The 52,930-nt window shown below is 65.0% G+C and carries 48 protein-coding genes, 1 tRNA gene, 2 rRNA genes and 2 pseudogenes (1 of these 53 only partly in view); 29 read left to right on the top strand and 24 right to left on the bottom strand.

What is annotated here, in order from left to right; genetic code table 11:
- Positions 1 to 293 precede the first annotated feature (293 nt).
- The 7 genes from E6C48_RS19745 to E6C48_RS19715 form a co-directional block, all read right to left on the bottom strand.
- Positions 294 to 1,382, bottom strand: a complete 1,089-nt coding sequence (locus E6C48_RS19745) for an ABC transporter ATP-binding protein (RefSeq protein ID WP_136359893.1) — start codon at positions 1,380 to 1,382, stop codon at positions 294 to 296.
- Positions 1,382 to 2,485 carry an ABC transporter ATP-binding protein gene (locus E6C48_RS19740; protein WP_136359892.1) on the bottom strand — a complete coding sequence of 368 codons (1,104 nt, stop codon included), beginning with the start codon at positions 2,483 to 2,485 and terminating at the stop codon, positions 1,382 to 1,384. The genes E6C48_RS19745 and E6C48_RS19740 overlap by 1 nt, the downstream gene beginning before the upstream one ends.
- Positions 2,482 to 2,709, bottom strand: coding sequence for a hypothetical protein (locus E6C48_RS19735; RefSeq protein ID WP_136359891.1), 228 nt, complete (start codon positions 2,707 to 2,709; stop codon positions 2,482 to 2,484). Before E6C48_RS19735 ends, E6C48_RS19740 begins: the two co-directional genes overlap by 4 nt.
- Positions 2,706 to 3,665, bottom strand: a complete 960-nt coding sequence (locus tag E6C48_RS19730) for a carbohydrate ABC transporter permease (RefSeq protein ID WP_136359890.1) — start codon at positions 3,663 to 3,665, stop codon at positions 2,706 to 2,708. Before E6C48_RS19730 ends, E6C48_RS19735 begins: the two co-directional genes overlap by 4 nt.
- Position 3,666: 1 nt before the next feature.
- Positions 3,667 to 4,572 carry a carbohydrate ABC transporter permease gene (locus tag E6C48_RS19725; protein WP_136359889.1) on the bottom strand — a complete coding sequence of 302 codons (906 nt, stop codon included), beginning with the start codon at positions 4,570 to 4,572 and terminating at the stop codon, positions 3,667 to 3,669.
- A 73-nt stretch (positions 4,573 to 4,645) separates the two neighbouring features.
- Positions 4,646 to 5,962 carry an ABC transporter substrate-binding protein gene (locus tag E6C48_RS19720; protein WP_136359888.1) on the bottom strand — a complete coding sequence of 439 codons (1,317 nt, stop codon included), beginning with the start codon at positions 5,960 to 5,962 and terminating at the stop codon, positions 4,646 to 4,648.
- A 366-nt stretch (positions 5,963 to 6,328) separates the two neighbouring features.
- Positions 6,329 to 6,991, bottom strand: coding sequence for a TetR/AcrR family transcriptional regulator (locus tag E6C48_RS19715; protein ID WP_136359887.1), 663 nt, complete (start codon positions 6,989 to 6,991; stop codon positions 6,329 to 6,331).
- Between the two features lie 34 nt (positions 6,992 to 7,025).
- Here E6C48_RS19715 and E6C48_RS19710 point away from each other — a divergent pair, with 34 nt between their 5' ends.
- The 3 genes from E6C48_RS19710 to E6C48_RS19700 all read left to right on the top strand — a co-directional run bounded on the left by E6C48_RS19710 (position 7,026) and on the right by E6C48_RS19700 (position 9,624).
- On the top strand, positions 7,026 to 8,288 hold the full coding sequence (locus E6C48_RS19710; protein ID WP_136359886.1) for a Tm-1-like ATP-binding domain-containing protein: 1,263 nt from the start codon (positions 7,026 to 7,028) through the stop codon (positions 8,286 to 8,288).
- 10 nt (positions 8,289 to 8,298) lie between these two features.
- Positions 8,299 to 9,138 (top strand): phosphoenolpyruvate hydrolase family protein, encoded by an 840-nt coding sequence (locus tag E6C48_RS19705; RefSeq protein WP_136359885.1) that lies wholly within the window; start codon positions 8,299 to 8,301, stop codon positions 9,136 to 9,138.
- Positions 9,139 to 9,207: 69 nt separating this feature from the next.
- Entirely contained in the window at positions 9,208 to 9,624 is a 417-nt protein-coding gene (locus tag E6C48_RS19700; RefSeq protein ID WP_136359884.1) for a cupin domain-containing protein, read from the top strand.
- A 198-nt stretch (positions 9,625 to 9,822) separates the two neighbouring features.
- On the opposite strand, the gene E6C48_RS19695 is transcribed toward E6C48_RS19700, so the two are convergent.
- Complete coding sequence (locus E6C48_RS19695; RefSeq protein WP_136359883.1) at positions 9,823 to 10,164, bottom strand: hypothetical protein; 342 nt, start codon at positions 10,162 to 10,164, stop codon at positions 9,823 to 9,825.
- Positions 10,165 to 10,269: 105 nt separating this feature from the next.
- On the bottom strand, positions 10,270 to 11,457 hold the full coding sequence (locus E6C48_RS19690) for a M24 family metallopeptidase (protein WP_136359882.1): 1,188 nt from the start codon (positions 11,455 to 11,457) through the stop codon (positions 10,270 to 10,272).
- A gap of 352 nt (positions 11,458 to 11,809) precedes the next feature.
- Between E6C48_RS19690 and E6C48_RS19685 the strand changes: the two genes are divergently transcribed.
- The 6 genes from E6C48_RS19685 to E6C48_RS19660 all read left to right on the top strand — a co-directional run bounded on the left by E6C48_RS19685 (position 11,810) and on the right by E6C48_RS19660 (position 17,744).
- Entirely contained in the window at positions 11,810 to 13,420 is a 1,611-nt protein-coding gene (locus E6C48_RS19685) for an ABC transporter substrate-binding protein (protein ID WP_136359881.1), read from the top strand.
- 402 nt (positions 13,421 to 13,822) lie between these two features.
- Positions 13,823 to 14,806: an ABC transporter permease gene (locus E6C48_RS19680; protein ID WP_136359880.1), complete on the top strand. Its 984-nt coding sequence runs from the start codon at positions 13,823 to 13,825 to the stop codon at positions 14,804 to 14,806.
- Positions 14,803 to 15,627, top strand: coding sequence for an ABC transporter permease (locus E6C48_RS22900; protein ID WP_136359879.1), 825 nt, complete (start codon positions 14,803 to 14,805; stop codon positions 15,625 to 15,627). The genes E6C48_RS19680 and E6C48_RS22900 overlap by 4 nt, the downstream gene beginning before the upstream one ends.
- On the top strand, positions 15,624 to 16,433 hold the full coding sequence (locus E6C48_RS19670) for an ABC transporter ATP-binding protein (protein ID WP_230978873.1): 810 nt from the start codon (positions 15,624 to 15,626) through the stop codon (positions 16,431 to 16,433). The genes E6C48_RS22900 and E6C48_RS19670 overlap by 4 nt, the downstream gene beginning before the upstream one ends.
- Positions 16,426 to 17,220 carry an ATP-binding cassette domain-containing protein gene (locus E6C48_RS19665; protein WP_136359878.1) on the top strand — a complete coding sequence of 265 codons (795 nt, stop codon included), beginning with the start codon at positions 16,426 to 16,428 and terminating at the stop codon, positions 17,218 to 17,220. The genes E6C48_RS19670 and E6C48_RS19665 overlap by 8 nt, the downstream gene beginning before the upstream one ends.
- Positions 17,217 to 17,744, top strand: a complete 528-nt coding sequence (locus tag E6C48_RS19660) for an L-2-amino-thiazoline-4-carboxylic acid hydrolase (protein WP_136359877.1) — start codon at positions 17,217 to 17,219, stop codon at positions 17,742 to 17,744. The genes E6C48_RS19665 and E6C48_RS19660 overlap by 4 nt, the downstream gene beginning before the upstream one ends.
- 263 nt (positions 17,745 to 18,007) lie before the next feature.
- On the opposite strand, the gene E6C48_RS19655 is transcribed toward E6C48_RS19660, so the two are convergent.
- The 4 genes from E6C48_RS19655 to E6C48_RS19640 all read right to left on the bottom strand — a co-directional run bounded on the left by E6C48_RS19655 (position 18,008) and on the right by E6C48_RS19640 (position 24,213).
- Positions 18,008 to 19,651: an acyl-CoA synthetase gene (locus E6C48_RS19655; RefSeq protein WP_136359876.1), complete on the bottom strand. Its 1,644-nt coding sequence runs from the start codon at positions 19,649 to 19,651 to the stop codon at positions 18,008 to 18,010.
- A gap of 47 nt (positions 19,652 to 19,698) precedes the next feature.
- The gene (locus E6C48_RS19650; protein WP_136359875.1) at positions 19,699 to 20,334 is read right to left on the bottom strand and encodes a 2'-5' RNA ligase family protein; all 636 of its coding nucleotides are present in this window, start codon (positions 20,332 to 20,334) and stop codon (positions 19,699 to 19,701) included.
- Between the two features lie 302 nt (positions 20,335 to 20,636).
- Entirely contained in the window at positions 20,637 to 22,427 is a 1,791-nt protein-coding gene (locus E6C48_RS19645; RefSeq protein ID WP_136359874.1) for an NADPH-dependent assimilatory sulfite reductase hemoprotein subunit, read from the bottom strand.
- A complete protein-coding gene (locus tag E6C48_RS19640; RefSeq protein WP_136359873.1) occupies positions 22,378 to 24,213 on the bottom strand; it encodes an assimilatory sulfite reductase (NADPH) flavoprotein subunit in 1,836 nt (611 codons plus the stop codon). The genes E6C48_RS19645 and E6C48_RS19640 overlap by 50 nt, the downstream gene beginning before the upstream one ends.
- A 368-nt stretch (positions 24,214 to 24,581) precedes the next feature.
- On the opposite strand from E6C48_RS19640, the gene E6C48_RS19635 reads away from it, so the two are divergent.
- On the top strand, positions 24,582 to 24,890 hold the full coding sequence (locus E6C48_RS19635) for a hypothetical protein (RefSeq protein WP_136359872.1): 309 nt from the start codon (positions 24,582 to 24,584) through the stop codon (positions 24,888 to 24,890).
- 388 nt (positions 24,891 to 25,278) lie between these two features.
- On the opposite strand, the gene E6C48_RS19630 is transcribed toward E6C48_RS19635, so the two are convergent.
- On the bottom strand, positions 25,279 to 26,118 hold the full coding sequence (locus tag E6C48_RS19630) for a LysR family transcriptional regulator (RefSeq protein ID WP_136359871.1): 840 nt from the start codon (positions 26,116 to 26,118) through the stop codon (positions 25,279 to 25,281).
- Between the two features lie 121 nt (positions 26,119 to 26,239).
- Here E6C48_RS19630 and E6C48_RS19625 point away from each other — a divergent pair, with 121 nt between their 5' ends.
- From E6C48_RS19625 to E6C48_RS19615, 3 genes are all read left to right on the top strand, one after another.
- Positions 26,240 to 26,893, top strand: coding sequence for a 5-formyltetrahydrofolate cyclo-ligase (locus E6C48_RS19625; protein ID WP_136359870.1), 654 nt, complete (start codon positions 26,240 to 26,242; stop codon positions 26,891 to 26,893).
- An 87-nt stretch (positions 26,894 to 26,980) separates the two neighbouring features.
- On the top strand, positions 26,981 to 28,585 hold the full coding sequence (gene ctaD, locus E6C48_RS19620; RefSeq protein WP_136359869.1) for a cytochrome c oxidase subunit I: 1,605 nt from the start codon (positions 26,981 to 26,983) through the stop codon (positions 28,583 to 28,585).
- Positions 28,586 to 28,796: 211 nt separating this feature from the next.
- The gene (locus E6C48_RS19615) at positions 28,797 to 29,189 is read left to right on the top strand and encodes a GFA family protein (RefSeq protein ID WP_136359868.1); all 393 of its coding nucleotides are present in this window, start codon (positions 28,797 to 28,799) and stop codon (positions 29,187 to 29,189) included.
- Positions 29,190 to 29,663: 474 nt separating this feature from the next.
- On the opposite strand, the gene E6C48_RS22635 is transcribed toward E6C48_RS19615, so the two are convergent.
- On the bottom strand, positions 29,664 to 29,822 hold the full coding sequence (locus tag E6C48_RS22635) for a hypothetical protein (protein ID WP_168734590.1): 159 nt from the start codon (positions 29,820 to 29,822) through the stop codon (positions 29,664 to 29,666).
- 986 nt (positions 29,823 to 30,808) lie between these two features.
- Between E6C48_RS22635 and E6C48_RS19600 the strand changes: the two genes are divergently transcribed.
- A complete protein-coding gene (locus tag E6C48_RS19600) occupies positions 30,809 to 31,261 on the top strand; it encodes a YdeI/OmpD-associated family protein (RefSeq protein WP_136359867.1) in 453 nt (150 codons plus the stop codon).
- A gap of 105 nt (positions 31,262 to 31,366) precedes the next feature.
- Here the strand turns inward: E6C48_RS19600 and E6C48_RS19595 are convergent, their stop codons facing one another.
- On the bottom strand, positions 31,367 to 31,699 hold the full coding sequence (locus E6C48_RS19595; RefSeq protein WP_136359901.1) for an ACT domain-containing protein: 333 nt from the start codon (positions 31,697 to 31,699) through the stop codon (positions 31,367 to 31,369).
- 83 nt (positions 31,700 to 31,782) lie between these two features.
- Entirely contained in the window at positions 31,783 to 32,277 is a 495-nt protein-coding gene (locus E6C48_RS19590; protein ID WP_136359866.1) for a GNAT family N-acetyltransferase, read from the bottom strand.
- Between the two features lie 300 nt (positions 32,278 to 32,577).
- On the opposite strand from E6C48_RS19590, the gene asnB reads away from it, so the two are divergent.
- Genes asnB through nadE form a run of 4 tightly spaced genes read left to right on the top strand, consistent with a single transcriptional unit; the run spans position 32,578 to position 37,358 of the window.
- Complete coding sequence (asnB, locus tag E6C48_RS19585; protein ID WP_136359865.1) at positions 32,578 to 34,515, top strand: asparagine synthase (glutamine-hydrolyzing); 1,938 nt, start codon at positions 32,578 to 32,580, stop codon at positions 34,513 to 34,515.
- A gap of 20 nt (positions 34,516 to 34,535) precedes the next feature.
- On the top strand, positions 34,536 to 34,796 hold the full coding sequence (locus E6C48_RS19580; RefSeq protein ID WP_136359864.1) for an acyl carrier protein: 261 nt from the start codon (positions 34,536 to 34,538) through the stop codon (positions 34,794 to 34,796).
- Between the two features lie 22 nt (positions 34,797 to 34,818).
- Entirely contained in the window at positions 34,819 to 36,360 is a 1,542-nt protein-coding gene (locus E6C48_RS19575) for a class I adenylate-forming enzyme family protein (protein WP_136359863.1), read from the top strand.
- Positions 36,357 to 37,358 (top strand): NAD(+) synthase, encoded by a 1,002-nt coding sequence (nadE, locus tag E6C48_RS19570; RefSeq protein WP_136359862.1) that lies wholly within the window; start codon positions 36,357 to 36,359, stop codon positions 37,356 to 37,358. Before E6C48_RS19575 ends, nadE begins: the two co-directional genes overlap by 4 nt.
- Positions 37,359 to 37,365: 7 nt before the next feature.
- Here nadE and E6C48_RS19565 read toward each other — a convergent pair whose 3' ends face one another.
- Positions 37,366 to 38,478: a hypothetical protein gene (locus E6C48_RS19565; protein WP_136359861.1), complete on the bottom strand. Its 1,113-nt coding sequence runs from the start codon at positions 38,476 to 38,478 to the stop codon at positions 37,366 to 37,368.
- Positions 38,475 to 39,152: a N5-glutamine methyltransferase family protein gene (locus E6C48_RS19560; protein WP_230978871.1), complete on the bottom strand. Its 678-nt coding sequence runs from the start codon at positions 39,150 to 39,152 to the stop codon at positions 38,475 to 38,477. The genes E6C48_RS19565 and E6C48_RS19560 overlap by 4 nt, the downstream gene beginning before the upstream one ends.
- A 187-nt stretch (positions 39,153 to 39,339) precedes the next feature.
- Between E6C48_RS19560 and E6C48_RS23135 the strand changes: the two are divergent.
- From E6C48_RS23135 to E6C48_RS19515, 9 genes and pseudogenes are all read left to right on the top strand, one after another.
- Positions 39,340 to 39,535 (top strand): annotated as a pseudogene (locus E6C48_RS23135) (cupin domain-containing protein); the annotation flags it as partial.
- Between the two features lie 42 nt (positions 39,536 to 39,577).
- Entirely contained in the window at positions 39,578 to 40,207 is a 630-nt protein-coding gene (locus E6C48_RS19550) for an NAD(P)H-dependent oxidoreductase (RefSeq protein ID WP_136359859.1), read from the top strand.
- A gap of 105 nt (positions 40,208 to 40,312) precedes the next feature.
- A complete protein-coding gene (locus tag E6C48_RS19545) occupies positions 40,313 to 40,792 on the top strand; it encodes an RrF2 family transcriptional regulator (protein ID WP_136359858.1) in 480 nt (159 codons plus the stop codon).
- 109 nt (positions 40,793 to 40,901) lie between these two features.
- Positions 40,902 to 42,056, top strand: a complete 1,155-nt coding sequence (locus tag E6C48_RS19540) for an MFS transporter (RefSeq protein WP_206086539.1) — start codon at positions 40,902 to 40,904, stop codon at positions 42,054 to 42,056.
- 487 nt (positions 42,057 to 42,543) lie between these two features.
- A complete protein-coding gene (locus E6C48_RS19535) occupies positions 42,544 to 43,380 on the top strand; it encodes a MurR/RpiR family transcriptional regulator (RefSeq protein WP_136359856.1) in 837 nt (278 codons plus the stop codon).
- Positions 43,381 to 43,395: 15 nt separating this feature from the next.
- The gene (locus E6C48_RS19530; RefSeq protein WP_230978870.1) at positions 43,396 to 44,529 is read left to right on the top strand and encodes an ABC transporter substrate-binding protein; all 1,134 of its coding nucleotides are present in this window, start codon (positions 43,396 to 43,398) and stop codon (positions 44,527 to 44,529) included.
- A gap of 112 nt (positions 44,530 to 44,641) precedes the next feature.
- Positions 44,642 to 46,327: an ABC transporter permease gene (locus tag E6C48_RS19525; protein WP_136359855.1), complete on the top strand. Its 1,686-nt coding sequence runs from the start codon at positions 44,642 to 44,644 to the stop codon at positions 46,325 to 46,327.
- Complete coding sequence (locus E6C48_RS19520) at positions 46,324 to 47,424, top strand: ABC transporter ATP-binding protein (protein ID WP_136359854.1); 1,101 nt, start codon at positions 46,324 to 46,326, stop codon at positions 47,422 to 47,424. The genes E6C48_RS19525 and E6C48_RS19520 overlap by 4 nt, the downstream gene beginning before the upstream one ends.
- Complete coding sequence (locus tag E6C48_RS19515; RefSeq protein WP_136359853.1) at positions 47,421 to 48,026, top strand: histidine phosphatase family protein; 606 nt, start codon at positions 47,421 to 47,423, stop codon at positions 48,024 to 48,026. The genes E6C48_RS19520 and E6C48_RS19515 overlap by 4 nt, the downstream gene beginning before the upstream one ends.
- Before the next feature lie 226 nt (positions 48,027 to 48,252).
- Here the strand turns inward: E6C48_RS19515 and E6C48_RS19510 are convergent, their stop codons facing one another.
- Entirely contained in the window at positions 48,253 to 48,864 is a 612-nt protein-coding gene (locus tag E6C48_RS19510) for a TetR/AcrR family transcriptional regulator (RefSeq protein ID WP_136359852.1), read from the bottom strand.
- 116 nt (positions 48,865 to 48,980) lie between these two features.
- Between E6C48_RS19510 and E6C48_RS19505 the strand changes: the two genes are divergently transcribed.
- A complete protein-coding gene (locus tag E6C48_RS19505; RefSeq protein WP_136359899.1) occupies positions 48,981 to 50,207 on the top strand; it encodes an MFS transporter in 1,227 nt (408 codons plus the stop codon).
- 300 nt (positions 50,208 to 50,507) lie between these two features.
- Here the strand turns inward: E6C48_RS19505 and E6C48_RS19500 are convergent.
- Positions 50,508 to 50,868, bottom strand: a pseudogene (locus E6C48_RS19500) (IS3 family transposase); the annotation flags it as partial.
- Positions 50,869 to 50,988: 120 nt separating this feature from the next.
- Between E6C48_RS19500 and E6C48_RS19495 the strand changes: the two are divergent.
- Positions 50,989 to 51,270, top strand: a complete 282-nt coding sequence (locus tag E6C48_RS19495) for a hypothetical protein (protein ID WP_136359851.1) — start codon at positions 50,989 to 50,991, stop codon at positions 51,268 to 51,270.
- Positions 51,271 to 51,272: 2 nt separating this feature from the next.
- Here E6C48_RS19495 and E6C48_RS19490 read toward each other — a convergent pair.
- The 3 genes from E6C48_RS19490 to E6C48_RS19480 form a co-directional block, all read right to left on the bottom strand.
- Positions 51,273 to 51,349 (bottom strand) — tRNA-Met (locus tag E6C48_RS19490).
- Positions 51,350 to 51,479: 130 nt separating this feature from the next.
- Positions 51,480 to 51,594: ribosomal RNA gene (gene rrf, locus E6C48_RS19485) — 5S ribosomal RNA — on the bottom strand.
- Between the two features lie 71 nt (positions 51,595 to 51,665).
- Positions 51,666 to 52,930 (bottom strand): 23S ribosomal RNA (locus E6C48_RS19480) (it continues 1,533 nt past the right edge of the window).

Here is a 52,930-nt window from a genome sequence, read left to right as displayed (position 1 = left end):
GTGATGAACGCCCGGCAGGGCCCTTGGACGGCCCTTCGCTACGGCTCAGGGCGTTCGGCGCCTATCATGATGCCACTGGCATCATGATTTTCTCGCTGCGCTCGAAACCGGCTTCTCACCCTCCCCGAGCGGCCGCTTACGTTGAGCGACTACCGGAGGCGCCGGTTCCCCGCCACGCAATCACCGTCATGACCGGTGTTCCCGCGCGGGAAGCTGGGGTGAGTATGGAGCGGGTTCGGGAGAGGTGGATAAGTTTCGGGAATATTTTTGGAAGAGGAAGCGCCGTGGGTGCCCTATCCCCCGTGCCTGAGGCTCACCCCGTTGCCCTTGTCGAACAGCACGACCTTGTCCGGGTTCCATGCAAGGCGCACCGTCTGCTCGGCGGCGACGCTGGTTTGCGCCGGCACGGTGGCGCGCAGGTGGACGTCGCCGACCCTGAGCGTAACGATCTTTTCCACGCCGTGGTTTTCCACGTCGTGCACCAGCGCCTCGACCGGCGCCCCGCTTTCCAGATGCACATCCTCGGGCCGGATGCCGAAGACGAGCGGGCGACCATCGGTCGTCCCGCCCGTCCTCCCGCCCCCCTCGGGCAACGGCAATTCGAACGTCATCGGCGCCATCACCGCCCGACCGTCGACCAGCCGGCCATCCATCAGGTTCATCGGCGGCGAACCGACGAAGCTCGCCACATAGGTGTCGCGCGGATTGTTGTAAATCTCCTGCGGCGTGCCGGTCTGGACGATGCGGCCGTGGTTCAGCACGCCCACCTTGTCGCCCATCGACATCGCCTCGATCTGGTCGTGCGTGACGAACAGGAAGGTGGCGCCGAGCTGAACCTGCAGGTTCTTCAGTTCCGTGCGCAACGCCTCGCGCAGCTTGGCGTCGAGCGCCGACAGCGGCTCGTCCATCAGGAACACGCGCGGCTTGCGCACGATGGCGCGGCCGATGGAGACGCGCTGCATCTCGCCGCCCGACAGCCGGTCCACCTTGCGGTCGAGCAGGTGCTCGATGCGCAGCGTCTTGGCGGCGCGCGCGACGCGCTCCTTGATCTCGGCATCCGGCACGCGCCGGATCTTCGGCTTCAGCGGGAATTCCAGGTTCTCGCGCACCGTCAGCCGCGGATAGAGCGAATATTGCTGCAGCACCAGCGCCACGTCGCGCTCGGCAGCCCCCCAGTCGGCGACGTCGACGCCGTCGATGAAGACCTGGCCCTCGGTCGGCTTCTCCAGCCCGGCGATCAGCCTGAGCGTCGTCGTCTTGCCGGCGCCGGTCTCGCCCAAAAGCACGAAGAACTCGCCGTCGGCGATGTCGATATCGAGGTTCGACAGCGCCTTGTGGCTGCCGAACGTCTTGGTGATGTTCTTAAGCTGGATATGGGCCATCACAGAGCCACCCCGAGCGATTTGCCGCTTGCCGTGTCGAAGAAATGCGCCTGGGCCGGGTCGACGCGGGCGAAGACCTTTTCGCCTGCTCTCGCGACGAAGCCGCTCTTGGTGCGGGCGCGCAGCACCTCGCCGCCGACCTTGAGGTCGACGATGTCGAAGGAGCCGAGCGGTTCGATGATCTGCGCCTCGACGGGCAGGAAGCCGTCCGTCGCCTCGCGGGCGACCAGAACGCCCTCGGGGCGGATGCCGAGCTTCAGGCCGCCGCCGGCATGGCCGTTGAGCCTGGCCAGCAGTTCGCCCGGAAAGGCGAAACCCTTCTCGGCGCCGCCGACGGCGACGGAGACCTGCCCGGCCTGCTCGCTGACCGTGGTGTCGGCTACGTTCATCACCGGGCTGCCGACGAACTGCGCGACGAACAGGTTGGCCGGCTGGCGGTAGACCTCCTCCGGCGTGCCGACCTGCTGCAGCACGCCCTCGTGCATGATGACGATGCGGTCGGCCAGGCTCATCGCCTCGATCTGGTCGTGCGTGACGTAGATGGTGGTGGAGCCCTGCTTGACGTGCAGCCGCTTGATCTCGGCGCGCATCTCCTCGCGCAGCTTGGCGTCGAGCGCGCCGATCGGCTCGTCCATCAGCATGGCCTTGGGCCGGCGCACCAGCGCCCGGCCGATCGCCACGCGCTGCATGTCGCCGCCCGACAGCGCCGACGGCTTCTTGGCCAGGAGGTCGGTGATTCGCAGCACCCGCGCGATCTCGCGCACCGCCGCGTCCACCTGCGCCTTGCTGATGCGCGTGGCGCGCAGCGGGAAGGCGATGTTCTCGTAGACGCTCATATGCGGATAGAGCGAGAAGGACTGGAACACCATGGCGATGTCGCGGTCCGACGCCTTGAGATGCTGCACCGGCTTGCCATCGATGAGGATGTCGCCCTCGTCGATCGTTTCCAGCCCGGCGACGGCGCGCAACGTCGTCGTCTTGCCGCAGCCCGACTGGCCGAGCAGCACGATGAACTCGTTGTCGGCGATGGTCAGGTTGAGGTCCTTGATGACCTGGACGGCGCCGAACCACTTCTGCACGCCGCGAAGCTCGATCTGCGTCATGCCCGGCCCTCGTTGTGATCGGAGACGTCGAACACGCCATCCGTGTCCTCGGGCGTGACGCCGGGCTTGCCGAACCAGTTGGTGAACATGAAGGTGACCAGCCCGACGATGACGATGGTCACGCCGTAGCGGTGCAGGAACAGGCTCCACGGCTGGCACAGCGCCACGATGCCGAGCACCATGACGATCTCGGCCGTGCGTTGCAGGGTCGAACTGCGCATCATTTGCGGATCGCTCCGAAGGACATGCCGCGCAACAGGTGGTTGCGGAGCAGGAAGGTGAAGAACGCCACCGGCAAAAGGAACAGGAAGGTGCCGGCCGCGATCACCGTCCAGTCGGGCAGGCCGGAGCCGACCTGGCTGGGGATGAAAGGCGGCGCCGTCTGCGCGCGGCGGTTGGTCATCATCAGCGCGAAGGCATATTCGTTCCAGGCGGTGATGAAGCAGAACACGGCGGTGGCCGCGATGCCGGTCGCCGCCTCCGGCAAGACGATCTTGAAGAAGGCCTGCATGCGCGTGTAGCCGTCGACCAGGGCTGCTTCCTCGTATTCCTTCGGGATCTCGTCGATGAAGCCCTTCATCAGCCACACCGAGAACGACAGGTTGAAGGCGGTGTAGAGGATGATGAGGCCGATATGCGTGTCGGTCAGGCCGACGATGCGGTACATCAGGAACATCGGGATCGCCACCACCACCGGCGGCAGCATGCGCGTCGACAGGATGAAGAACAGAAGATCCCCCTCCCCCTTCACCTTGAAGCGGGAGAAGCCGTAGGCGGTAAAGGTGCCCATGCCGACCGCCAGCACCGTCGAGGTGACGGCGATGATGAGCGAGTTCAGGAAGCGGCTCGGATAGGCCGACCACTGCACCTGGTCCTTGCCGTCGCGCACGACCTTCTCGCCACCGTCGAAGACCATCCGTTCCCACCAGGGAGCGGCGGCGTATTCCTCCGGTGTCGGCTGCTCGCGCAGCTGCGATCGCTTGGTCATCAGTTTGACGAAGGGCGAGATCTCGGGCGTGAACACCACCGTCGGCGGAATAGTGGTGGCGAGGTTGCGCGGCTTGAAGGAGGTCGCCACGATCCAGTAGATCGGCGCCAGGAAGATCATGGTGATGACGAGAACGGCGACGATGGCGAGCCTGTTCAGCGCCCGCTCGCCAGAGGTCTGGACGGCGGCCATCCTACCGCTCCTTCACTTTGTTGAGGTACTTCACGTAGATGTTGGTGATGGCCAGCACCATGATGAGCACGATGTAGGCGAGCGCGCAGGAGCGGCCCGTCTGCCATTCCTGGAACGCCATCTTGTAGAGGCGGATGGAGATGACCTCCGTGCTCGGCTGCGTCGACAGCACGTAGGCGAGGTCGAAGGTCTTGAAGGCCTCCATCGTGCGGAAGATGATGGCGATCATCAGGATCGGCGCCACCAGCGGCAGGGTGATGCGGAAGAAGGTGTAGAGCGGCCCGGCGCGGTCGATCGCCGCCGCCTCGTAGAGGTGCTTCGGCACCGCCGACAGGCCGGCCAGCGACAACAGCATGACGAAGGGCGCCCACATCCAGATGTCGGTGATGGCGACGGCGTAGAGCGCCATGTCGGGATCGCCCAGCCACTGGAACTTGCCGAGGCCGAGCGCCCAGTTGATGACGCCCCAGGACGGGTCGTAGAGCAGCTTCCAGAACAGGCCGACGACGGCCATGGACAGCATCATCGGCAGAAGCAGCAGCGTCGTGATCAGCCCCTTGAAGGGGATGTCGCGGTTGAGCAGCATCGCCGTGCCGAAGCCGACGATCACCTGCCCCACCACCGAGACGATGACGTACTTCGCCGTCACCACGAAGTTGTTCCAGATGTAGGGATCGTTGAGCAGCTCGCGATAGTTCTGCAGGCCGACGAAATTCGCCGGCGCATTGGTCGAGGCGCGGAAGTCGGTGAAGGAATAGCCGAGCGAATAGAGCAGCGGGAAGATGTTGAAGACGATCAGGAACAGGATCGTCGGGACGATGAACAGATTGCGGATCGCGATGTCGCTCATGCCGCGGGCGGCGGCGCGGGATTTCGGATCCAGCGTGGAGATCACGGCTGTCGCCACGGATCGGCCTTTCCTGCTTCCATGAAAAAGAAGGCGGAGGGAGCGCGAGCCCCCTCCGCCAATCTGCGGTGGTCTACTTCACCCGCCCGTATTTCTTGAACGTGCCGTCCCAGTCGCCGGCGAGCGCGTCGAGCACTTCCTTGGCCGAGCCTTGCCCGTTCACGACATAGGGATAGACGCGCTGGTTGAGCTGCTGCAGAAGCTCCGCATATTCGGGAACCGCCCAGAAGTCCTTCACCTTGAACATCGTCTCGTAGAAGGCCTTGTTGTAGGGCGTGGCGTTCTGGAAGGCTTCCGATTCCAGCACCGCCTTGTTGCAAGTGTAGCCGCCGAGGTCGGCCCACTTCTTCTGCGTGTCGTCCTGGATGAACCACTTCAGGAACTTCATCGCCTCCTCCTTGTTGTTGGAATAGGAGACGACGGAGATGCCCTGCCCGCCGAGCGCGGCGTACTGGTCGCCGCCGGGACCCGCCGGGTTGGCGAAGAAGCCGGTGTTCTTGGCGTAGGGGTTGGTGGATTCGTTGAGCAGCGAGGGCAGGAACGCGAAGTAGTTCATGCTCATCGCCGCCAGGCCCTCGGTGATGGCCTGGTTGTTCTCGACGAAGAAGGCGTTCGTCCAGCCCGGAGGCGTGAAGCCGAACAGCTTGCGGTAGTTCTCGAGAGCGGCGACCGCCTTGTCGGAATTGACGATGCCGTCGACCTTGTAGGTGCCGTAGTCGCCCAGTTCCGCCCCGTAGGAGAACAGCGCGTTCTCGACGCCCATCGCCAGGCCGTCATACTGGTTCTGCGTGTAGATGGCGATGCCGTAGCGGTTCTGGTCCGGCCGGTTGAAGAACTCGGCGATGTCGGTGAGTTCCTTGAAGGTCTTCGGCGGCGCCAGGTCGTAGCCGTACTTCGCCTTGAAGGCCTCCATTTCCTTGGGGTCCTCGAACCAGTCCTTGCGATAGGCCCAGCCGACCGCGTCGCCCTCTGCCGGGATCGACCAGTATTTGCCGCTGCCGCCGGGGTATTCCGCATAGTATTTGACCGTCGCCTCGGCCATCTTCTCGTTGACCTTGTTCTCCTTCACGAAGTCGGTCAGGTCGACGTAGTGGCCGCCCTCGGAGGCCGCGCCCAGCCACTGCGAGTCGCCGACGACGAGGTCGTAGGCACTGCCCTTGGCGTTGAACTCGGTGAAGGCCTTGGTCTGGAAGTCGGCCCACGGCGTGGTTTCCACCACCACCTTGACGCCGGTTTCCTTCTCGTACTCGTTGCCGAGTTCCTGCAGGTAGTTGGCCGGATCCCATTCGGCCCAGAAGATGGTGAGCTGCTTGTCCTGTGCGTGCACGGACGTGCTGCACGCGAGTGCCATACCGATACCAGCGAGCACGCTGGCCACTGACTTGCGCATAGTTTCCTCCCTTGTGCGCATTCTTTCCGGCAATGCCGGCCGGTGCGCCACCGGCCTGGTCGTTTCCTCTCCGTACCGCTTTTCCAGCAGGCCCTGCGGCCTGTTCCGGAGCGCGCCGCAGCCTCCTCCGCGACCGTTCTTCTTGTTTCAATCTGGTATGACCAATTTTTATCCGACGTCAAGGCCTTTCTTGATACCGTTCAGCGATTCCGGAATAACGAGAATATCATAACCGATTGTTTTATATGATATTATTAGAGAAAAACGAGAACACTCCGACGGATAGAGAAGAACTCGATCCGAAATGGGCAGCGTGATACATAAAATCTGGTCTAACCAGTTATCAATCAGTCTGCTCCCCGTTGACTACACGTCCGGTGGCGTTCCCCCTGCCTCGGCCAGCGCCGCACGCACCAGGGCGCGCGCCGTCCATTGCGCCACCGACAGCGTCTCGGCGCCGTCCAGTCCCCACATATCCTTCAGCACGACGATCGCTTCGACGCCGAAGACCAGCGACAGTGCCTGCGTCAATCTCCGGAAGGCGCGCGGCGGCAAAACATCCTTCAGGGGCAGGACCGCCTCGGCAAGCAGGTCCTTGCGATGGCCGCGCGCCAGCTTCGGCTCGGCGCCCAGCGTTCCGGCCTGGCCGCGCGCCCAATGGTCGAGCGACAGTTTCAGCGCCGCCTTGAACGTCGCCTCGAAAGCCTCGATGCGCGGCATGGCCGTGTCGAACAGCGCGGCAACCCGCCGCTCGGCGTCCTTCGATTTCGACCGCCACGACAGGATCGGCCCGAGCGCCTCGTCCACCACCGCCTGCACCAGCGCCGCCTGGCTGGGAAAATAACGATAGGCCGTCGCCCGCGACACCTCTGCGGCCTCCGCCACTTCGCTGACGGAGGGCGTGGCGCCCGCCTGCATCAGCCGCGATGCCGTCTCCAGCATCAACCGGCGGGTGCGGGCGCGCGGCCCCTTCTCGCTCTTGCCGTTCTCGTCCCTGTCCGGAACAGTCGGTTGACGTGAGACATCCATGTCAATACGATACGGCCGTCTCAAAAATTTCGCAATGCCCGCGCACTGGAATTGCACGTCGCGACGGGCCGCCCGGACGAGCCTTGGGGAGGGAGACGTGGTCAAGCGCATCTACGTCGTCGGCACCGCCGACACCAAGGGCGAGGAACTGGCCTATCTCGCCGACATCATCGCGGCTTCGGGCGCTGCCGTGGCGCGCGTCGATGTCGGCACCCGCGGCGCCCTGGTGCCGGTCGACGTCGCCGCCCGCGATGTCGCCGCCTGGCATCCGGACGGCACTTCGGCGGCGCTGGTCTCCAACGACCGCGGCACCGCGGTAGCCGCGATGGGCGAAGCCTTCGCCCGCTTCGCCGCCTCCCGGCACGACATCGCCGGCATCATCGGCATCGGCGGCGGCGGCGGCACCTCGATCGTCACCGCCGGCATGCGCGCCCTGCCGCTCGGCCTGCCGAAGATCATGGTGTCGACGCTGGCTTCCGGCGATACCGCGCCCTATGTCGATGTATCCGACATCGTCATGATGCCGTCGGTCACCGACATGGCCGGGCTGAACCGGCTGTCCCGCACCGTCCTGCACAACGCGGCCCAGGCGATCGTCGGCATGGCCGCCCATCCGGCCCCTGCCGTCGAAGGCAAACCGGCGCTCGGGCTCACCATGTTCGGCGTCACCACCCCTTGCGTGACCGCGATGGTGGAGAAACTGCGCGCCGATTACGACTGCATGGTCTTCCACGCCACCGGCACCGGCGGCCGCACCATGGAGAAGCTCGCCGACAGCGGCCTGCTTTCCGGCGTGCTCGACATCACCACGACGGAGGTCTGCGACCTTCTGTTCGGCGGCGTGCTGCCGGCGACGCCCGACCGCTTCGGTGCCATCGCGCGTACGAAGCTGCCCTATGTCGGCTCCGTCGGCGCGCTCGACATGGTCAATTTCTGGGCGCCCTCGACCGTGCCGGAGAAATACCGAGACCGGCTGTTCTATCCGCACAATCCCAACGTCACGCTGATGCGCACGACGGCCGACGAGTGCCGGCAGATCGGCGAATGGATCGGCGAGCGGCTATCGCGCTGCGAGGGGCCGGTGCGTTTCCTCATCCCCGAAAAGGGCGTCTCGGCGCTCGATATCGAGGGCGGCGCCTTCTTCGACCCGCAAGCCGACGCCGCTTTGTTCGAGGCGATCGAACGCACCATCCGGCCGACCGCCGACAGACGCATAGAGCGCCTGCCGCTGCACATCAACGACCCCGCTTTCGCCGAAGCCGCCGTCGCGGCCTTCAGGGAAATCGCCAGCCATTGAAAGAGAGACGATGCCCGCCATCCCGCGCAGCGACATCCTTCAAAAATTCCGCGCCATGATCGAGGCAGGCCGCCCCATCGTCGGCGGTGGCGCCGGCACCGGCCTGTCGGCCAAGGCCGAGGAAGCCGGCGGCATCGACCTCATCATCATCTACAATTCCGGCCGCTACCGCATGGCCGGGCGCGGCTCGGCCGCCGGCCTGCTCGCCTATGGCAACGCCAACGCAATCGTCAAGGAGATGGCCTACGAGGTGTTGCCGGTGGTGAAGAAGACGCCGGTGCTGGCCGGCGTCAACGGCACCGATCCCTTCGTCATCATGCCGCTGCTGCTCGCCGAACTCAAAGCCATGGGCTTCTCCGGCGTGCAGAATTTCCCCACCATCGGCCTGTTCGACGGCGTCATGCGCACGAGCTTCGAGGAAACCGGCATGGGCTACGGCCTCGAAGTCGACATGATCGCCGAGGCGAACCGACTCGACCTGTTGACAACACCTTATGTCTTCAATCCGGACGAAGCGAAGGCGATGACCAGCGCCGGCGCCGACATCATCGTCGCCCATATGGGCGTCACGACCGGCGGTTCCATCGGCGCGACCTCGGCCAAGTCGCTTGACGATTGCGTCGGCGAGATCGACGCCATCGCCGATGCCGCGCGCTCGGTGCGCAAGGACGTCATCCTGCTTTGCCACGGCGGGCCGATCTCGATGCCGGACGACGCGCGCTATATCCTCGACCGCTGCAAGGGCCTGCACGGCTTCTACGGCGCGTCCTCGATGGAGCGGCTGCCGACGGAAAAGGCCATCGCCGACCAGACCGCCGACTTCAAGGCCGCCACGGGCGGCAAGCGATAGGGCATTCCAGCAGAAAGCGTGGCGCGGTTTGCGTCCGGAAATGCGACTGAAACGAACAGGGAGGAAAAAATGAGCGATCCGGGCAAGCTTTTCGTCTATCCGGGCGATGTCGACGGCTTCGGCTTCGACTGGGGCAGGCTGTCGCTGACTGTGGGGCCGGAGGTGAACGGCGCGAAGCACTTTTCCGGCGGCGTCGTCGACCTGCCGCCCGGCCAGGGCCATTCGCGCCACAACCATCCGGGCGCGGAAGAAATCATCTTCGTCATCTCCGGCAACGGCGAGCAGATGATCGAGGACGAGCACGGCAACCCGCATGTGCGCCAGGTCGGCCCCGGCTGCACCTGCTTCATCCCCGAAAGCCGCTTCCACTCGACGCTCAACACCAGCAGCGCGCCGATGCAGCTTTTCGTCGTCTATTCGCCCGCCGGACCGGAACTGGGCCTGCGCGAGTTACCGGATTTCAGGATCATTCCGGCTGGGAATTGAGGCAGGGCCAATCGCTTGTCGGGCGCGCGAGGTTCGCCCCCTCTCCGTCGCGCTTCGCGCGCCACCTCTCCCCCGTTCCGAGGGAGAGGATGGGAGCCAAGCTAGACGCCTATCCTCTCCCTCACGAAGTGGGGGAGAGGTGGCGCCGCGAAGCGGCGACGGAGAGGGGGCAACGCGCCAGAGACAAATACGCGCCCCCTACCGCCCCTGAAGCACCCGTACGATGGTCGGCGTGACTTGCCCGCGCGCCGCGGCGTTGATGTCGGAACGCGACAGCCGGCCGTTGGCGATGCCGCGGGTCAGCCGCGAGCAATAGAGGCGCGGCGTGGAAGAAACCGACGCGTTCATCAGCTTGGCGATGTTGCGGCGTGTCGCATACGGCTTGCGGGAAATGTTGCGCGTGCAGGTGCGCACGAAATCGTTGCGCAGGGACGGACTGCCGCGCAGAGCTTCGCGGCTGGCATCATAATTCGTCTGGGAAATGCCGCAGCCCGCCAAGGCGAGCAGCGAAAGCGCGAGAACGACGTGACGACAAGCCAATGGGGTGGCCTCCTCTCCTATCCGCCCCCGGTTGCATAGTGCGTCTCACGGTTGAAACGTCAACCCTGCCGGCCCGTTCCGGTCACGCCGTCTTTGCGCCGGGATTTAGGCGGTCCCGCCCCGGTTCCAGCCCCGGCCACGGTCGCCGAACATCGTGTAGCCGTCCGCCGTCACCGCCACCGTGTCCTCCAGCTTGATGAAGCCGCGCGTCGGATGCAGCATGGTCGTCTCGACCGACAGCACCATGCCCGCTTCCAGCGGCTTTTCGGCATCGGTGCCCTCATAGGCGACCGGATGGTTGGTCATCAGGAACGGCGCCTCGTGCGAGATCAGCCCCATGCCGTGCGCGAAGAAATCCGTGTAGGCCGCAACCTTCGACGCCTTCAGCACGCCTTCGGCATGCGAAATCATCTCGGCACCGGCAACGCCGGCGCGGATCTTCGAGAAGGCGGCCTGCTGCACCGCCTCTACCTCGCCGAGTAGGTCTTCCAGCTCGGCGTCCGGCTCTCCCAGCACGCCCATGCGGCAGAGGTCGCCGATATAGCCGTGATAGTTGCCGCCGGAATCGATCGACAGCACCTCGCCCTTCTTCCACGCCTGCGCCGAGGCGGCACGGTTGTGGCTGGAGCCCAGCGTCAGCAGGCAATATTCGAAATGCGCGCCGCGATTGGTCTCCTCGCGCCGCAGCCGCTCGATGATCTCGCCCTTAGTCGAGCCTTCGCGCGCGGCAGCGATCGTCGCCAGCATGGCATCGGTGATGAGTTCGGAGGCGATGCGCAGTTTTTCCAGTTCCTCCGGCGTCTTCACCGCCCTCAATCTCTCCAGTGTCCCGGTGGCATCCACCAGCTTCGCGTCTGGCAGCGCGTTGCGCAGCAGCGTATAGGCGTCCGACGGCAGGAAGGGCGGCTCGATGCCGATGCGTGCGCCCGCCTTGCCGATCTGTCGGATATGCTCGACGGCGAGATTGGCCGCATCCAGCGTGCCCCAGCAGGCGGTGTGCACCGAAGGCGTCCAGAACGGATGGTTCTGGTGCTCACTGCCTTCCATGCGGTTGCCGACATAGGCGGCGTGGTCGGGGCTGGCGCGCTCGTAGACGACGACCGGCAGGTAGCGGCTATGGCCGATGGCGTCCATAGCCGAGAAGAAGATGAACTTGTAGCCGCCGAGCAGGTACTGCGTGTTGTGCTTGGAGGTGGCGACGAGCACGTCGATGCCGGCTTCGTCCATGAGGCGATCGAGGCGGGCGCTGTCGAAAGGAACCGAACCGACGGTGGCGCCGGGCGCGACGTTCATAGCCTTCTCCCTGGATTGGCCCTCTGCGGGGCACCACGGCGCGACGCGCCTTTTGTCGGGCAAATCTGCACCATTTTGCCGTCACTGGTCCAGCCAGAAAACAAGCGGGATTGAAAATCCACCCGGACGGCCGCCTCTTTTTCGGTAAGAAGCCTCTATCTGGTCATACCAGATAGAGGAAAAAGCCGTTGCGGACGGTACTGGGCCAGCGGATGAAATTTTCAAAGCCAAGCCCCGCCGCGCCAATTCCTTCTCTGGCGCAAGCCTTCGCGAGGGCCATAATCGCGGCCGAAGCCAGACAGGATGCCGCGCGCCATATGGCCGGCAAGCGGCGAAGGACGGAGTGCTCCCGATGCTCGATTTTTCCCTTTCCAGACGCAGCCTTCTCGCAAGCTCGGCGGCGCTCCTCGCCTCGACCGCCCTGCCCCGCATCGCGATGGCCGAGACGCCGAAGACGGGCGGTCGGCTGGTGGTGGCCTCCGATTCCGAGCCGCGCAACCTCAACCCGGCCATCGTCGCCTCCAACGGCGTTTTCTTCGTCTCCAGCAAGGTGGTGGAGACTCTGGCCGAGGCCGACTACACCGCCAAGGACCAGCTTTCGCCACGGCTGGCAACGAGTTGGGAAGGCGCCGCCGACGGCCTTTCCGTCACCTTCAAGCTGCGCGAGGGCGTGACCTGGCACGACGGCAAACCCTTCACCGCCGACGACGTGGCGTTTTCGGCGCTCGAAGTGTGGAAGCCGTTGCAGAACCTCGGCCGCACCGTCTTCAAGGACCTCGAGGCCGTCGAGACGCCTGACGACCATACCGCCGTCTTCAAGTTCGCCAAGCCGACGCCCTTCCAGCTCATCCGCAACGCTTTGCCGGCGCTTTCCAGCGTCGTGCCGAAGCATCTCTACGAAGGCACCAAGATCGAGGAGAACCCGGCCAACAACGCCCCGGTCGGCACCGGCCCGTTCAAATTCGCCGAATACAAGGCCGGCCAGTATTACCGACTGGAGAAGAACCCCGCCTATTGGGAAAAGGGCCAGCCCTATCTCGACGAGATCATCTACCAGGTGCTGCCCGACCGCACCTCGGCGGCGAACGCGCTGGAGGCCGGCGAGATCCAGCTCGCCGCCTTCTCGGCCGTGCCGCTAGCCGACCTCGAGCGCATCTCCAAGGTGTCGGGCCTCACCGTCGTCACCAAGGGCTACGAGGGGCTGACCTACCAGCTCGTCGTCGAGATCAACCACCGCCGCAAGGAGCTGGCGGACCTGAAGGTGCGGCAGGCGATCGCGCATGCCATCGACAAGAACTTCGTCGTCAAGACGGTTTTCCTCGGCTACGCTCACGCCGCCACCGGCCCTGTGCCGGCCAACGATCCGCAATTCTACACGCCGGACGTGGAGACCTACCCGTTCGACGTCGCCAAGGCCAATGCGCTGCTGGACGAGGCCGGCTACAAGCGCGCCGACAGCGGCACGCGCTTTGCGCTGAAGCTGTTGCCGGCGCCCTACTTCAACGAGACCAAGCAGTTCGGCGACTATCTGCGCCAGGCGCTCGCCGCCGTCGGCATCGACGCCCAGCTCGTCAACAACGACTCGGCCGCCCACATCAAGGCCGTCTACACCGACCACGCCTTCGACCTCGCCGTCGGCCCGCCGGTGTTCCGCGGCGACCCGGCCATCTCCACCACCATCCTTGTGCAGAGCGGCATTCCCGACGGCGTGCCCTTCTCCAACCAGGGCGGCTACAAGAACGCCGAGATCGACGCCATCATCGAGAAGGCTTCCGAGGAACTGGACGCGGAAAAGCGTACCGAACTCTACCGCGAATTCCAGAAGAAGGTCACCGCCGACCTGCCGCTGATCAACGTCGCCGAGTGGAGTTTCACGTCGGTCGCCAGCGACAAGCTGAGAAACGTCGCCGACAATCCGCGCTGGGCGGTGTCCAACTGGGCCGATACGTGGCTGGCGGAATAGGCGAGCGGGATTGAGCCGAACGCCGGCTTGCCGGTAAGGTCCGGCCATGGATTTCGTGCACGCTATTCTCCGGCGGCCCGCCGGCGCATGTCTGCCCTTTTTCGGGGGCGGAACAATTGCCTATGGCGCAGTGCCCCCTCTCCGTCTCGGCTTTGCCGAGCCACCTCTCCCCCCGTTCCGGGTGGAGAGGATAGGCCGGCCGCAAGGCTTGGCTCCCATCCTCTCCCCTCACGGAGTGGGGGAGAGGTGGCTCGGGCGTAGCCCGAGACGGAGAGGGGGTGTTGCGCCCTATGCGATTTCCTCACCCTCAAAGGAGAAAGCGCAGGGACGGGGATGCACGACGCCCGAAATCGAAATGCCGTCCATACGCAATAACCCCGCCCGCACGACCGGCGCTCACCCATGACCCGCACCCTTCGCCTCGTCCGCCGCCGGCTGGTCGGCTCCGTCTTCGTGCTGCTGATCGTCGTCGTCGGCTCCTTCCTGATGCTGCAGGCCGCCCCCGGCGACGCGGTGGACGCCTATGTCGTCTCCATGGGCGGCGATGCCGGTCTGGTCGAATCGCTGCGCCATGCCTGGGGCCTCGACCAGTCGGCCTGGACGCGGCTGGCCAACTACCTGTGGGCGCTTCTCCACCTCGACCTCGGCTGGTCGGTGACCTTCTCGCGCCCGATCCGCGACGTCGTGCTGGAGCGCCTGCCCAACACGCTGCTTTTGATGGGTAGCGCCACCGCGCTCTCCTTCTTCCTCGGCTCCGCCCTCGGCATCGTCGCCGGCGCGCGGCCCGGCTCGCTGCGCGACCGGCTGCTCTCCACCGGCTCGCTGGCGCTCTACGCGGTGCCGAGTTTCTGGCTGGCGCTGGTGCTGGTCATCGTCTTTGCCGTTGACCTGCGCTGGCTGCCGATCGCCGGCATCGAGACGATCGCGTCCAGCAAGACCGGCCTTGCCCGCGTCACCGACATCGCCTGGCATCTGGTGCTGCCCATTTCCGCGCTCGGCTTCATCTATCTGGCGCTCTATTTGCGCATGATGCGCGCCGGCATGGCCGAGGTCTGGCGGCAGGATTTCGTCCTCGCCGCCCGCGCGCGCGGCCTGCCGCGCCGCCGCATCGTGCTCGCCCACGTGGCGCGCAACGCGCTTTTGCCACTCGTCACCATGCTCGGCCTGCAGTCGGCGCAGATGCTGGGCGGCTCGGTCGTCATCGAAAGCGTGTTTTCCGTGCCGGGGCTCGGCCGGTTGGCACAGGAGGCGGTGGCCGGGCGCGACACGCCGCTGCTGCTCGGCATCATCCTCGTCAGCGCCGTCACCGTCGTCCTCATCAACCTCGCGGTCGATATCGCCTACGCACTGCTCGATCCGCGCGTCGGCGCCGGCGAGGTCGCATGAGAAGACGTTTCCTGCAAACGCCCGAGGCGGTGGCCGGCACAGCCATCCTCGTCCTGCTGGCCGCCATGGCGCTGGCCGCACCCTTGCTCTTCCCCGGCGATCCGCTGCGCATCGCCGGCCCGGCACTGACGCCGCCGTTCCAGGATTGGGCGCTACCGCTCGGCACCGACCGGCTCGGCCGCGACGTACTGGCCGAACTGTTCCACGGCGCCCGCACCTCGCTCGTCGTCGGGCTGGCGGCAGCCGCCGCTTCGCTCGCCGTCGGCGCCGTTATCGGCACCCTGGCCGGCTTCGCCGGCGGACTGGCGGACGAGGCGCTGATGCGGTTGACCGACGCCTTCCAGACCGTGCCCGGCTTCCTTCTGGCGCTGGCCTTCGTCAGCATCGTCGGCCCCTCGCTGTCCGTCGTGGTGGCGGCGATCGCGCTGTCGGCCTGGACCGGCCCGGCGCGTATCGCCCGCGCCGAAGTGCTGTCGATCCGCGAGCGCGATTTCGTCGCCGGCGCGCGCGTCGTCGGCATGCACCCACTGGAAATCGCCTTTCGCGAGGTGCTGCCCAACGCGCTGCCGCCGGTGCTGGCGCTGTCCTCCATCATCGTCGCCCAGGCGATCCTGATCGAGGCCGCCCTTTCCTTCCTCGGCCTCGGCGACCCCAATCGAGTGACCTGGGGCGGCATGGTGGCGGAGGGCCGCACGGTGCTGCGCACTGCACCTTTCCTCTCTATCGTTCCTGGCATCGCGCTGGTGGTGACGGTGCTCGGCGTCTATCTCGCCGGCGAAGGCGCGGTCGAGGGCGCCGCCGTCAGGAAGGGCCTGTCGTGAGCGCTGCGCAGCAGGCCCCGCTGGTCGCCCTGCGCGGCCTGACCGTCGCCTATGGCGATGATGCCCCGGCGCTCAGCGCCATCGACCTCGATATCCGCGCCGGTGAACGGCTGGCGCTGATCGGCGAAAGCGGCTCGGGAAAATCGACGCTGGCGCTCGCCTTCGCCGACCTGCTGCCGGCCTCGGCGAAAACCGCCGGCACCATCGAATGGGAAGGCACTTCGCCGCTCGGCGGGCGCGATATCGGTTTCGTCTTCCAGAACCCCGCCGGCAGCCTCGACCCTGTGATGGCGGTTGGCCGGCAGGTGGCGGAGGTGGCACGCACGCATCTCGGCCTGTCGTGGCCGGATGCACTGGCCCGCGCGTGCGACCTGTTCGGCCGCGTCGGCCTGCCCGACCCCGATACGCTCGTGCACGCCTTTCCGCACCAGCTTTCCGGCGGCCAGAAGCAGCGCGTGGCGCTCGCGGCAGCCATTGCCGCGCGGCCGAAACTTTTGATCGCCGACGAGGCGACCAGCGCGCTCGACACGATCGTCCAGGCCGAGATCGTGGCCCTGATCCGCCGGCTGGCCGCCGAGGACGGGATGACGCTGCTGTTCGTCAGCCACGACATCGCGCTCGCCGCCGAACTCGCCGATCGTATCGCCGTACTGCGCGGCGGCAGACTGATGGAACTCGGGCCGACCCGGCAGGTGATCGGCCGCCCGCAAAATTCCTACACGCGCAGCCTGATCGCCGCTCATATCGGCCTCGACAGCCCGCCCCTCTTCGCGGCTGCCAACATGAGTGCCCCCGCCAATGGGTAAGCATCTGCTGACGGTTGAGAGCCTTTCCAAGCGATTCCATAGCGGCGGCAGGGCTGTAGCCGCAGCCGACGCCCTGTCCTTCCATATCGATGCCGCCGAAACGCTGGCACTGGCCGGCCCGTCGGGCTCGGGCAAGTCCACCGTTGCGCGTCTTCTGCTGCGACTAATCGAGCCGGACGCCGGCAGCATCGCCTTCGAGGGTGACGACTGGCTGGCGCTGCAAGGCAACGCCCTTCGCGCCCGCCGCGCCCGCATGCAGATGGTGTTCCAGGACCCGCTCGCCGCCTTCAACCCGCGCGCCACCGTGGCGCGCGTGCTGGACGATCCCTTGCGCATCCGCCGCATCGCCCCGCGCTCCGAGCGGCCCGCCCGCATCGCCGAACTGCTGGAGCGCGTCGGCCTTTCCCCTAATCTTGCCGGCCGCACCGTCCATGAAGTCTCCGGCGGCCAGCGCCAGCGCGTGGCGATTGCCCGCGCCATCGCGACAAAACCGTCGCTGATCGTGCTGGACGAGGCCGTCTCGGCGCTCGATGTGTCGGTGCGCGGCAAGATCCTCGAACTGCTCGCCGATCTGCAACGCACCGACGGCATCGCCTACCTGTTCATTTCGCACGATCTCGGACTGGTGCGCGCCTTCGCCCATCGCGTCGCCATCCTCGACGGCGGCCGGCTGACCGAAGAAGGCGATGCCCGCGCCGTCATCGACGCGCCGCGCTCGGCGGTCGGCAAGGCGCTGGTGGCGGCGACGCCGAGACTGCATCGATTGACAGGACAGGACGCGTCATGACCGAGAAAAACGCCCACGCTCCGGCCGAAACGCTCGCCGCCGAACTGGAAGCCGCCTTCCGCAACCGCGCCGACCTCTACCGGCTGATGCTGGACGAACTGACCGCCGATCTCGGTGCCGGGCGGGCCGAAGCCCTGATGGTCCGCATCATCGAAAAGCGCGGTCGGGAGGTCGCGGCCGCTGCCTTCGCCAAATTCGGACCGAACGACGCGCGCGCCATCGGCGAAGCCTTTCTTGCCGTCAGCCCGGACGGCGGGCGCATGTACCCGACCGATGTCGAGCGCGGCGACCACCGCATCGCCTTCAAAGTCAAACGCTGTCCGTTGAAAGACGCGTGGACGGACGCCGGCGTCGGCGAAGAAAAACTCGCCACGCTGTGCCGCATCGCCGGCGCCTTCGACCGCGGCCTGTTCGAGGCGACCGGCGTGAGGTTCGACAACGTCACCTGGGTGCCCGGCCACGGCTCCGGCTGCTGCCACATCGCGTTGACCGACCGCGATACGGGAGCGGCGACTAAAACGTAAGATTAAACTTACTATAGGCGTTGCCCGTCATCGGCCTGCCAGTAATTTGCGCTTCCACCGCAGAAGGCAGTGCCATTGCGTATGGCGCTACCCCCTCTCCGTCGCGCTTCGCGCGCCACCTCTCCCCCCCGTTCCGGGTGGAGAGGATAGGCCGGCCGCAATTCTTGGCTCCCATCCTCTCCCTCACGACGTGGGGGAGAGGTGGCGCGCGTAGCGCGACGGAGAGGGGGCTGGCACTAGACAGTCGAAGTTCGGACTGTTGACTACCCGTCTTTCGACGCCGCGCGCAGTTCGACGCGTCGGATCTTTCCCGAAATTGTCTTCGGCAGCGCCTCGACGAACTCGATCTCGCGCGGATATTTGTAGGGCGCGGTTTCCTTCCGGCAAAAATCCTGGATGTCCTTCACCAGTTCGTCGGACGGCGTGAAGCCCTTGGCGAGCACGACATAGGCCTTGACGATCTCGCCGCGCGTGGCGTCCGGCTTGCCGATCACCGCGCTTTCGGCCACCGCATCGTGCACCAGCAGCGCGCTTTCCACCTCGAACGGGCTGATGCGGTAGCCGGCCGAGGAAATCAGGTCGTCCGAGCGGCCGACGAACCACAGATAGCCGTCCTTGTCGCGCCGCGCCGTGTCGCCGGTATAGTACCAGCCGTTGCGGAAGGGTTTCGTGTCGAGCCTGCCGCCGGCCTCGTAATAGCCGTGGAACAGGCCGGGCGGCCACGGATCGGTGACCCTGACGCCGATATGGCCGACCTCCTCGTCGGGCATCCGCTTGCCGTCGTCGTCGACCACGTCGACGTCGAAGCCCGGAACCGGCTTGCCCATCGAGCCGGGGCGCACCTCCTCGCCGGGAAAATTGGCGACGATGTTGATCGTCTCGGTCTGGCCGTAGCCGTCGGCGATCACCGTGCCGGTCGCCTTCTTCCAGATGCGCATGACTTCCGGGTTGAGCGGCTCGCCGGCGCCGAGCGAGCGCCGCAGCGAGGAAAGATCATATTGCGAAAGATCCTGCTGCGCGAACAGGCGGTAGACCGTCGGCGGCGCGCAGAAAGTCGTAACCTTCAGCTTACCAATAAGGTTGAGGTGCATTTCGGCGTTGAAGGCCGTCGGGCCGTCATAGAGCACGCAGGGCGTGCCGAGCACCATCTGCGGGAACAATATGCCCCAGGCGGCCTTGGCCCAGCCGGTATCGGTGAGCGACCAGTGCACGTCGGAGGGCCGCAGGTCCTGCCAGAACAGGCCCGTCGCCGCATGCGCCAGCGCATAGCCGTGGTCGCGCGGCACCATCTTCGGCATCGAGGTGGTGCCGGAAGTGAAATAGGCCATCATCATGTCGCTGGCATGCGTTGTGGGAAGCGCCGCGCGGTCGAGGACGGGCGAGGCGTCCGCCAGCAACGCCTCCAGCGACAGCCAGCCGTCGCGCTCGCCGCCGACGACGATGAAATGCTTCAGCGTCGGACAGGCGGCGCGAATGGCGTCGACCTTCTCGCAATGCTCGGGTGCAACGATCGCCAACGTCGCCCTGGAGTGGTTGGCCCGGTATTCGATGTCGTGCGCGGTCAACAGGTTGGTGCCGGGCATCGACACCACGCCCGCCTTCATGCAGCCGAACAGCACCGTGTACCATTCGGGCACGCGGCCGGCGATGACCACGGCGAAGTCGCCCGGCCTGGCGCCCAGCGACCGCAAGGCGTTGGCGAAGCGGTTCGACTGCTCGGCAAACCACGAGAACGGCAGGTGCCGCACCGTCTCGCCGTCGCGCGACACGGCGATGATCGCCGTGCGGTCGTCGCGCGCGGCCCAGTCGTCGATGACGTCGAAGGCGAAATTGAACCCTTCCGGAACGACGGGATGAAAGGTCCGGCGCGCATCGGCATAGCTCCGGTCGACCGACGAAAAATCCATGGCATTGTCCTCCCAGCGACACCGGCAACCTTTTAGCGCAGCGGACTTTATGCAGCCATGGAACCAAAGGCTAGTGGTCCGGGAGTTGCGACACCCGAGCCGTTAAGCAGCCAGCAGCCGAGCACGTTGTAGCGCGTCAGGCCCCGCTCGCTATGGATCAGGTAGAAACGGTCGACGCGGAAGCGGATCGGATCGATATCCACCGGGCGGATGGAGCGAGCGCTGTAGAACAAGGTCATGTGTGGTTCTCTCAATTCACCCGCCCTCAGCCCTTCACGGCGTAGGTGCCCGAAAAGCAGGTCGCCAAGTTCCCGAAGCTCCCTGCTTTCGGCAAGCAGCACAGTCGGGCGATCGTCCCGGAAACCGGGAAAGGTCACCGCACGGTAAAGCACGACCTCGAACGGTGACAGCATGATGCGTTCTCCCGCGCGCATGGCAGCGAAAGGAACTCGGCTCGGAATGCGGACATAGTCGCCGATGCCGCACAGCGAGATATGGAACCGTTCAGGCGGAATCCCCTTCGCCAAGATCGCATTGTCGCGCTTGATCCCTTCCCGGCAGCGGGCGACGTCCGCTGCGGCCGTGCCGGCGCCAATGCAGGTGAAGACGCGCTCCGGGTACTTCGGGCGCCGTGGATCGAGCGGTTCGATAAAATCGAATGCGGGCTGGATAAACTCGGGCATCGTCGTGCTTCCTTGCGAAAACCGACCCTGTCCCGGTAATGAACTTAGAACAAAAAAGGAACAAAAGTAAAGAGAAAAGCCGACGCCGGCTTCCATCCGCAGAGGGTGCGTACCCTGTCCCCTCCCCGCAAGGGGGAGGATGCAGACGCCGCCGTCTCCTCCAGATCATCATTGACGACGAACTGTGGCGCTGCCGCAAGAATCCCCCTCCCCCGTGCGGGGAGGGGTTAGGGGTGGGGGTATCGAGTGCGGATACCAGAATTGTCACCCCTGACGCGTGACCAGCGGTGCTACCGTTGCCCTCAATCGTTGAAAAAGCGGCCTTCCTTGACCTCCGCCACATGCCCGGCGCGGATGGCGAAGTCGCCGAAGCGTTCGCCCGGCTTCCGGTTGTGCGCGAAATCGCCGATCACCTTGCCCAGGTGATCGAGGATCGCCGGCTCGGCGACGTTCTCCAGCACCATCTTGTTGAGCCGCTGGCCGTGGAAGCCGCCGCCGAGATAGAGGTTGTACTTGCCCGGCGCCCGCCCCGTCAGCGCGATCTCGGCGATGTAGGGCCGCGCGCAGCCGTTCGGGCAGCCGGTCATGCGGATGGTGATCGGCTCTTCGGCAAGCCCGTGCTCGGCCAGGATCGTGTCGATCTTGGTGACCAGCGAGGGCAGGTAGCGTTCGCTCTCGGCCATGGCCAGCCCACAGGTCGGAAACGCCACGCAGGCCATGGAATTGAGACGCAACCCGCTGGCATTGTTCAGCGTGTCGAGCCTGTATTGTCTCAGCAGCACTTCGATCGCCGGCCGGTCGCCCGGCTCGATATCGGCGATGATGAGGTTCTGGTTCGGCGTGACGCGGAACATGCCCTTGTGCACTTGCGCAATCGCCCGCAGCCCGTCGAACAGCGCGAGATCAGGAAAATTGCTGACGCGGCCGTTCTGGATGAACAGCGTATAGTGCTCGCGCCCGTCCTCGCCGCGCTGCCAGCCGATCGGATCGCCGTTGGAGGTGAAATTGTAGGGTTTCGCCGGCTCCAGCGCGAAGCCGAGCCGGGATTCGATCTCGCTCTTGATGAAATCGAGGCCCTTGTCGTCCACCGTGTATTTGAAGCGGGCGCGGCTGCGCTCGACCCGGTCGCCATAGTCGCGCTGGACGGTCATGACGGCGTCGCAGGTCTCGATGACCTTGTCCTTCGCGATGTAGCCGATGACGCTGGCGAGCCTGGGGTAGGTCTTCGGCGCGTTGTCCGTGCGACCCATGCCGCCGCCGATGGCGACGTTGAAGCCTTTCAGTTCCTTGCCTTCGGTGACGGCGATGAAGCCGAGATCCTGCGCATAGACGTCGATGTCGTTGATCGGCGGGATGACGAAGCCGATCTTGAATTTTCGCGGCATGTAGGTCTTGCCGTAGAGCGGCTCCTCCGGCTCGCCGGTCGATGCCGCGCGCTCCTCGCCGTACCAGATCTCGCGATAGGCGCCGGTCTTGGGGATGGCGTGGTCGCTTGCCGCCTTGGCCAGCGCGTAGACCTCGGCGTGCAGGGCCGACAGCTGCGGGTTGATCGAGGCCATGACGCCGCGCGCGTCGTCGCCGCAGGCCGCCTTGGTGTCGAGCAGCACATCGTGCAGGCCCTGCATGAGAGCACGCAGGTTCTTCTTGTGCACGTAGTGGAACTGGAAGGTCTGCCGGGTGGTGAGTCGCAGCGTATTGTTGGCATAGGCCCGGCCGAGCGCGTCGAGCTTCAGCCACTGGCTGGACGACAACACGCCGCCCGGCAGGCGCACGCGCGCCATGAAGCGATAGGCCGGCTCCAGCTTCTGGCGGCGGCGCTCGTCGCGAATGTCGCGGTCGTCCTGCTGGTAGACGCCGTGGAACTTCATCAGCTTGATGTCGTCGCCCGGCACGGCCGCCGTCAGCTCGACCTCCAGCCCGGCGGCGATGGTGCCGCGCAGCTGGTCACTGTTGGCCTTCATCGTCTCGTCGGGGCTGAGCTTCTCCAGCGGCTGCGAGATGTCGCGGCTGCGGTCGACTTCAATCGTGGTCACGGGCTTTGTCTCAATAAACGTCGATCTGGTAGCGGTGGGAGGCTTGCAAGGCGGCAACATAGTCGGCCGCCGCCTCCTGGCTCTTACCGCCCTGCTCCTGCACGACGGCAACCAGCGCCTTCTGCACGTCCGGCGCCAGCTTGGCGCCGTCGCCGCAGACATAGATGTGCGCGCCGTCCTCGAGCCAGGAATAAACCTCGCGCGCCTCGGCGGCGATGCGATGCTGGACGTAGACCTTTTCGGCACCGTCGCGCGAGAAGGCGACGTTCATGCGCGACAGCACCTCGTCCTTGAGGAAGCCTTGCCATTCGGTCTGGTAGAGGAAATCGCTGTCGAAATTGCGCTCGCCGAAGAACAGCCAGGATTTGCCGGCAGCACCCCTCGCCTCGCGCTCCTGCAGGAAGGCGCGGTAGGGCGCGACGCCGGTGCCGGCGCCGATCATGATGATCGGCACGTCGTCGCCCGGCAGGCGGAAATGCGGATTGGCCTGCACATAGACCGGCAGCTCGACGTCGAGGTCGCAACGGTCGGCGAGATGGCCGGAGGCGACGCCGTTGCGCGCCATGCCGTTCAAGTCATAGCGCACGGTGCTGACCGTCAGGTGCACTTCGTCCGGCGCGAGACCCTGGCTGGAGGCGATGGAATAGAGGCGCGGCTGCAGCGGTCGCAGGCCGGCGGTGAAGCTTGCCGCGTCGACGCCCGGCACCGGGAAGCGCTTGACGATGTCGATGACGTGATTGCCTTCGAGGAAGGCCCGGCGCGCCTCGGCGGCGCCCTCGCCGCGCAGCGCCTGGAGCTCGCCGGCACCGGAGAGTTCGGCCCACTGGTCGAGGAAGCGCGGCGTGGCGGCGGTGATCTCGAACGTGCCGCCCAGCGCCTCGCCGAGCGACAGCGAACGATCCTTGACCGCGACGGTGGCCGCCGCGTCGAGGCCGAGCGCGCCGAGCAGGGATTCTACCAGTGCGGGATCGTTGCGCGGCACGATGCCCAGCGCGTCGCCCGGCTCGAAGGTCAGGCCCGAACCCTCGATCGACAGTTCGACGTGGCGCGTTTCCTTGCTCGAACCGCGGCCGGTGAGCAGAAGGTTCTCCGTCACCGTCGCGGTGAATGGATTGCGCTTGTCGAAAGCGGAAACGGCGGCGGTCGAAGATTGCAGGGCGGCGACAGTGGCGTGCACGGCGCTCGCCTTTGCGGGCGCAAGATCGTCCGCGACGGCGGCGATCCAGCCGGCCGAAGGCTCGTCATAATCGACGTCGCAATCGACGCGCTCGCGGATGCGGGTTGCGCCAAGCTCGGCCAGCCGCTCGTCCAGCCGCTTGCCGGCACCGCAGAAGAATTCGTAGGTGGAATCGCCCAGCGCCAGCACGGAGTAGCGCACGCCCTCCAGCCGCGGCGCCTTGCGGCCCTCGACGAACTCGAAGAAGCCGGCGGCCGAGCGCGGCGGCTCGCCCTCGCCATGAGTCGAGGCGAGGATCAGCAGGTCCTGCTCCTCCTTCAGCCGGCGCGGCTTGTAGTAGGCCATGTCGGCGACGGTCGGCTCGATGCCCTTGGCGCGGGCAGCAGTGGCGAGTGCCTTCGCCAACGCGGCGCTGTTGCCCGTCTCGGAGCCGTAGAGGATGGTCAGCGTGCGCGTGGCAACCGCAGCGGGCGCGGCAACCGCCCTGACGCCGCCGTCCTGAAGGAGTGCGGGGGCCTCAGCGCCGAAACCGCGCGCGGCATGATCGAGGCCGGCGAAGTAGCCGCTCAGCCACAGCGCCTGACCGGGCCTGAGCGAGGTGGCAAGCGCGCCGATCTGGTTCCACTGATCGACATTCAGTCCCGGTCCCGGAAACTCCAAAGCTGTCATGGCGACGACTTCCAACGTCTCGTTTGCAAGCTGCGTAATGCCTGTCCCGAAGTGCGGAAAACGGCCTTTTCGGGATGTTGACAAGGCACGTTTGCCGCGTGCGAAGGGATGCTGACAAATGAATGATATTGCTAGATAGATGCAATAAAATTGCTGGAAAGCCGATCCTAGACGATCATTCCAAGGACCCGCGAAACGGCGACGGCTTTGTTCTTTCAGCAAAAAGACAGGCAACAGGAATGTTGCGATAAAAAAATTTCGTGCACAGCCCGGTTTCGCGGCGAAATTGGCCCATTTCGGTCGCTCTCGCGCTCGCCCGGCGAAAAAAGAAGGCGTAACCCCTCAAGCGCAAGCGAAACGGAACAGCCATGGTGAGACGCAAATCGGGAACCGGCAGAGCGACCGACGGCGACAGCGCCGAAGGCAGCGCGCAGGCACCGGTCGCGCCGGCCGCCGCCATCCGCTGGAGCGACCTTTCGGCCGACGAGCAGACCGCCCTGAAGCGTCTCAACCGCGGCCCCTATCAGGGTCTAGACGCCGCCACCGCCGAACGGCTGCTGGCGCTGGGTCTCGTAGCCAGCCGCCCCGCCGGCATCGGCATCAGCCGCGTCGGACGGGAACTGGTGATCTCGACCCTGCTCGCCGCGCGTGAAGGTGGTTCCGGCGACGGCGGCTGACATGGACGGCCTGATTTCGGCTGACGGCACCACCCCTCATCCTCAGACAGATACCCCTTCCCACCAACGGCGGGGTGATCACGAATGACGCAAAGCCCCCCTCTCCGTCTCGGCTTCGCCGAGCCACCTCTCCCCCACTTCGTGAGGGGAGAGGATGGGTGCCAAGCCTTGCGGCCGGCCTATCCTCTCCACCCGGAACGGGGGGAGGGGTGGCTCGGCGAAGCCGAGACGGAGAGGGGGGCGAACTGCGCGATGGCTCAGCCACAAACGAAGAAAAGAAAGCTCTCGCCGAACGTCGCTAATTAGGACAGCCGTGTTAGCCGTGGCCAATCCCTTCCGGCAGGGCAACGAAGTGCGGCGCCATCAACGGTCGCGGCCATTCAGCCCGCTACGTCATCACCTCCGCCAGCCCCCGCAGCGACTCCCTGATATCCTCCCGCTCCTGCGCCGTTTCGGCATAGACGGCGTAGACCGGATAGGTGAAGTCGGGCGCGCCTTCGACCAGTTCGAGTTCGCCGGCGGCGATGTGGGGGGCGGCCATGCCCTTGCGGAAATAGCCCATGCCGCCGGCGCGCAGGATGTAGTTCAGCCCCAGCGGCCCGAGCCCCACCATCAGGCCGGGCTCGCCGAAGCCGCGCACGCCCTCCTCGTGCCGCGCGGCGAATTGCGGCCCCCAGTCGACCTGGACATAGGCCTCCTCGTCGTCGATCGGCCTGGCGGTACTCCTGACCAGCACGAGCTGCTCCTCCTGAAGCAGCTTGACGGTGAAGCCCGGCAAGAGCTTCGGCGCGTAGAGCACGGCGATATCGAGGATGCCGGTGCGCAACTGTTCCAGAAGCTGGTCGGGCACGCCGACCTGCGCCTGGATCGCGACATGCGGCAAGGCCTTGCGCATCCACACCAGCCAGTCGAGCAGCAGCGGGTTCCACAGGCTGAGCTCGCCGCCCAGCGCCACGATGCTGGATCGGCCGGCCGGAATGGCGAGCTGGTGCCTGGCCCGCTCCCAGAGCTGGACCATGGATTGCGCATAGGGCTGGAACTCGCGCCCGGCCGCCGTCAGTTGCGCGCCGTTGCGGTTGCGCACGAACAGCTTTCGTCCCAGCTCGTCCTCGAGCGTGCGGATGCGGGCGCTCACCGTCGTCTGCGTCACATGCAGCCGCTCGGCGGCGTTCAGGAAGCTGCCGGAATGGATGATCTCCAGGAACGTCCGGGCTCGCTCGACATCCATGAAGCGCCTCTTTTCAATGCAACAATTTTGCAGTCATACAGCATTTAATTCCGTTTGCCTTCCGTTTTGAGCGGCTGCACGGTCGTCCGTGAAAAAGCGTGTGAAGGAACGAGAAACGGGCATGTCTCAACAAGGCCGGCTATCGGGCGGAGGCAGCGAGACGATCGCCGCCCCGGTTCCGGTCCACGATGCCGGTTCCGCATCCGTGGCCGAACCGCCGGAGCGCTGGGCGGACGTCTCGCGCTGGCGCAACGGCGAGCGGCGAAGGCTGCTGGCACAGCGCCTTGCCCTCGATGTCGAGGAACGCAGACGCAGGGCGCAGCGCATCGCCAGCCTGCTCGACCTGACGATCAGCCGCTTCAGCGGCCGTATCGTCGGCGCCTACTGGCCGTTTCGCGGCGAACCGGACCTGCGCGACTGGACGATCAGGGTCATCGAGCGCGGCGGCCGCATCGCCCTGCCCGTCGTCATCCAGAAGGGATGGCCGCTGGAATACCGCATCTGGTCGCCGGGCGACCCGCTCGAGCACGGCGCCGCCAACATCCTGTCGCCGGCGCGTGGCCCAGCCGTCCGGCCCGACATCGTCATCGCCCCCGTCGTCGGCTTCGACATCGCCCATTACCGCCTCGGCTATGGCGGCGGCTTCTTCGACCGCACGCTGGCCACCATGCCGCGCAAGCCGGTCGTCATCGGCGTCGGCTACCGCGAGGCCGAGATCGCGACCATCCACCCGCAACCGCACGACATACCCATGGACGTCGTCTTGACGGACTGAAAACAAAAAAGCAGGCCGGTTCCGCCTGACGACCTCACCGCCGCCAACATCGAACCGCGACCTGCCAGACAAAGGACAGGTGCCACGATGCCCGACGCAACCGCCACCCACGACAGCCATCACGACCACAAGCCGTCCTTCTTCGCGCGCTGGTTCTATTCGACCAACCACAAGGACATCGGCACGCTCTACCTGATCTTTTCGATGATGGCGGGCATCCTGGGCACCGGCCTGTCGGTGGCGCTCAGGGCCGAGCTTCAGGAACCCGGCCTGCAAATATTCATGGATCCTTCGTCCTACAACGTCGTGGTCAGCGCGCACGGCCTGGTGATGATCTTCTTCGTGCTGATGCCGGCCCTGATCGGCGGCTTCGGCAACTGGTTCGTGCCGATCATGATCGGCGCGCCGGACATGGCCTTCCCGCGCATGAACAACATCTCGTTCTGGCTGCTGGTGGCCGCCTTCATCCTGTTCCTGACGTCTCTCTTCGTGCCGGGCGCGGCCGGCAGCTTGGGCCACAGCGGCGGCTGGACGCTCTATCCGCCCTATTCGACGACGGGCCAGCCCGGACCGGCCGTGGACCTCGTCATCCTGTCGATCCACCTGTCGGGCGCCTCCTCCATCCTCGGCGCCATCAACTTCATCACCACCATCCTGAACATGCGCGCGCCGGGCATGACCATCCACAAGATGCCGCTGTTCGCCTGGGCGCTGCTGGTCACCGCCTTCATGCTTCTGTTCTCGCTGCCGGTGCTTGCCGGCGCCATCACCATGCTGTTGACCGACCGCAACTTCGGCACGTCCTTCTTCACGCCCGAGTTCGGCGGCGACCCGGTGCTCTACCAGCACCTGTTCTGGTTCTTCGGCCACCCCGAGGTCTACATCATGATCCTGCCGGGCTTCGGCATCGTCAGCCACGTCATCTCGACCTTCTCCAAGAAGCCGATCTTCGGCTATCTCGGCATGGCCTACGCCATGGTGGCGATCTGCGTTATCGGCTTCGTCGTGTGGGCGCACCACATGTTCACCGTCGGCCTTTCGGTCGACACCCAGCGCTACTTCGCCTTCGCCTCGATGGTGATCGCGGTGCCGACCGGCGTTAAGGTGTTTTCCTGGATCGCCACCATGTGGGGCGGCTCCATCACCTTCAAGACGCCGATGCTGTGGGCGGTCGGCTTCGTGCTGCTGTTCACCATCGGCGGCGTCACCGGCGTGCAGCTCGCCAACCCCGGCCTCGACCGCTCGATGCAGGACACCTATTATGTCGTCGCCCACTTCCATTACGTACTGTCGCTGGGCGCCGCCTTCGCCATCTTCGCCGGCTTCTACTACTGGTTCCCGAAGATGACCGGCTACATGTACAACGAAACGCTGGGCAGGCTGCATTTCTGGATCACCTTCATCGGCGTCAACCTGGTGTTCTTCCCGCAGCATTTCCTCGGCCTGGCCGGCATGCCGCGCCGCTACGCCGACTATCCTGACGCCTTTGCCGGCTGGAACTTCATCTCCTCGATCGGCTCCTACATTTCCGCCGCCGGACTGGTGCTGTTCTTCGTCATGGTCGCGGAAGCCTTCGCCCGCAAGCGCATCGCACTCGCCAATCCCTGGGGCGAAGGGGCGACGACGCTGGAATGGACCCTTTCGTCACCGCCGCCTTACCATCAGTTCGAGAAGCTGCCTCGCATCGGCTGAGCCGTCAGCGAAGCAGACCTGCCTTCCCTCAGACTGGGCGGGTGCCGCAGCGCACCCGCTCTTTTTTGTCCGCGCCAGCTTCCGGATGCAACCCAACCCGCGCAGCCCCTCGCCCTGGAAGCAACCTTCGCTTCTTCCCGCGAAAAATTGCAAGGCCGACATCCTTGTCGTAACCATGGCCACCACGGGTCACTTCACGAGAGGCTTCGACATGGATCGTTTCACCGGCGGCTGCCTGTGCGGCAATGTCCGATTCGTGGCAACGGGGCGGCCCTACCGGGTCGGCATCTGCCATTGTCTCGACTGCCGCAAGCATCACGGCGCGCTTTTCCACGCATCCGCGATCTTTCCGCAGGAGGCGGTGACGATCGAGGGTGAGACGGGCAGCTATGCCGGCCGGTCCTTCTGCCCCCGCTGCGGCTCGCCGGTCTTCGGACGAAGCGGCGACGAGGTGGAAGTGAACCTCGGCTCCCTGGACGCCATCGACCAGTTCAAGCCGACCTACGAGCTCTGGACCATCCGCCGCGAATCCTGGCTGCCGCCCTTCCCGCTCAAGAGGCACTACGAGCGCGATCGCGATGAATCGAGGCGCTCCGAGGATTGAGGAACGGTCGAGGCGATCGAGGCGGCGGAGATATAGGCTTCACAAAAGCTGAACCGGCTGGCTGGCGGCCGCGTGCCGCCGTAGTCCCGAGTTCTTTGCGCTTTCCCCAAACAAACGCCCGCTCCGGTTCGCCGGGGCGGGCTTTTATCGCTTAAGTGCTTCCGGTACGGGCGCCTATTCACAATCACAATGGCAGGCCGAGGCTAATAAAGCCTTAATATCCGCCACCTGCGCCGCCCATGCCACCGTTCCCGCCGTTTGTCGTTTGTACCGAGGGCTGCTTCGCTCCGTCGTTCATGGTGTTGCAGCCAGCAACTCCCGTCAGGATGAAGAATAAGACCGCAACTGTCATATGTCCGCGCATCGGGTAGTCTCCGTCGTTGGAAGCCTCCCGTCGGACAATAACAACGCAGCACCTTGTTTTATTCCATCACAAAGCCAGCCGTGCCAAAAAAGATGTGGTAGGCATGCAGCTCAATAAGCATTCCTGCTTGATGCAACGGCGAGCATCGTTGCCAGTATCCCCGCAGAAGCGAGGAACGCGATGGGAAGCAGTACCGGCACAAAACCGAAGGTAGCTATCGCCGCGACGAACACCGCCAGCACCACCACAATCGCGATTCCTTTTCCCATTCCATCCTCTCTTCGTTCTTACTTATCGCAGCGCCAAAGACCCTAGCGCCTCGCCGATCACGAAGGCCAGCCAAATATGCGAACTTTGTTGAGCGTGAGCGATTATACCGCATCCATGCGAACGACGGCGTACAATACGGAGACGGGCACGACGCAAAAAAGGGCGGCGCGCCACCCCTGACCCTCGCCGACCTTCGCATTCCGTTTTTCGCGGCGCGCATGAAAGCAGTGCTCCCGGCGCAGGGAAATAGCAAGTGCGGCTGATTGGGTCGTCAATCAATAAAAGGGAGTGTTGCCGGCGCGCTACAGCGCCTTCAGAGGGAACGAGCGCCGTTCCCAACGAACAGCGTTGCCCCAGATGCCTGCCCGCCGCTCGCCGGAAGCGTAGGTGCATGGTTGACATGCCACGCAAGGTAGATTCCGGCCAGCCGAAGAATGCTACGAATGGTTGCAACGGCCAAGAAAACGCCCGCACAAAGGCGGGCGAGGTAGTTGGAGGTCGTTCACGGACTATTCTACATGGAAACAATCCGTGCACAAGCCGAAAGGTTTGCGGGCACCAAACGTCGACTTGGCTCCCTGCATGGCCGCATCATCGCGACGGTGCCGACGAGGGGGCGACAGCTATCAACCCGCCGAAGATCGGCAGCCCCTCGAGGCAATTGAGGTAAGCGCGCGCAAGGCGCTGCATGAATGACGAAAGGCCGGCGTCGTCAGGCTTGCGCCCGCAATCATAGGACCACCACGCAATTCCTCGGTTCGTCGCATCAGGGTTGACAAATCCATAACCGCAAAGTTATTGGATAAACAAATCACCAACGGGTTATGAATTTGATGCCCACAAGCCCTGATATGCTGTTTGCGACGCTTGCCGATTCGACCAGACGCGGCCTCTTCGAACGCCTGTCGGGAAGGGCGAGAGACCCACTATAGCGCTCGCCCTGCCGTACTGGCACGGTTGGATCAACGTTGCAGGTGATTGTCAGATGAAATTCCGGGCACAAGTCATTCCTTCCGGCAATGCGACAGGCGTCGAGGTGCCTGACGACGTTATGCAGGCGCTCGGGCCTGCGGGCCGCCCACCCGTGACGATCACGATCAATGGGCACACCTGGCGCAGCAGGGTGGCGGCAATGCGCGGGCAGCGGCTTATAGGGATCAGTGCCGCCAATCGCGCCGCCGCCAGGATCAGCGAAGGCGATATCGTCGAAATCGATGTCGAACTGGACGAGGCGCCGCGGGAAGTTGCCGAGCCCGTCGACCTCGCGGACGCGCTCAATGATTGTCCGCAAGCCAGGGCGTCTTTCGACCGTCTGCCGTTCGGGCTTCGGCAAAAGCACGTCAGAACGATTGAGGAAGCCAAAAGCGCGGAAGTTCGGGAACGGCGCATCGGCAAACTGATTGCCGCTCTCAAAGACGCGCCTTCACGCAAAGTTTGATGGTCTACGGCACGGATTTGCCTTGTGGTGCCTCACCGACAATCCGGGGTTCGCCATCCGACATCGATACGGCCCCGGCGCCGCATAAACTCAACGAGCAAACCGTCAATCAATGAACCGATGACCCGCCGCAGTGAGCAGGTCACGCGCCCTGCGGCCCTCAGCCGCCGGGACGAGGAGATGCTCTCCGTCGAATGTGCAGAGAACGAAAATCCCGATGCCATGACTGGAAAGCGGAGAAATCAGCGACTGCACAACTCCAGTGGTCTGAAAATCGAACGGCCCGATGGTGCGCAAGCATATCCAATCTCGCTCGGCCTCCACCTCCGTTGGAACGCGCTCCTGATCGCATACGATCGTAAGTTCATCATCCGCCCGGATCATGGCTGACAAACCCGGCCCGGAGGCCCATCCGGGGAGCGCGGCATCGGGAGGCATGCGAGCCACGGCATATTGACCTGGGACAAGCCGAAGCTTCAGGGATAGTCGATTATTTGCCAAGGCGGTCTTCTTCCTGTTGGTCAAGATTTTCGCAATTGCATTCCGAAAGACAGTCCGCCCGTGCGGTTCTTTACCTCCGTGCCAGGTACGCGCCAAAAGCCGACGCGCTCATAGAGCCGAATAGCGGGGTTCGAATCCCGGACATTAAGGCACAGGCCGACCCCGCGGCGTTCGGCTTCAAGAATAAGCTCTCCCAACAGCGCTTCGCCGATACCTTTGCCGCGCATGGTCAAGCCGACGCCTATGGATACCTCAGGAGTTCGATCATCGACAAAGAAGGCTGGCTCTTCGTGCAACGCAAACTGGCGCGCCCATGCCGCTCCGGCCGGCCGCCCATTCATTTCCGCAATATAGCCGAAATCGCATTCCCGCTTCCAATCGGCAAGATGGATTGCAACGGCCGGAATGCCCCTCGCGGTAGCCGCATCAGGCTCGTATGCCGCCACGGCAAGGAATGTCCATAGGTCGTCAAGATCTTCCTTTCGTGCAGGTCGAAGTAAAATCAATGGCATCATCCTGTATGCGGATTTCCTTCCTCGATCGGGTTCGGGAAAACCGTCTCGATGGCATCGCGCGTATTATCAGCAGTCGGCCTTGATGAACATTCGACGTTGCGGACGATCGCATCCAACGCGGGCTCGGTAATCCGGCAACGGTAGCCGAGGATCGGCTCCTCCTGGATGCCATGATGCTTGACGGCCCTGGCACGGCCTGATGCTCAACCGACCATTTACCATTCCGGCATTCGGGCAAGATCGGTAACGCAAGATTTCAGCCGACGCCTTATGCTCGGCTGGATCTGCGGGGCGAGTTGCATGTGCGGATTTGTCGGCTATTTCGGCCCAGTGCGGGATGCGGAGCCGTTGCTTGAAAGCATGACGGCGGCGATCGCGCATCGCGGCCCTGACGCGCGCGGCTTTTTCGTCTCGCCGGAAGCGGGGCTCGGCCATGCGCGGCTCTCGATCGTAGGCCTCGAAGACGGCCACCAGCCCATGACGGACGAGACGGGTGGCCTGACGCTCGCTTTCAACGGCGAGATCTTCAACTATGCCGAGCTGCGCGAGGATTTGCGCGCAAGAGGCCGCCGCTTCCGCACGGAGGGCGACACCGAGGTCATCCTGCATCTCTACGACGAAATGGGCGAGGACTGCCTTTCCCTTCTCAACGGCGATTTCGCCTTCGCGCTGTGGGACGGGCGGCGCCGACGCATGATGCTGGCGCGCGACCGCATGGGCGTGCGCCCGCTGTTTCACGCCAGCAGCGGCGGGACGCTTTATTTCGCTTCCGAAATCAAGGCGCTGCTGCGGGTCCCCGGCATTTCCGCCCGGATCGACCCGATCTCACTCGACCAGATCTTCACTCTATGGGCGCCACTGGCCCCGCGCACCGCCTTCGCCGACATCCAGGAACTGGAGCCGGGCTGTTTCATGAGCCTGGAACGGGGCCGCACCGCGGCGAGGCGCTACTGGAGCCTCGACTTCCCGCCGTGCGACGCGCCGGCGCCGGTCGCGGACGAGACGGAAGCTGCCGCTGAGATCAAGGCGCTGCTCGCCGATGCCGTCAGGCTGCGCCTGCGCGCCGACGTGCCGGTCGGCGCCTATCTCTCCGGCGGCCTCGATTCCTCGCTCGTCTCGGCGCTCGCGGCCGGCATGGCGCCGCGGAAACTCGACACGTTCTCGGTCACCTTCGACAGCGCCGAGCACGACGAAAGCGCTTTCCAGGCGCAGATGGCCGCCGCCCTCGGCACTCGGCACCACACCGTCGCCTGCGGGCCGGGCGACATCGCCCGCGACTTCCCCGAGGTGATCCGCTTCGCCGAGCGGCCGATCCTGCGCACCGCCCCCGCGCCTCTGTTCCGCCTGTCCGGCCTTGTCAGGGAAGCGGGCCTGAAGGTGGTGCTGACCGGCGAAGGCGCCGACGAGGTGTTCGCCGGCTACGATATCTTCAAGGAAGCGCGGGTGCGCCGCTTCTGCGCCCGCCAGCCGGGCTCGAACATCCGCGCCCATCTGTTCCGCAAACTCTATCCCTACCTGCCGGGCCTGAAGAAGCAGTCCGCGCAATATCTCGCCGCCTTCTTCGGCGCCGGCGACACGGCGCCCGACGATCCGCTCTATTCGCACCGTCCGCGCTTCAGGACGACCGCGGCGGCCAAGCTGTTCTTCTCCGACGATCTGCGATCCGCGCTGAAGGGCTACGACGCGGCCGAGGAAATGGCCGCTCGCCTGCCGCCGGCCTTCGCCGCATGGCATCCGCTGCATCAGGCGCAATATCTGGAAAGCCGCTTCCTGCTGCCGGGCTACATCCTTTCCAGCCAGGGCGACCGCATGGCGATGGCGCACGGCGTCGAGGGCCGCTTCCCGTTCCTCGACCACCGGCTGATCGAGCTTGCCGCGCGCCTGCCGCCCGAGACCAAGCTGAAGGGCCTGAGGGAAAAGCACATCCTGCGCGAGGCGGCCGCCGGCCTTTTGCCGCCGGCCATCGGCCAGCGCCCCAAGCAGCCCTACCGGGCGCCCGAAAGCCGGTCGTTCACTGGACCGGGCGAGCACGAATACGTTCGCGAGTGCCTGAGCGAGCGCAGCATCGCCGAGGGCGGTCTTTTCAACCCGACTTCCGTCGCCCGCCTGCACGCGAAATGCCGTGCGCAGCCAGTGACCGGATATCGCGACAACACGGCATTCGTCGGCATCCTGTCGACGCAATTGTGGCAGCGGACGTTCGCGCGGCAGGGCCGGTCGATCGACCGGGCGGCCTGATCTTAGAAAGGAGCGGTGGAATGCAGGACATCAAGGACAGGGTGCGCAGCTTCGTGATCGAGAACTTCCTGTTCGGCGACACGTCGTACCCGCTGGCGGACGACGCCTCGCTGATCGAAAACGACATCGTCGATTCGACCGCCGTGCTCGAACTGGTCGCCTTCATCGAGGACAGTTTCGGAATCGTGCTGGCCGACGCCGACATCGTGCCGGCCAATCTCGATTCGCTGTCCCGCATCGCGGCCTTCGTCGGCGCCCGCGTCGGCGCGCAAGCCGCCTGACGCGTTCGGGGAGGCCGCCCGCTTGCGCATCGAACGCTATCTTGGCCTGAGCGCCGCCGCCCGGCCGGACAAGACCGCGCTTGTCGCCGACCGCCGCCGGCTGGACTATCGCGAATTCGACGATCTCACGGACCGTCTGGCAACGACACTCGCGACGAACGGCGTGAAGCGCGGCGACCGCGTCCTGGTCTTCATGGACAATTGCCGGGAGGCGGCGGTCTCGATCTTCACCGTCCTCAAGGCCGGCGCCGTGTTCTGTCTCGTCAACCCGTCGACCAAGGCCGACAAGCTGGCCTATATCGTCGCCGACTGCGAGCCGGCCGCCGTGCTGACCCTTGCCCGGCTGATGCCGGTGGTTTCCGAGGCGCTGGCCGGCTGCGACAGCGTCTTCGTGGCATCCACGCATGGAACGGACGACGCCGTGCCGGCCGGCGCCGTCTCCCTGACTGCGTGCCTCGCCGCCGAGGCCCGGCCGCTGGCCCATGGCGGCACGGATTCCGACCTCGCCATGCTGGTCTACACGTCAGGCTCCACCGGCCGCCCCAAGGGCGTGATGATGAGCCACGGCAACTGCGATGCCGCAGCCGGTTCCATCACCACATACCTGCAGAACACGCCGGATGACATCATCCTCAACGTGTTGCCGCTCGCCTTCGACTACGGCCTCTACCAGTTGCTGATGGCGGTGAGGCTGGGCGCCACGCTGGTGCTGGAGAAATCCTTCGCCTTCCCGCAGGCGATCTTCGAGCGTATCCGCGAGGAGCGCGTCACCGGCCTGCCGCTGGTGCCGACCATGGCTGCGATGATCTTGCGCATGCGCGGCCTCGAACCCGGCTTCCTGCCGAACCTGCGCTACATCACCAACACCGCCGCCGCCCTGCCGCCGGCCCATATCGAGCGGCTGCGGGAGCTGTTTCCCGGCGTCAGGCTCTATTCCATGTACGGGCTGACGGAATGCAAGCGTTGCACATACCTGCCGCCGGAACAGCTCGCCCTGCGGCCTGGATCGGTCGGCATCGCCATCCCCGGCACCGAGGTCATGGTCCTCGATGGCGCGGACCGGCCGGTGCCGCCGGGCATCGCAGGGGAGCTCGTGGTGCGTGGCCCGCATGTCATGCAGGGCTACTGGCGCGACGCCGAAGCGACCGCGCGCGTGCTGCGCCCGGGTCCAGATCCGGGCGAGAAGGTGCTCCATACGGGCGACCTGTTCACCCGCGACGCCGAAGGCTACCTCTATTTCGTCGGGCGCCGGGACGACATCATCAAGACGCGCGGCGAGAAGGTGGCGCCGAAGGAGGTGGAGGCCGTGCTGCACCGGCACCCTGCGATAGCGGAAGCGGTGGTGGTGGGCGTGCCGGACCCCATTCTGGGGCAGGCCGTCTGCGCGATCGTCGTGTCCGCCGATCCGGCGCTGGCCGAACGGGACGTCATTCGCCATTGCGCGCGCCATCTGGAGGATTTCATGGTGCCGAAGCTGGTCGAGTTCCGCCCGGCGCTGCCGAAAACCGATACCGGCAAGGTCAGCCGCCGCCTCGCCGCCGAAACAGTGCAGGCGGCGCCATGACCGCGATGCCCAGTCGAGACGCCGATCTGTCGGATCGTCTCGCCATCGACTGCGCGGTCGAAACGGACCGCATCGCCGCCGCGTTGCGCGCGCAATTGCGCGGCATGCGCCGCCGCGGCCTCGTGCTCGGCCTGTCGGGCGGCATCGACTCCAGCGTCTCGGCCGCGCTCGCCGTGCGCGCCGTCGGCGCGGGCAACGTGCTCGGCCTTTTGATGCCGGAGGCCGATTCCGATCCGGACAGCTTGCGGCTCGGCCGGCTGGTCGCCGACACGCTGGGCATCGAAACCGTGGTGGAGGACATCGGTCCGGCGCTCGGTGCCATGGGCTGCTACGAGCGCCGCGACACCTTCATCCGCAAATGCGTGCCTGACTACGGGCCGGGCTGGGCCTCCAAGATCGTCATCGCCAACCGGCTCGAAGGCGAGGGCTACAACATCTCCTCGCTCGTCGTGCAGGACCCGCAGGGAAGGCAGACACGGCTCAGGATGCCGTCGGCGGTCTATCTCGGCATCGTCGCGGCCACCAGCATGAAGCAGCGCACGCGCAAGCAGTTCGAGTATTTCCACGCCGACCGCCTCAATTTCGCGGTGCTCGGCACGCCGAACCGGCTCGAATACGACCAGGGCTTCTTCGTCAAGAACGGCGACGGCGCGGCCGACGTCAAGCCGATCGCCCATCTCTACAAGACGCAGGTCTACACACTCGCCGCCCATCTCGGCATTCCGGCGGAGATCCGGCAGCGCCCGCCGACGACCGACACCTATTCGCTCGCCCAGACGCAGGAGGAGTTCTACTTCTCACTGCCCTATGACAGGATGGATCTGTGCCTGTACGGCCTCAACGAAAGTTTCGCCGCCGAAACGGTTGCCGAAGCGGCCGGGCTGACCTGCGAGCAGGTGGAGCGCGTGTGGGCCGACATCGCCGCCAAGCGCAAGGCGACGCGCTACCTGCACATGCCGCCGCTGCTCGTTGCCGAAGTGGATGAAATCCGCGCCTGATCGCGGATCAATCGAAGCGGCCTCCGATCAGCCGGCTCCAGTTCTCGCCAGCGAGGCCGTTGAGAAAGGCTTGCTGCGTCTTCAAGGCATGCAGGATTCCGGCGTCGCGCGCGTGAACGACCGACGAGGCGACGGGAACGAAGGCGAGCTTTCGCGTCAGCATCGCCTCAAGTAGCGCCGGCTGCGTGCGGCCGCGCAGGCCGCACAGGCCGCGCCGGGCGGCATCGTCCACAAGGCTGTCCATGACCGCGCCGGCCTGCCCCGGTCGCGCCAGCACCTGCAACACCCTTCCGATTCTGCCGGCGCGCGCATGGTAGGCGAAGGCGCCGGTCACAGCACCGTTCGGTGTCTCCACGCGGGAAAAGACGAGGGCGCCGAGATCGGGTCTTGCGGCGGCGTCGGCAAGCATCCTTTCCAGCGGCATGTCGCGCCATGCCGGCCGCAGCGCGAACTGCGCCGACAGCAGCTCCAGAAGGGAAGCGAAACCGGCGCTGTCGATCTCCGAGGCGTGCGCCGCCTTCGCAGGTTCACCCTCCCGCGCCACCGCCCAGCGCCTGTCGCCCGGCTTCAGGGAGCGGCGCAGCAACCCGTCGAAGGCGGCGGCGGCCGGTTTCAGCAGGCGCAGCGGTCCGGCGCGGCCGGCCGCCAGTTCGATGGCGAAGCCGGCCGGGCGGATGACGCGCACCCAGTCGAGGCTGTATTGCGGCAGGACCACGCCGCGCAGCCGGGTCCACAATCGCGCCGAGACCGCGTTCGCCGTCTCGCTGAAGGACAGGTCCTGCGGGCCGTCGACGAACGCCTTCAGGAGCCGCGCACCGGCCATCGGGTCCCTGTCGCGCCCGTCCGCCATCAGCGAACCGCAGACCGCCGCCCGCAGCGGCCGTCCGTCGAGGATCATCGGCAGCGCGTGCACGCCAACGAAGCCGGAAATGCGCCCGGTATCGTCGACGTGGACCAGCGATGCGATGCCGTCGCCGCGTTCCGGCGTCTCCAGGTAGAAGTCGCGTATATAGGCGGTCAGCGCCGCCGGCGCCGGCGCGCGGAGCTTGCGCAGCATCCGCTGGAACAAGCTGGCCACGGCCTCAGCGTCGGCCGCCTCGAAGGGTCTGACCAGGCTCACGCGCCTGCCCCGCTTTCCGCACACAGCCTGGCGATCATGACGCGCGGCTTGCCGTCGATGGTGGCGAAGGACGGCCCCTCGTAGGCCTTAGTGCGCGCGACCAGCGCCGCCACCTGCCGCTCCTGGCCCTCGCCGAACTCGCACAGCAGCCAACCGCCCGGCCTGACAAAGCCGACCGCCTCGCCTACGAGGCGTTGCAGGATGGAGATGCCGTAGGGACCGCCGTCGAAGGCTTCGCGCGGCTCTTGCGCCAGCAGGTGCGCGCTCTTGCCGTCGAGCCGTGCGGAGGAGATGTAGGGCGGGTTGCAGACCACCATGTCGACCGTGCCGGCAAGCGCGTCGCCGGCGAAGGCGTCGAACAGGTCGCCCTGCCGCACCGCGACCCTGCCGGCCAGCGAAAGCCGTTCCGCATTGTCCCGCGCCAGCGCCACCGTTTCGTCGGTCAGGTCGGCGGCCCACAGCCGCGCGTTCGGGCAATGATGCGCGATGGCCAGCGCCAGGTTGCCGGAACCGCAGCACATGTCGACGACGACCGGTTCGCCGGCCATCGTGCCGAGGATCTCGATGGCGCTGGTGCCGAGCAGCTCGGTCTCCCCGCGTGGCACCAGCACGCCGGGCGCCAGCGCCAGCTCAACGCCGAGGAACCGGCACGACGACGCGCCGGATATCTTCACTTTTTCGCTGGGCCAACTTGCCTGGTGTTGCGGCACCGCCGACGCTCCGAAACGAAACTTGTTCGGGTTCTCCCTATCAGGCCCGGGTAAACGAAGACTGATGCGCTGCGTCGGAGGCATTCCGCGCCGCTGCTTCCGACGCATAGGGTCAACAACCGAAAGCCGCCGTGAGGCTTCCCATGTCGTGGAGGGCCGGCTCCGCATCGAATATGAAGATGGCGCCGTTCAGCTCGAAGCAGGCGATTTTCACGTCGTCCCGAGGGCACGATGCACAATCCGGTGGCGGAGGGAGAATGCTGGATCGTGTTGATCGAGCCTGTCAGAACAGGCATACGGGCGACAAGGTGGTGGCCGGGACGCAGCATCAAGGAACAGCTAGGTGAGGCGCAGGCCGCTCGCGCGGATGCTGTTGGTGAGGTGCCCAGATGAAATTGTTCTCGATTGTCGCGCATCCGAGGGACAACAGCTTCTGCCACGCCATTTCCGCCCGGATACGGACAACCATGACAGAGGCTGGCCACGATGTCGTGCACCATGATCTTTACGCAGAATCGTTCTCTCCGTGCCTGACGGCGGACGAGGCCTACACTACCGGCGACACGCTCGAGGTCGCGCTGTCGCGGGTTGCCGACCCCGTCGTGCGGCAACATCGCGAACAGGTCGCGCAGGCAGACGGCCTGCTCGTCGTCCATCCCAATTGGTGGGGAAAGCCACCGGCGATCTTGGCGGGATGGCTCGACCGGGTGCTCGTACCGGGTGTCGCCTACAGGCTGGCGGCCGCCGACGGGTTGCCGGAGGGCCTGCTGAGAATGGAAAAAGCGCTGATCCTCAACACGTCGGACACGCCTGAAGAAAGGGAAAAGGAAGTGCTGGGCGATCCCCTCGAACTGATCTGGGGACGCTGCGTCCTGCCGTTCTGCGGCGTGCAGGATTACGTACGTCATGTTTTCCGGACAGTCACCGACAGCAGCGAGAGTGAACGCCATGGCTGGCTGGCGCAGGCGGAGACTATGGCGAAGAGCATGTTCGCGCGGGTTGAGATAGCGTCAGCATAACCGTTACGACCGCAGTGCCGCTGGCACATGGCAATTTCATGTTGTCACATTGCAGGAAGCCCATAACCTGGATATAAAATAGCCAGATTATGGAGCACGAGCGTCATGAAGATGAGCGAGGGTGTCGAGTGGGGGCTTCATTGCTGCCTTGCCCTTGCCTGGCTGGGGGACGACACGGCCGTCCCGACGGCAACGCTGGCTTCCGCTTTCGATGTCCCGCCGCACTATCTCAACAAGTTCCTGCAGGCTCTGGTCCGGGCCGACATCCTGGCTTCGAGCGCCGGCGTCAAAGGTGGGTTCCGCCTGGCGAAGCGGCCCGAGAAGATCACGCTGCTCGATGTCGTCACGGCGATCGAGGGTCCTGAAGCCTCCTTCCGCTGCACTGAGATCCGAAGGCGCGGCGCCGGCGTTACCGCGCGTCCCTCGGAATTTGCCATGCCCTGCGGAATCGCCATTGCCATGGGGCGTGCCGACGCCGCGTGGCGGCGCGAGCTCGCCGCGCAGACGGTAGCGGACCTGGTGAAGGCCGCCCCGCCGGCGGGCGCCGAACGCATGCGCTGCTGGTACGCCCCCCGCGCCCGATAAGAGACATCAAAAGCTTTCGCGATTGCGCAGGAGTTTAATCTAGATGAATAATATCCAAATTAATGCAACCAGGCCGAACGCGTCGAGCGGGCCAGCGGCTACGTTCGGATTGAGATCGACCCTGGTCCTGGCGCTGGGCACATTCGCGGTTGGCACAGACGCCTTCATCGTGTCGGCCTTCCTGCCGGCAATGGCAGACGGGCTGTCTGTCACGCCGGCGCTCGCAGGCTACTCGGTCACAGCCTTCGCGCTTGCCTACGCGCTGCTGGCTCCGGTCATCGCTGCCGTCACCTCCGCAGTTGCGCGCCGAAGGCTGCTCGTGGCGGCGCTGGTCATCCTTGGTCTTGCAAACATTGCATCGGCCCTGTCGCCAACACTTGGGATTCTCATCCTGACCCGGGTCGTGGCCGCGGCAGCGGCCGCCGCCTATACGCCCAATGCCGGCGCCGTGGCGGCTGCCATCGTGCGTCCCGAGTTGCGGGCCCGCGCCCTCGCCATCGTCATCGGAGGGCTCACCGCAGCGACGGCTCTCGGCGTGCCGCTCGGCCGTATCGCCAGCACGACCATGAGCTGGCGTGCATCGCTCATCCTTGTCGGAATCGTGTCTCTCGCAGCGGCTTTCGGTGTTCTCGCTGTAATGCCGCGGCTACCCGGCAATGTGCCGGTGACGTTGTACCAGCGGCTCGCGATCCTCACGCGCCCGGGCGTCATGGTTGTGCTGCCGCTGACCGTGCTCGGCATGGCGGCATGTTACACGCCCTATGCCTTCACCATCCAGGTTCTCGATTTCCTCCTGGTTCCCGCAACGTCGGTTACGGCGATGCTGCTCGCCTACGGAGCGGGCGCGGTCGTCGGCAATTATGCCTCGGGCTGGGCCACCGACAGGATCGGGCCGAACGCGGTACTGACGTCAGCCTATGCCCTGATGGTCGTCGCCATGGGCGGTCTGGCATGGGTCGCCAGCGCACCCTCGCCAGCCATGATCGGCGTGGTCGCATTGCTGATGGCGTGCTGGGGTGCGAGCAGCTGGGCGCAAACGCCGCCGCAGCAGCACAGGCTGATCGCCGGCGCTCCACAGGAAGCGCCGCTCGTCGTCGCCCTGAATTCATCGGGCATCTATTTCGGCATCTCTATCGGGACGGCGATCGGCAGCCACGCGTTGAGCGATGGGGCGCAGGCCACCTTGTGGTACGGCAGCACGATCGCGATTGTCGCCCTGGTCTATGTGCTGTTGACGGCCATGCGTCACAATTCCCGTGGATAGCCGTGCTCAAGTTGGACCCGCCTCTCGGAGGCGGCATGCGGATACCTGTGTTTACCAGAGCCATGGCCTGCGGCATCAACCTGTCGGGAACCAGGCGCATCGCCAGCGCGCCGACCATTGCCCAGAACCCTCCCAGGGCGACACCGAGCAGGGCGCGCGATACGAGAAGCATCGGCAGATCGGCGGCGCTCGCGCACAGGCCGTGGAGAGGATAAGGAGCGTCGTCAAACTGCAAAGCGGGTAGCGCCGGTCGAATCGAGCGGGTGGTGACGACGATCAAGGACAGAACCATCCCCCCCTCATGGATCGCCGTGACGATCTCGCCGCCGGGACGGTATTTGATCGCCTTAAGGGCCTAGGCGCCACGAATGCCTTTCATAACATCGATTGCAATAAACCTTGCAGGATTTCTATTTTTGACAAAAAAACTTGACTGCATTCGGATTGCAAGGAAATATGCGCCCGCAAGATAGTTTGCAGGACGCCGATGACCATTCTGGAACGGATAAAATCGAACTCGGCAAAGCTGACGGATTCCGATCAGAAGCTGCTTTCCGCCCTGCTCGAGAACCGCATGGAGGCCGCTTATCTCTCTGGGGCCCAGATTGCCGAGCGCGCGCAGGTGCATGAGGCGTCGGCGACGCGGCTGGCGCAGAAGCTCGGCTACAAGGGCTATCCTGAATTGCGGGCCCAGCTCCAGCGGGAGGTGCTGGAGGGGCAGGACGCCGCCAACCGCATGCGCCGTTCGGTTGCGAAAGTGGAACACGGCGATTTCCTGGCGGACCTCGTCGCCGCGGAAGTGACGGCACTGGAGAGCCTGTCACGCTGCATTTCCCAAAGCGAGATCGACGAGGCGGCCGATCGCATCTTCCAGGCCAGGCGAATCTTCATCTTCGGCCAGGGGCACGCCCAGTCGGTGGCGAGCTTCCTGCAGCGGCGGCTCGACCGCTTCGGCATGACCACCATCGCCCTGACCGGGCGCGGGCGCGACATCGCCGAGCGCGTGGTCGGCATGGAGCGCGGCGACCTGGTCCTGGCGCTGGCCTTCCGCAAGCAGCCGAAAAGCTACCCGCCGCTGCTCAGGCACGCGGCGAGCGCCGGCGCCGGCAGCATCCTCATTTCCGATCTCGCCGGCCCGATGATGGAGCCCAGGGCAGACCTGTTGCTGGCGGCGCCGCGCGGCCGGTCGGGCAGCGAATTCCAGACCCCGACGATCCCCTTCGCCATCGTCAACGCGATCCTGATGACGATAGCCGGACGGCATGAGGAGCCGATCATCGGCCGGCTGGAAAAACTGTCGGACCTTTTTGCCGACTTCGAATAAACGGGAGGAAGAACTGTGAAAACAAAAGTAGGAACATGGCTTCGGGCATCCGTGCTCGCCACCGCGATCGCATTGCCGGGCGCGGCCTTGGCGCAGGACCTCGACGCACTGTCGGCGAAGGAACTGCTGCCGCTGGCGATGAAGGAGGGCAGTGTCACGGTCTTCTCGCTGTCGAGCCGCATCGCCCGCATCGAGAAGGCGTTCGAGGCCGCCTACCCCGGCATCGACCTGATCGGTCTCGACATGAGCTCGGTCAAGCAGATCGCTCGCGTCGAGGCGGAACAGCAGGCCGGCGTCCACGCCGTCGATGTGCTCTACATCGCCGACACGCCGGTGGTCTACAAGAAGCTGCTCGATGCCAAGCGTATCACGAACTACGTGCCGCCGCGCGTCGCCGGCGAGCTGGACGATCGCTACAAGGCGCCGCTGCTCGTCCACCGGCTTTCCACCAAGGTGCTGATGTACAACGAGGCCGCCTATCCGAACGGTTCGCCCATCACCAATCTGTGGCAGCTCACCACGCCGGACTGGAAGGGCAAGGTCCTCATGGTCGATCCCGCCCTGCGCGGCGAGTTGCTCGACCTGCTGACCGAGATCGCGCTGCATCCCGACGAGATGGCGGCCGCCTACAAGGCCCAGTTCGGCAAGGACATCGAGGTCGATTCCGATCTTCAGGGCGCCGGCGAGCAATTCGTGCGCGCGCTGTTCCAGAACGACCTGATCCTGGTCGCCAACAGCGACGTGGTGAACAAGGCCGTCGGTGACAAGACGGTCAAGGATGCGCCGGTCGGCTTCGCCACCTATTCGGATCGTCGCGACAACGAGAAGGAAGGCTGGGCGCTGCAGGTCGCCAACAATGTGCAGCCGGCGAACGGCATCCTGTTTCCCACCGTGCTGACCATCGCCGACAAGGCGCCGCATCCGGCGGCGGCGCGGCTGCTGATCGATTTCATGTTCGGCGACGATTCGCCGACCGGCGGGCCCGGCTTCGAACCCTTCAACGTTCCGGGCGACTACGCGACGCGCAAGACGATTTCGGACGATCCGGATTCGGTGCCGCTCGAAAAGCTGAACGCCTGGAGCATCGATCCCGCCAAGGTGGCGGCGACCCGCGGCCGCATCGCCGATCTCATCATCACCCTGCAGTAGTCCGCGCACGAGGCCGGCCCGCCCTCGGCGTGCCGGCCCGGCCCGAGGTTCCATCATGACATTGTCCACGTCGTTCCCATCGAGCGGCAGGTTCGTCCGGTCGCGCCATGCCATGCCCGCGATCCTCCTTGCCGTCGTCGCGCTCCTGGTCGTCGCGCCGCTGCTGAGGATTCTCTGGGCGACGCTCACGCCCGAAGGGCTGGATGCGTGGGTGGCGGTGCTCGCCAGCCCGCTTTCGCAAAACCTCTGGTGGCGGCCGCTGGTCGACACCCTGCTGCTCGGCCTCGGCGTCTGCCTCGGCTGCCTCCTGCTCGGCGGCTTTCTGGCCTGGCTGGTGGTGTTGACGGACCTGCCGGGGCGCAACCTCATCGGCACGCTATCCTCACTGCCCTTCATGATCCCGAGTTTCGCCGGCGCGCTGGCCTGGGGCACGCTGTTCCGCAACGACCGGCTTGGTGGCGCGCCCGGCTACTTCCAGGCGCAGGGCATCGCCATTCCGGACTGGCTCGCCTGGGGTCTTGTGCCGACGCTGATCGTGCTCGTGGCCCACTATTTCTCTCTGGCCTACACCATCATCGCCGCTGCGCTGAGTTCGGTCGGGGCCGACCTAGTCGAGGCCGGGCAGATGGCCGGGGCGCGGCGGTCGCGCATCCTGTTCGGCATCGTCCTGCCGGTGGTGACGCCGGCGCTGGTGGCCGGCGCCTCGCTGACCTTCGCAGGTGCCGTCTCCAATTTCGCCGCACCTGCCCTGCTTGGCCTGCCGGTGCGCATGCACACGCTGTCCACCCGCCTTTTCGGCATGATCGACACCGGCCAGACGGAGCGCGGCTTCGTGCTGGCGCTGCTCCTGATCGGCGTTTCCGCCACGCTGCTGTTCTTCAGCGACCGGCTGGTGTCCGGACGCAAGGCCTTCACCACCGTGACCGGCAAGGGCGGGCGCACCAAGCGCTTTCCGCTCGGCATCTGGCGCTGGCCGCTCTTCGCGCTGGCTGCCGCCATCGGCGTCATGACCTCGATCGTGCCGGTGCTGGTGCTCGCTGCCTCCAGCCTCGCGCCGCAAAGCGGTGCGCTGTTTTCCAACTGGACGCTGTATTTCTGGATCGGCGAGGGCGGCGGGGAGATCGCCCAGGGCCAGGCCGGCCTGTTCCGCAATCCGGTGCTGATCGACGCGCTGTGGACGACGCTCCGTCTGGGCGTGGTCGTGGCGATGACGACGATGGTTCTGGGGCTCGCGCTTGCCTACACCATCGTGCGCAACAAGGGCACGCTGCTCGCCAACGCCTTGAGCCAGCTCGCTTTCCTGCCGCTGCTGGTTCCCAGCATCGCCTTCGCCGCCGCCTATATCGCACTGTTCGGCGCGCCGATCGGGCCGCTGCCCTCGCTCTACGGCACGTTCGCGCTGCTGGTGCTGGCGGCGACCGCCCACAACCTGCCCTATGCGGTGCAGGCGGGGCGTTCCGTGCTCGGCCAGATCTCCACCGACATCGAGGAAAGCGCACGGCTCACCGGCGCCGGCTTCCTCAGGTGCATGGCGGTCATCATCGTCCCGCTTGCCATTCGCGGGCTTTTGGCCGGCGCCATACTGGTCTTCGTCAAGATGGTGCGGGATCTCTCGTTGGTGGTGCTTCTGTTCACCGCCACCTCGCCGGTGCTCTCAATGGTCGCCTACCGGTACGCCTCGGAAGGCTTCATGCAGTTCGCCAACGCGATCACGCTGCTCATCCTCGCCATCTGCCTGGTGGCGTCGTTTCTCGCGCATGTTCTCCAGCACCGTGTCCAGAAGTGGAAGCAATCATGACAACCCATGCCGCCGCGGCGCCGGACGCCATCCAGATCAGGCAACTCGTCAAGCGGTTCGGTGATTTCACCGCCGTCCGCAACGTCGATATTTCCGTGCCGGCGGGATCGTTCCTGGTTCTGGTCGGGCCGTCGGGTTGCGGCAAGTCCACGCTGCTGCGCATGCTGGCGGGACTGGAGGCGCCAACCTCCGGTTCCATCGCCTTCGGCGGCCGCACGATCTCCAGCGGTGAAGGCGGCGTCATCGCCGATGCCGGCGCGCGCGACGCGGGCCTGGTGTTCCAGAGCTATGCACTGTGGCCGCACATGACCGTCGCCGGCAACATCGCCTGGCCGCTGAAGGTGGCCAGATGGCCGAAGGAAAAGCGCGAACAGCGCATCGACGAAGTGCTGGCCTTCCTCGGCATCGGCGCGCTGCGCGAGCGCTATCCGGCCGAGATTTCCGGCGGCCAGCAGCAGCGCGTCGCCATTGCACGCACGATCGCGCCGAAGCCCAGCATCCTCCTGTTCGACGAACCGCTGTCGAATCTCGATGCCAAGCTGCGCATCGAGATGCGCAGCGAACTCATGCGCATCCACCGCGCCACCGGCGCCACCTCCGTCTATGTCACCCACGATCAGGTCGAGGCGATGACCATGGCGACCCATGTGGCGGTGCTGAACAACGGGCGTGTCGAGCAGTTCGGCAGTCCGATCGATCTCCTGCGCCATCCGCGCACCACCTTCGTCGCTTCCTTCCTCGGCACGCCGCCGGCCAACCTTCTACCGGTGAAGCGCAACGCCGACATGCTCACCTTCGGCGACGTGCCGCTGGCACCGGCCGGCATCGCCGGAGCACAAACCGAAGTGCAGCTTCTCTATCGCGCGCAGGACATTGCGGTCGGCGCCCTGAACGGCAAGCCGAAGCTGGTCGCGAAATTCGCCGAGGCGGCGCCCATCGCCGGCCAGACCATGGTCACCGCCATGGTCGGCGACCTGCGCATCACCGCCATGGCCGACGGCTATTTCACCGCATCGCCCGGCGAAACCGTGGACCTCACCTTCATCCGGACGCCCGATGCCGTCTTCACCGCCGCGGGCGAAAGGATCGATCAATGAGACTGATATTGTTGCGCCACGGCGAAACCCGGTGGAACGCCGAACAGCGCCTGCAGGGGCAGGACAATTCGGAGCTGTCCGAACGCGGCATCCGGCAGGCGCGCCAGTTCACGCCCTATGCCAGGGCGCTGCTTCCCGCACAGGTCGTCTCCTCGGACCTCGGCCGCACCCGCCAGACCGTTGAGATCATCGGCTACCCGGATGCGCCGTCGGACGCGCGGCTGCGGGAACTCGACATGGGCGAATGGACCGGAAGGACCAAACACGATCTGATCTGCAAGCAGCCAGAGGACTATGCGGCCTGGCGCGCGGGGACCTTCACGCCGGCAAGGGGCGAAACGTGGCGGTCATTCCGCGCGCGCGTGGCAGACGGCATCCGCGACTGGCTGCGCAGGACAGAGGGCGACCTGCTTGCCGTGGTGCACGGCGGCGTGGTGCGCGCCGCCTGCGACGAATTCCTCGGCCTGCCTCCGTCGCGCGTGGTTCCGGTCACGCCGGGCACGGCGACGATCCTCAGCTTCGCGTCTCCCGACGCGCCGGACGCGTTGCTCGAGGGATACAATATCGGGTCCGTGGTACCGGATCTGGCCGTCGCGGACTGACACATCCGTTCCAGGCGCTTGGTTGGCCGTTCGAGAGGTCGCGGCAAGGGACCGTCCCCTTGCCGATGTCCAGCGACAGGCAGTGCCTTCTGGCACCAGATAAGCGAACCCCACCCAAAGCAAACGATTTCGTCCAGACAATTGCCCCGACGCATTGGAGTTTCGGCCAGCTTTGCAGCCTTTTCGGTTCACCGGCCACTACATGCGCGCGTCAGTTCGCGCGATTTCACTTCGTTCGAGTTGGCTGAATATCTCCTTCTCTCAACCGGTTGAGAAGCTGCCGGAAACTCGAAACCGCTCGCATCGAGGTAGCCTGCGGGTCGGCGGACGCGGCAATCCAGGTCGCGGCATGGCTGGCCGCTCCATTGATCAGCCGCGCGGCGGCCTCGGTGTCGAGTTCAATGAGCAGCCCGTCAGCCTTGAGATCGTCCAGGCTTTTCTTGAGCGTCGTGACGCAGTTGTCGGTGCTCGCCCACTGTGAGACGTCGCCGAGAACCGCCGGCCCGTCGCGGAACATGATGCGCTGGATCTCGGGCTCCAGCGCCATTTCTATATAGGCCGTCCATTCATCAACCAGCCCCTGCCATCGCGTCGGCGCGCGCCGCGATATCTGACTGAGCCGTTCGGCCATCTCGGTATCGATCTGTTCGACGACCGCCCGCAGCAGTCCCTGCTTGTCGCCGAAATGATGGTAGAGCGCGCCGCGCGTCAGGCCAACCGCGGCCGTAAAGTCATCCATGGACGCGTCGGTGTAGCCGACCGTGCCGAACGCCTTTCGCGCGGCCTGCAGAAGCCTGGACCGCGTCTCCGCCATCTTTTCCTTGCGCGTGCCGGCCATGGCAATTCTCCTACATACGTATCGTATCTCAGTTGACGTACGTATCGTATGTCACTATCTCATTCACATACGCTGCGTATATATTGGATTCAGGTTCCAAATCAAGGACGGTTCCCATGGCAAACCCCTATGCAGAAATCTTCAAGGCGCGCGGCGCCAAAGGCTTTTCAAGTGCCGCGTTCGTTGCGCGGCTGCCCGTTGCGATGGCGCCGATTGGCATTGTCGCCATGCTCTCCCAAACGCATGGCGAATACTGGCTCGCAGGCGCCGTTTCGGCTACTTTCGCTCTCGCCAATGCGCTCGTCTCACCGCAAATCTCCCGGCTGGTGGACAGATACGGCCAGGCTCGTATCGCCATGCCGGCGGCTATCGTTTCAGCTGTTGCCTTTGTTCTTCTGATTGCCGCAGCCAACCAGAGATGGCCGGCATGGGTCCTGTTCGCCGCGGCCCTGGCCGCCGCGACGATGCCGAGCATCTCCGCCATGGTGCGGGCGCGCTGGAGCGAAGTGTTCCGCGACCGCCCCGAACTGAACACCGCCTTTGCATTCGAGTCGGCCGCCGACGAGTTGATATATATCGCCGGCGCGTCTCTTTCGGTCGGCCTGGCCGTCTCCTTCTTTCCTGAAGCGGGCATGCTGGCAAGCACCGCCCTGCTTGCCGTCGGGATGATGGCCTTCCTGCTGCAGCGGGCGAGCGAGCCCGCCGTCCGGCCGATCCATTCCGGCCAGCACAAGGGCTCTGCCGTCAGGCTTCCCGCCGTCAGGCTGGTCACCTTGGCGCTGGTGTTTGTCGGCGCCACTTTCGCCACGGCGGAAGTCGCCTCGGTGGCCATCACCGAACAGCTTGGACAGCCTGGCGCGGCCAGCCTGGTGATCGGCGTCTATGCCGTCGGCTCCTTTGCGGTTGGCCTCATTCTGGGAGCGCTCAACCCGAAAATGCCGCTGCACCGCCAGATGCTCATCGCCGTCAGCGTGCTGGCTCTTACCGCGTTGCCGCTTCTGTTCGCCGGCACGTCGGTCCCGCTTCTTGCGGCAGCCGTGTTCCTGAGCGGCGTGGCAATCTCGCCGACCTTCATCACCGCCTTCGGGGTGATCGAGCGCAAGGTCCCCGAATCCATGCTGACCGAAGGCGTGACCTGGGTCATGACCGGCATCGGAATCGGCATGGCTCTGGGCGCGTTCATCTCCGGCTGGGTCGTCGACAATTACGGCCCGCAGAATGGCTTCTGGGTGTCGGTCGCAGCCAGCGCCGCCGCCGTGCTGACCGTGGGAATTGGCCAAGGCAGTTTGTCCGACAGCAAACTTCACACAACCGGCAGGACAGAACTCCAGCCGGCGGAATAGTTCGACCACCCCAGGCATGGCATGGCTCCTCGGCGCCATGCCATGCCACCGTTGGATGGCGAAAAACGGCAGATATCCGAGACGCAACGGAGCGTGAAAAAGCTCCTCCCCCTTGCAGTCAAAATCGGCCAGAGCCGAAATTCTGCAATATCCAGCGCAGCATAAAGATCACCCAGTTCAGCCTCACTGCTTAAATGATCTGAACCTCGACAGCTGACTGTTATGAGTTAGAGTTTCCACGGCAAGATCCCCTGGCTGGGAGAGGCAGTCTGGCCTGCTGCCGGTTTTTCGGACACCAGGTTAAGCTAACATAGCTTTCGCCCCGAACTCGACGGGGCTCATATAGTCCAGTGTCGAGTGCCGTCGCCGGGGATTGTAGAGGCGCTCGATGTAATCGAACACGTCGGCCCTGGCGTCATCGCTCGTCCTGTAGACCAAGCGGGCTGTCCGCTCGGTTTTCAGTGACGAGAAGAAGCTCTACATCGCAGCATTGTCCCAGATGTTGCCCCGAACGGCTCATCGAGCAGGTGATGCCGTGATCGGCCATCAGGCGCTGGAACTGCTCGCTCCTCTATTGGCTGCCCTGGTCGCTGTGGTGCAGCAGGCTGTCCGGTTTGCCTCAGCGCCAGATCGCCATGATGAGGGCGTCGGTGACGAGCCGCTCGATATCGAGTTGCTCTGGCTTCATCTGACCGTGGCCGGGAAAGGCGTGCTGCGGATCGGCCGACAGGCCGCGCACCCATTCGCGCAGCACAAAGCTCGAGACGCGGAAAAGAAGTCGATGCGCTTCCTCCATGATGCCGAAGAGCCGCCTCCTCTCCTCCATCCGAATATGGCGCACCGCTACCACGCCCGGGTCGACGAGCTTTACGCCGCACTTCAGGAAGATTCGGAGGAAACGCGCATGACGGCGGCCAAGTTGGTCCGGTCCCGCTTCAAGGAAATCATCCTCACGCCCGAAGAAACCGGGATGCAGATCGACGTGGGCGTCGATCTAGCCGGAATCCCGAGCATTTCCCTTAACAGCAAAAGGCCCGCCAGAGGCGGGCCAATCGCAAATTGAGGTGGTTGCGGGAGTAGGATTTGAACCTACGACCTTCAGGTTATGAGCCTGACGAGCTACCGGGCTGCTCCATCCCGCGTCAACCAGCATAAGATAAGTTCGCACTTACCCATTTTCCAGTCCGCCAAATGAAAAGGCCGCTCGCGCGGCCCGTCATTCCCGTTTGGCGGGCCAATCGTAAGGAGAAGATTTCAACGTGCGTTTTGTAGACCTGGCAGCGACCTACTCTCCCGCGTCTTGAGACGAAGTACCATCAGCGCTGGGGCGTTTCACGGCCGTGTTCGGAATGGGAACGGGTGCAGCCACCCCGCCATAACCACCAGGTCGGCAAAGCGCACGTTTTCGAGAAGCTGTTTTCTGTGCCGTCATCTTTCAGATGGGCATAAGGAATGAGAACGATCAAGCCGATCGAACTATTAGTACCGGTAAGCTTCAAGCGTTGCCGCTCTTCCACACCCGGCCTATCAACGTGGTCGTCTTCCACGGTTCTCAGGGAATACTCGTTTCAAGGTGGGTTTCCCGCTTAGATGCCTTCAGCGGTTATCCCGTCCGGATATAGCTACCCTGCAATGCGGCTGGCGCCACAACAGGTCCACCAGAGATCCGTCCATCCCGGTCCTCTCGTACTAGGGACAGATCCTTTCAATATTCCTACACCCACGGCAGATAGGGACCGAACTGTCTCACGACGTTCTGAACCCAACTCACGTACCGCTTTAAATGGCGAACAGCCATACCCTTGGGACCTGCTCCAGCCCCAGGATGCGATGAGTCGACATCGAGGTGCCAAACAACCCCGTCGATATGGACTCTTGGGGGTCATCAGCCTGTTATCCCCGGCGTACCTTTTATCCGTTGAGCGATGGCCCTTCCACGCGGGACCACCGGATCACTATGACCGACTTTCGTCTCTGCTCGACTTGTCAGTCTCGCAGTCAGGCAGGCTTATGCCATTGCACTCAGCGAACGATTTCCGACCGTTCTGAGCCCACCATCGCGCGCCTCCGTTACTCTTTAGGAGGCGACCGCCCCAGTCAAACTACCCACCATACATTGTCCCGGACCCGGATAACGGGCCGCGGTTAGACATCCATAGTAATAAGGGTGGTATTTCAAGGGTGGCTCCACCAAGGCTGGCGCCCTGGCTTCAAAGCCTACCACCTATCCTACACATGCCACTACGAATGCCAATGTAAAGCTATAGTAAAGGTGCACGGGGTCTTTCCGTCTAACCGCAGGAACCCCGCATCTTCACGGGGAATTCAATTTCACTGAGTAGATGCTGGAGACAGCGGGGAAGTCGTTACGCCATTCGTGCAGGTCGGAACTTACCCGACAAGGAATTTCGCTACCTTAGGACCGTTATAGTTACGGCCGCCGTTTACTGGGGCTTCGATTCAGAGCTTGCACCCCTCCTCTTAACCTTCCAGCACCGGGCAGGCGTCAGACCCTATACGTCGCCTTGCGGCTTCGCAGAGCCCTGTGTTTTTGATAAACAGTCGCTACCCCCTGGTCTGTGCCACCCTCCCATGGTTGCCCATGAAAGGGTCACGCTTCTTCCGAAGTTACGCGTGCAATTTGCCGAGTTCCTTCAGCATCCTTCTCTCAAGCGCCTTGGTATACTCTACCTGACCACCAGTGTCGGTTTCGGGTACGGTCT

Source organism: Ollibium composti (assembly GCF_004801285.1).
GTDB lineage: Bacteria > Pseudomonadota > Alphaproteobacteria > Rhizobiales > Rhizobiaceae > Mesorhizobium > Mesorhizobium composti.
This window is presented reverse-complemented; position numbering and strand designations above follow the sequence as displayed.

Excerpts from the sequence above, each read along its gene's own strand:
- E6C48_RS19660 (WP_136359877.1), top strand. The coding sequence starts at position 17,217 with ATGACCGAGAAAAACGCCCACGCTCCGGCCGAAACGCTCGCCGCCGAA.
- E6C48_RS19495 (WP_136359851.1), top strand. The coding sequence starts at position 50,989 with ATGCGCTTCCTCCATGATGCCGAAGAGCCGCCTCCTCTCCTCCATCCG.
- E6C48_RS19730 (WP_136359890.1), bottom strand. The coding sequence starts at position 3,665 with ATGGCCGCCGTCCAGACCTCTGGCGAGCGGGCGCTGAACAGGCTCGCC.
- E6C48_RS19525 (WP_136359855.1), top strand. The coding sequence starts at position 44,642 with ATGCCCGCGATCCTCCTTGCCGTCGTCGCGCTCCTGGTCGTCGCGCCG.
- E6C48_RS19705 (WP_136359885.1), top strand. The coding sequence starts at position 8,299 with ATGCCCGCCATCCCGCGCAGCGACATCCTTCAAAAATTCCGCGCCATG.
- E6C48_RS19690 (WP_136359882.1), bottom strand. The coding sequence starts at position 11,457 with ATGAACGTCGCGCCCGGCGCCACCGTCGGTTCGGTTCCTTTCGACAGC.
- E6C48_RS19640 (WP_136359873.1), bottom strand. The coding sequence starts at position 24,213 with ATGACAGCTTTGGAGTTTCCGGGACCGGGACTGAATGTCGATCAGTGG.
- E6C48_RS19655 (WP_136359876.1), bottom strand. The coding sequence starts at position 19,651 with ATGGATTTTTCGTCGGTCGACCGGAGCTATGCCGATGCGCGCCGGACC.
- E6C48_RS19600 (WP_136359867.1), top strand. The coding sequence starts at position 30,809 with ATGAAATTCCGGGCACAAGTCATTCCTTCCGGCAATGCGACAGGCGTC.
- ctaD (WP_136359869.1), top strand. The coding sequence starts at position 26,981 with ATGCCCGACGCAACCGCCACCCACGACAGCCATCACGACCACAAGCCG.
- E6C48_RS19545 (WP_136359858.1), top strand. The coding sequence starts at position 40,313 with ATGAAGATGAGCGAGGGTGTCGAGTGGGGGCTTCATTGCTGCCTTGCC.
- E6C48_RS19535 (WP_136359856.1), top strand. The coding sequence starts at position 42,544 with ATGACCATTCTGGAACGGATAAAATCGAACTCGGCAAAGCTGACGGAT.
- E6C48_RS19680 (WP_136359880.1), top strand. The coding sequence starts at position 13,823 with ATGACCCGCACCCTTCGCCTCGTCCGCCGCCGGCTGGTCGGCTCCGTC.
- E6C48_RS19715 (WP_136359887.1), bottom strand. The coding sequence starts at position 6,991 with ATGGATGTCTCACGTCAACCGACTGTTCCGGACAGGGACGAGAACGGC.
- E6C48_RS19735 (WP_136359891.1), bottom strand. The coding sequence starts at position 2,709 with ATGATGCGCAGTTCGACCCTGCAACGCACGGCCGAGATCGTCATGGTG.
- E6C48_RS19625 (WP_136359870.1), top strand. The coding sequence starts at position 26,240 with ATGTCTCAACAAGGCCGGCTATCGGGCGGAGGCAGCGAGACGATCGCC.
- E6C48_RS19685 (WP_136359881.1), top strand. The coding sequence starts at position 11,810 with ATGCTCGATTTTTCCCTTTCCAGACGCAGCCTTCTCGCAAGCTCGGCG.
- E6C48_RS19615 (WP_136359868.1), top strand. The coding sequence starts at position 28,797 with ATGGATCGTTTCACCGGCGGCTGCCTGTGCGGCAATGTCCGATTCGTG.
- E6C48_RS22635 (WP_168734590.1), bottom strand. The coding sequence starts at position 29,822 with ATGGGAAAAGGAATCGCGATTGTGGTGGTGCTGGCGGTGTTCGTCGCG.
- E6C48_RS19650 (WP_136359875.1), bottom strand. The coding sequence starts at position 20,334 with ATGCCCGAGTTTATCCAGCCCGCATTCGATTTTATCGAACCGCTCGAT.
- E6C48_RS19520 (WP_136359854.1), top strand. The coding sequence starts at position 46,324 with ATGACAACCCATGCCGCCGCGGCGCCGGACGCCATCCAGATCAGGCAA.
- E6C48_RS19550 (WP_136359859.1), top strand. The coding sequence starts at position 39,578 with ATGAAATTGTTCTCGATTGTCGCGCATCCGAGGGACAACAGCTTCTGC.
- asnB (WP_136359865.1), top strand. The coding sequence starts at position 32,578 with ATGTGCGGATTTGTCGGCTATTTCGGCCCAGTGCGGGATGCGGAGCCG.
- E6C48_RS19740 (WP_136359892.1), bottom strand. The coding sequence starts at position 2,485 with ATGACGCAGATCGAGCTTCGCGGCGTGCAGAAGTGGTTCGGCGCCGTC.
- E6C48_RS19745 (WP_136359893.1), bottom strand. The coding sequence starts at position 1,382 with ATGGCCCATATCCAGCTTAAGAACATCACCAAGACGTTCGGCAGCCAC.
- E6C48_RS19580 (WP_136359864.1), top strand. The coding sequence starts at position 34,536 with ATGCAGGACATCAAGGACAGGGTGCGCAGCTTCGTGATCGAGAACTTC.
- E6C48_RS19720 (WP_136359888.1), bottom strand. The coding sequence starts at position 5,962 with ATGCGCAAGTCAGTGGCCAGCGTGCTCGCTGGTATCGGTATGGCACTC.
- E6C48_RS19645 (WP_136359874.1), bottom strand. The coding sequence starts at position 22,427 with ATGTTGCCGCCTTGCAAGCCTCCCACCGCTACCAGATCGACGTTTATT.
- E6C48_RS19505 (WP_136359899.1), top strand. The coding sequence starts at position 48,981 with ATGGCAAACCCCTATGCAGAAATCTTCAAGGCGCGCGGCGCCAAAGGC.
- E6C48_RS19515 (WP_136359853.1), top strand. The coding sequence starts at position 47,421 with ATGAGACTGATATTGTTGCGCCACGGCGAAACCCGGTGGAACGCCGAA.
- E6C48_RS19595 (WP_136359901.1), bottom strand. The coding sequence starts at position 31,699 with ATGCCTCCCGATGCCGCGCTCCCCGGATGGGCCTCCGGGCCGGGTTTG.
- E6C48_RS22900 (WP_136359879.1), top strand. The coding sequence starts at position 14,803 with ATGAGAAGACGTTTCCTGCAAACGCCCGAGGCGGTGGCCGGCACAGCC.
- E6C48_RS19630 (WP_136359871.1), bottom strand. The coding sequence starts at position 26,118 with ATGGATGTCGAGCGAGCCCGGACGTTCCTGGAGATCATCCATTCCGGC.
- E6C48_RS19635 (WP_136359872.1), top strand. The coding sequence starts at position 24,582 with ATGGTGAGACGCAAATCGGGAACCGGCAGAGCGACCGACGGCGACAGC.
- E6C48_RS19700 (WP_136359884.1), top strand. The coding sequence starts at position 9,208 with ATGAGCGATCCGGGCAAGCTTTTCGTCTATCCGGGCGATGTCGACGGC.
- nadE (WP_136359862.1), top strand. The coding sequence starts at position 36,357 with ATGACCGCGATGCCCAGTCGAGACGCCGATCTGTCGGATCGTCTCGCC.
- E6C48_RS19665 (WP_136359878.1), top strand. The coding sequence starts at position 16,426 with ATGGGTAAGCATCTGCTGACGGTTGAGAGCCTTTCCAAGCGATTCCAT.
- E6C48_RS19510 (WP_136359852.1), bottom strand. The coding sequence starts at position 48,864 with ATGGCCGGCACGCGCAAGGAAAAGATGGCGGAGACGCGGTCCAGGCTT.
- E6C48_RS19590 (WP_136359866.1), bottom strand. The coding sequence starts at position 32,277 with ATGATGCCATTGATTTTACTTCGACCTGCACGAAAGGAAGATCTTGAC.
- E6C48_RS19710 (WP_136359886.1), top strand. The coding sequence starts at position 7,026 with ATGCCCGCGCACTGGAATTGCACGTCGCGACGGGCCGCCCGGACGAGC.